49 protein-coding genes (2 of these 49 cut by a window edge) are annotated in these 57,451 nt (G+C 61.9%); 9 read left to right on the forward strand and 40 right to left on the reverse strand.

The window, feature by feature from the left end; genetic code table 11:
* Positions 1-271, reverse strand: partial view of a GGDEF domain-containing response regulator gene (locus PSN43_RS03605; protein ID WP_272699353.1) — the start only. It extends 710 nt beyond the left edge of the window; 271 of the gene's 981 nt are visible here — the first part of the coding sequence; it begins with the start codon at positions 269-271; its stop codon lies beyond the left edge, outside the window.
* 249 nt (positions 272-520) lie between these two features.
* On the opposite strand from PSN43_RS03605, the gene PSN43_RS03610 reads away from it, so the two are divergent.
* The 4 genes from PSN43_RS03610 to ychF all read left to right on the forward strand — a co-directional run bounded on the left by PSN43_RS03610 (position 521) and on the right by ychF (position 7,827).
* Positions 521-1,936, forward strand: a complete 1,416-nt coding sequence (locus PSN43_RS03610) for a DUF4139 domain-containing protein (protein WP_272699354.1) — start codon at positions 521-523, stop codon at positions 1,934-1,936.
* Between the two features lie 12 nt (positions 1,937-1,948).
* Positions 1,949-3,145, forward strand: coding sequence for a trehalose 6-phosphate synthase (locus PSN43_RS03615; protein WP_272699355.1), 1,197 nt, complete (start codon positions 1,949-1,951; stop codon positions 3,143-3,145).
* A 38-nt stretch (positions 3,146-3,183) separates the two neighbouring features.
* Positions 3,184-6,363, forward strand: a complete 3,180-nt coding sequence (locus PSN43_RS03620) for a beta-phosphoglucomutase family hydrolase (RefSeq protein ID WP_272699356.1) — start codon at positions 3,184-3,186, stop codon at positions 6,361-6,363.
* A gap of 366 nt (positions 6,364-6,729) precedes the next feature.
* Positions 6,730-7,827, forward strand: coding sequence for a redox-regulated ATPase YchF (gene ychF / locus PSN43_RS03625; protein WP_272699357.1), 1,098 nt, complete (start codon positions 6,730-6,732; stop codon positions 7,825-7,827).
* A 355-nt stretch (positions 7,828-8,182) separates the two neighbouring features.
* Here the strand turns inward: ychF and PSN43_RS03630 are convergent, their stop codons facing one another.
* From PSN43_RS03630 to PSN43_RS03665, 8 genes are all read right to left on the reverse strand, one after another.
* Entirely contained in the window at positions 8,183-9,448 is a 1,266-nt protein-coding gene (locus PSN43_RS03630; protein ID WP_272699358.1) for a class II fructose-bisphosphate aldolase, read from the reverse strand.
* A gap of 152 nt (positions 9,449-9,600) precedes the next feature.
* On the reverse strand, positions 9,601-9,909 hold the full coding sequence (locus PSN43_RS03635; RefSeq protein WP_272699359.1) for a phage regulatory CII family protein: 309 nt from the start codon (positions 9,907-9,909) through the stop codon (positions 9,601-9,603).
* A gap of 145 nt (positions 9,910-10,054) precedes the next feature.
* Positions 10,055-10,582, reverse strand: coding sequence for a YqiA/YcfP family alpha/beta fold hydrolase (locus PSN43_RS03640; RefSeq protein ID WP_272699360.1), 528 nt, complete (start codon positions 10,580-10,582; stop codon positions 10,055-10,057).
* The gene (locus tag PSN43_RS03645; RefSeq protein WP_272699361.1) at positions 10,575-12,593 is read right to left on the reverse strand and encodes an ATP-binding protein; all 2,019 of its coding nucleotides are present in this window, start codon (positions 12,591-12,593) and stop codon (positions 10,575-10,577) included. The genes PSN43_RS03640 and PSN43_RS03645 overlap by 8 nt, the downstream gene beginning before the upstream one ends.
* A 364-nt stretch (positions 12,594-12,957) precedes the next feature.
* Positions 12,958-13,206 (reverse strand): phage regulatory CII family protein, encoded by a 249-nt coding sequence (locus tag PSN43_RS03650; RefSeq protein WP_272699362.1) that lies wholly within the window; start codon positions 13,204-13,206, stop codon positions 12,958-12,960.
* 364 nt (positions 13,207-13,570) lie between these two features.
* On the reverse strand, positions 13,571-13,693 hold the full coding sequence (locus PSN43_RS03655; protein ID WP_272699363.1) for a hypothetical protein: 123 nt from the start codon (positions 13,691-13,693) through the stop codon (positions 13,571-13,573).
* Between the two features lie 5 nt (positions 13,694-13,698).
* Positions 13,699-14,346 (reverse strand): TetR/AcrR family transcriptional regulator, encoded by a 648-nt coding sequence (locus PSN43_RS03660; RefSeq protein ID WP_272699364.1) that lies wholly within the window; start codon positions 14,344-14,346, stop codon positions 13,699-13,701.
* 166 nt (positions 14,347-14,512) lie between these two features.
* Positions 14,513-16,285 carry a glutamine--tRNA ligase/YqeY domain fusion protein gene (locus PSN43_RS03665; RefSeq protein ID WP_272699365.1) on the reverse strand — a complete coding sequence of 591 codons (1,773 nt, stop codon included), beginning with the start codon at positions 16,283-16,285 and terminating at the stop codon, positions 14,513-14,515.
* 177 nt (positions 16,286-16,462) lie between these two features.
* Here PSN43_RS03665 and PSN43_RS03670 point away from each other — a divergent pair, with 177 nt between their 5' ends.
* Positions 16,463-17,281 (forward strand): nitroreductase family protein, encoded by an 819-nt coding sequence (locus PSN43_RS03670; protein WP_272699366.1) that lies wholly within the window; start codon positions 16,463-16,465, stop codon positions 17,279-17,281.
* Between the two features lie 160 nt (positions 17,282-17,441).
* On the forward strand, positions 17,442-19,856 hold the full coding sequence (locus PSN43_RS03675) for an acetate--CoA ligase family protein (protein WP_272699367.1): 2,415 nt from the start codon (positions 17,442-17,444) through the stop codon (positions 19,854-19,856).
* Between the two features lie 360 nt (positions 19,857-20,216).
* Here the strand turns inward: PSN43_RS03675 and PSN43_RS03680 are convergent, their stop codons facing one another.
* From PSN43_RS03680 to PSN43_RS03785, 22 genes are all read right to left on the reverse strand, one after another.
* A complete protein-coding gene (locus tag PSN43_RS03680; protein WP_272699368.1) occupies positions 20,217-21,530 on the reverse strand; it encodes a TRAP transporter large permease in 1,314 nt (437 codons plus the stop codon).
* A 2-nt stretch (positions 21,531-21,532) separates the two neighbouring features.
* Positions 21,533-22,018, reverse strand: coding sequence for a TRAP transporter small permease (locus PSN43_RS03685; RefSeq protein ID WP_272699369.1), 486 nt, complete (start codon positions 22,016-22,018; stop codon positions 21,533-21,535).
* Between the two features lie 56 nt (positions 22,019-22,074).
* Positions 22,075-23,073, reverse strand: a complete 999-nt coding sequence (locus PSN43_RS03690; RefSeq protein ID WP_272699370.1) for a TRAP transporter substrate-binding protein — start codon at positions 23,071-23,073, stop codon at positions 22,075-22,077.
* Between the two features lie 243 nt (positions 23,074-23,316).
* A complete protein-coding gene (locus PSN43_RS03695; protein WP_272699371.1) occupies positions 23,317-24,324 on the reverse strand; it encodes a TRAP transporter substrate-binding protein in 1,008 nt (335 codons plus the stop codon).
* A 39-nt stretch (positions 24,325-24,363) separates the two neighbouring features.
* Positions 24,364-24,957, reverse strand: coding sequence for a TetR/AcrR family transcriptional regulator (locus tag PSN43_RS03700; RefSeq protein WP_272699372.1), 594 nt, complete (start codon positions 24,955-24,957; stop codon positions 24,364-24,366).
* A gap of 296 nt (positions 24,958-25,253) precedes the next feature.
* Positions 25,254-26,936 (reverse strand): FAD-dependent oxidoreductase, encoded by a 1,683-nt coding sequence (locus PSN43_RS03705; RefSeq protein ID WP_272699373.1) that lies wholly within the window; start codon positions 26,934-26,936, stop codon positions 25,254-25,256.
* Positions 26,937-27,009: 73 nt separating this feature from the next.
* Positions 27,010-29,352: a diguanylate cyclase gene (locus PSN43_RS03710; protein ID WP_272699374.1), complete on the reverse strand. Its 2,343-nt coding sequence runs from the start codon at positions 29,350-29,352 to the stop codon at positions 27,010-27,012.
* A gap of 175 nt (positions 29,353-29,527) precedes the next feature.
* Complete coding sequence (locus tag PSN43_RS03715; RefSeq protein ID WP_272699375.1) at positions 29,528-30,910, reverse strand: multiheme c-type cytochrome; 1,383 nt, start codon at positions 30,908-30,910, stop codon at positions 29,528-29,530.
* Between the two features lie 11 nt (positions 30,911-30,921).
* Positions 30,922-31,494 (reverse strand): NapC/NirT family cytochrome c, encoded by a 573-nt coding sequence (locus PSN43_RS03720; RefSeq protein WP_272699376.1) that lies wholly within the window; start codon positions 31,492-31,494, stop codon positions 30,922-30,924.
* Positions 31,495-32,054: 560 nt separating this feature from the next.
* Positions 32,055-34,319, reverse strand: a complete 2,265-nt coding sequence (locus PSN43_RS03725) for a PAS domain S-box protein (protein ID WP_272699377.1) — start codon at positions 34,317-34,319, stop codon at positions 32,055-32,057.
* A 36-nt stretch (positions 34,320-34,355) separates the two neighbouring features.
* A complete protein-coding gene (locus tag PSN43_RS03730) occupies positions 34,356-34,802 on the reverse strand; it encodes an RrF2 family transcriptional regulator (protein WP_272699378.1) in 447 nt (148 codons plus the stop codon).
* A gap of 118 nt (positions 34,803-34,920) precedes the next feature.
* Positions 34,921-36,831 carry a response regulator gene (locus tag PSN43_RS03735; RefSeq protein ID WP_272699379.1) on the reverse strand — a complete coding sequence of 637 codons (1,911 nt, stop codon included), beginning with the start codon at positions 36,829-36,831 and terminating at the stop codon, positions 34,921-34,923.
* A gap of 87 nt (positions 36,832-36,918) precedes the next feature.
* The gene (gene divK, locus PSN43_RS03740; RefSeq protein WP_272699380.1) at positions 36,919-37,275 is read right to left on the reverse strand and encodes a DVU0259 family response regulator domain-containing protein; all 357 of its coding nucleotides are present in this window, start codon (positions 37,273-37,275) and stop codon (positions 36,919-36,921) included.
* A gap of 142 nt (positions 37,276-37,417) precedes the next feature.
* Positions 37,418-37,771 carry a DVU0259 family response regulator domain-containing protein gene (gene divK / locus PSN43_RS03745; RefSeq protein ID WP_272699381.1) on the reverse strand — a complete coding sequence of 118 codons (354 nt, stop codon included), beginning with the start codon at positions 37,769-37,771 and terminating at the stop codon, positions 37,418-37,420.
* 132 nt (positions 37,772-37,903) lie between these two features.
* Complete coding sequence (locus tag PSN43_RS03750; protein WP_272699382.1) at positions 37,904-38,797, reverse strand: universal stress protein; 894 nt, start codon at positions 38,795-38,797, stop codon at positions 37,904-37,906.
* Between the two features lie 35 nt (positions 38,798-38,832).
* Complete coding sequence (gene hmcF, locus PSN43_RS03755; protein WP_272699383.1) at positions 38,833-40,224, reverse strand: sulfate respiration complex iron-sulfur protein HmcF; 1,392 nt, start codon at positions 40,222-40,224, stop codon at positions 38,833-38,835.
* Positions 40,225-40,257: 33 nt separating this feature from the next.
* Positions 40,258-40,935, reverse strand: a complete 678-nt coding sequence (gene hmcE / locus PSN43_RS03760) for a sulfate respiration complex protein HmcE (RefSeq protein WP_272699384.1) — start codon at positions 40,933-40,935, stop codon at positions 40,258-40,260.
* Between the two features lie 53 nt (positions 40,936-40,988).
* Positions 40,989-41,120 (reverse strand): sulfate respiration complex protein HmcD, encoded by a 132-nt coding sequence (gene hmcD / locus PSN43_RS03765; RefSeq protein WP_272699385.1) that lies wholly within the window; start codon positions 41,118-41,120, stop codon positions 40,989-40,991.
* A gap of 9 nt (positions 41,121-41,129) precedes the next feature.
* The gene (gene hmcC, locus PSN43_RS03770; RefSeq protein ID WP_272699386.1) at positions 41,130-42,305 is read right to left on the reverse strand and encodes a sulfate respiration complex protein HmcC; all 1,176 of its coding nucleotides are present in this window, start codon (positions 42,303-42,305) and stop codon (positions 41,130-41,132) included.
* Complete coding sequence (hmcB, locus tag PSN43_RS03775; protein ID WP_272699387.1) at positions 42,306-43,361, reverse strand: sulfate respiration complex iron-sulfur protein HmcB; 1,056 nt, start codon at positions 43,359-43,361, stop codon at positions 42,306-42,308.
* A 15-nt stretch (positions 43,362-43,376) separates the two neighbouring features.
* On the reverse strand, positions 43,377-44,987 hold the full coding sequence (hmcA, locus tag PSN43_RS03780) for a sulfate respiration complex hexadecaheme cytochrome HmcA (RefSeq protein WP_272699388.1): 1,611 nt from the start codon (positions 44,985-44,987) through the stop codon (positions 43,377-43,379).
* 499 nt (positions 44,988-45,486) lie between these two features.
* Positions 45,487-45,675, reverse strand: a complete 189-nt coding sequence (locus PSN43_RS03785; RefSeq protein WP_272699389.1) for a hypothetical protein — start codon at positions 45,673-45,675, stop codon at positions 45,487-45,489.
* 471 nt (positions 45,676-46,146) lie between these two features.
* Here PSN43_RS03785 and PSN43_RS03790 point away from each other — a divergent pair, with 471 nt between their 5' ends.
* Entirely contained in the window at positions 46,147-46,512 is a 366-nt protein-coding gene (locus tag PSN43_RS03790; protein WP_272699390.1) for a CGGC domain-containing protein, read from the forward strand.
* A gap of 84 nt (positions 46,513-46,596) precedes the next feature.
* Here PSN43_RS03790 and PSN43_RS03795 read toward each other — a convergent pair whose 3' ends face one another.
* On the reverse strand, positions 46,597-47,709 hold the full coding sequence (locus PSN43_RS03795; RefSeq protein ID WP_272699391.1) for a choloylglycine hydrolase family protein: 1,113 nt from the start codon (positions 47,707-47,709) through the stop codon (positions 46,597-46,599).
* Positions 47,710-48,256: 547 nt separating this feature from the next.
* Here PSN43_RS03795 and PSN43_RS03800 point away from each other — a divergent pair.
* On the forward strand, positions 48,257-49,957 hold the full coding sequence (locus tag PSN43_RS03800) for an ABC transporter ATP-binding protein (protein WP_272699392.1): 1,701 nt from the start codon (positions 48,257-48,259) through the stop codon (positions 49,955-49,957).
* 240 nt (positions 49,958-50,197) lie between these two features.
* Complete coding sequence (locus tag PSN43_RS03805; RefSeq protein WP_272699393.1) at positions 50,198-50,665, forward strand: arsenate reductase ArsC; 468 nt, start codon at positions 50,198-50,200, stop codon at positions 50,663-50,665.
* Between the two features lie 234 nt (positions 50,666-50,899).
* Here PSN43_RS03805 and PSN43_RS03810 read toward each other — a convergent pair whose 3' ends face one another.
* The 8 genes from PSN43_RS03810 to PSN43_RS03845 form a co-directional block, all read right to left on the reverse strand.
* Positions 50,900-52,102 (reverse strand): UxaA family hydrolase, encoded by a 1,203-nt coding sequence (locus PSN43_RS03810; protein ID WP_272699394.1) that lies wholly within the window; start codon positions 52,100-52,102, stop codon positions 50,900-50,902.
* Between the two features lie 23 nt (positions 52,103-52,125).
* Positions 52,126-52,407 (reverse strand): UxaA family hydrolase, encoded by a 282-nt coding sequence (locus PSN43_RS03815; protein ID WP_272699395.1) that lies wholly within the window; start codon positions 52,405-52,407, stop codon positions 52,126-52,128.
* 17 nt (positions 52,408-52,424) lie between these two features.
* Positions 52,425-53,084: an RraA family protein gene (locus PSN43_RS03820; protein ID WP_272699396.1), complete on the reverse strand. Its 660-nt coding sequence runs from the start codon at positions 53,082-53,084 to the stop codon at positions 52,425-52,427.
* Positions 53,085-53,094: 10 nt separating this feature from the next.
* On the reverse strand, positions 53,095-54,378 hold the full coding sequence (locus PSN43_RS03825) for a TRAP transporter large permease (protein WP_272699397.1): 1,284 nt from the start codon (positions 54,376-54,378) through the stop codon (positions 53,095-53,097).
* A complete protein-coding gene (locus PSN43_RS03830) occupies positions 54,378-54,863 on the reverse strand; it encodes a TRAP transporter small permease (RefSeq protein ID WP_272699398.1) in 486 nt (161 codons plus the stop codon). Before PSN43_RS03830 ends, PSN43_RS03825 begins: the two co-directional genes overlap by 1 nt.
* Positions 54,864-54,947: 84 nt before the next feature.
* Positions 54,948-55,934 (reverse strand): C4-dicarboxylate TRAP transporter substrate-binding protein, encoded by a 987-nt coding sequence (locus tag PSN43_RS03835; RefSeq protein WP_272699399.1) that lies wholly within the window; start codon positions 55,932-55,934, stop codon positions 54,948-54,950.
* A complete protein-coding gene (locus PSN43_RS03840; RefSeq protein WP_272699400.1) occupies positions 55,931-56,761 on the reverse strand; it encodes an IclR family transcriptional regulator in 831 nt (276 codons plus the stop codon). The genes PSN43_RS03835 and PSN43_RS03840 overlap by 4 nt, the downstream gene beginning before the upstream one ends.
* A gap of 5 nt (positions 56,762-56,766) precedes the next feature.
* Positions 56,767-57,451, reverse strand: the 3' portion of a protein-coding gene (locus tag PSN43_RS03845; RefSeq protein ID WP_272699401.1) for a dihydrodipicolinate synthase family protein. It continues 245 nt past the right edge of the window; the window shows 685 of its 930 coding nt (coding positions 246-930); the start codon falls outside the window, past its right edge — the gene reads right to left on this strand; its stop codon occupies positions 56,767-56,769.

The following is a 57,451-nucleotide window of genomic DNA, read 5'->3' on the forward strand; positions in this document are numbered from 1 at the left end:
CGTCGTCCTCGGCGATGGCGATGATCGGTATGTCCTCGAACTCGCGGTGGGACTTGATGGTCAGGATGGCGGCGATGCCGTCCGTATCGTGGTTGTCCAGGTCGATGAGAACCAGGTCCACGGGCGTCTCTTCGGAGGCGAATCGCTGCATGGCGCGTAACGCGCGGTCGAGTGATTCGACGTCCGACACGTCCGTGTGACCCGCGCTCTGAAGCATATCGGCGAGCTGGAGCGCTACGGCTTTTGATTCTTCGATAATGATAATCTTCATTCGAAGGCCTTGATAGTAGATATTAAGGAAAATGGCGAGATCGCAATTGTGTGAAACGACAGGTCGCCTTGTCGATCGCCCGGACGGAATCCGGGATGTGGCGCGTCTTGCGGGCTGATCGATCGCCTTGCGGTTGGGCTGGTGTTATTCTTTGTTATATTTTTGCAAAAAGGGAACGGGGCGTGTATCTTGATAGCCAGTGCTTGATAATTTGCAACGATGCAATCCTGAATAAACCATGGAGGACCGATGAATCGGCCTAATTTCCCCTTTGCGCTTCTGCTCGCCGTCGCGTTCTTTTTCTCCGCATTCCTTTCAGGCGCGGCCCAGGCCGCCGGTTCGGTCGTTGCCATATACAATAACGGCCAGGCCCAGGTGACCGAGTCCCGGATGGTGACGCTGCCCGAAGGGGCCGCCGCCGTCGTCTTCTCCGACATCCCGGAAACCCTGGACCCGTCGACCATTCGGGCCACTGCCCCGGATATGGCGGTGGAGGACGTCCAGTACTCCTATCGGCCCATCACCGCCGACAACCTGCTTGATGCCTTTGTCGGCAAGGAGTTGTCCGTGATTTTGCCCGATCCGACGGACGCCAACGCGCGCATCCAGCGCAAGGCCAGGCTCCTGTCCAATGAGGGCCGCCCCATCTTTGCCTTGGGCAATGAGGTCTATGTCGGCTCATACGACGCGCTGCTCCTTCCCGAGATGCCCGCAGGATTCGACGCAGCTCCCAATCTGACCCTGACCACGCGCAGCACGGTGGCCGGACGCAAGAATGTGGCCCTGAGCTACCTCATGGACGGACTGACCTGGCGGGCCGACTACAATCTGACCGTCAGCCAGTCGGGCGGAACCGCCGACCTTGACGCCTGGGCCACGGTGTCCAACAGCTCGAATCACGCCTTCCCGGGTGCCGACCTGCGCCTCGTGGCCGGGGAAGTGGGGCGCGTCCCTTCCCGCAAGCTGTTCGCCCGCAACAAAAACGTCATGGCCGAGGCCGTCATGATGGACGCGGCTCCAGCTCCCGCTGCGGCCGCCGAGGAAAGCTTTTCCGGATATCACGTCTATGATCCGGGCCGGTACGTCTCCATCCCGGCATCCGGTTCCAAGCAGGTCGCGTTGTTCTCGGCTTCCAACATCCCGGTGAAGACCGAGCTGTCGAGCCGTTTTTACAGCAGTCCGAACCGGCTCGCCGGCAAGCAGGGACAGCCCGTTGAGTCGACGTTGATTTTTACCAACACCGAGCAGAACAGGATGGGCAGGCCCATGCCCGCGGGCGTGGTCCGCGTGTTCATGCCCGCTTCCGACGGCGCCAAGCTCCTGGCGGGCGAGGCGCGGCTTGGCCACTCGGCCGTGGGCGAGGAAATCCGGCTGGCCGTCGGCCAATCTTTCGACGTCAACGTGGAGCGTGTCCAGACAAGCTTCCAGCGTATCGGCAAGAACGCCGCCGAGGTCGGCTGGCGAATCACGGTGCGCAACGGTTCTGCCGAATCGAGGGACGTCAGGCTTCAGGACTCCTTTTCCGGGCAGTGGACCATCCTGAGTGCGGACACGCCGTACACGGCCAAGGATGCCGGGACCATCGAATTCGACCTGAAGAACGTCGCCCCCACGACGGGCGGAGAGGGAAAGACGGTCAACTACACCGTGCGTTTCGAATATTAGCAAGGAGGCATGATGGCCGGGATCGATCTCGTTGAACTGAAGACGCTGAAGGATTTCTACGCGCTCATGGCCGCCTCTCGCGAGGTCCGGCGGCGGGCTGTGGCCTGTCTTGTGGAAGGGCGGTCCGTCGACGGGGACATCACGGCCTCGCTGTCCAACCTCCTTGCCTCCCTGGAAGCTGTGGAGGAGGTGGACGGCAGGAAGCGGCTGTCGCTTGGCGGCGGCCGGACCATCGGTCTGGACATGGGATACGAGATCGACGAGGCCCGCAAGGATATCTTCTATCTTGAGGAGGGCGAGGAGACCTTCCTCGAAATGCTGGCCGACTTCCATCCCGATTTCGACGAGCATGTGAACCGGGGCCGGGAGCTGCTCCGGGGCGTTGACCTGAATTGCCTGGTCACCGACCGCGACGGCACGGTCAACGACTACTGCGCCCGCTACCTGACCTCCATCCAGTCCGTTTACAACGCGGTCTTTTTGACCCGCTTCGCCAGAATCCATGTGAGCCGACCGGTCATCCTGACCTCGGCTCCCCTGGATGGGCTGGTGCATATATCGGTTTCCCCGGACGGCGAGTTCTACTACGCCGCCTCCAAGGGGCGTGAATGCATGGATCGCGAGGGCGCGGTGAGGCGGTTGGCCATATCCGCGGAGAAACAGGCGGCCATGGACGGGCTCAACGCCCGGCTGACCGAGCTGGCCGGGCGGGCTGAATACGAAAAGTTCACCCTCATCGGATCGGGGCTCCAGTTCAAGTTCGGCCAGTCCACCGTGGCCCGCCAGGATATCAACGGCTCCATCGACAAGGCCGAGTCGGCACGGTTCCTGGCCGTACTGGAAGCGCTGACGGCCGAGCTGGACCCCGAGGCGCGGAATTTCCGCATCGAGGACACCGGTCTGGACGTGGAGATCATTCTTACCGTGGAGACCGAGGGCGAAGGACTCAAGGATTTCGACAAGGGCGACGGCGTGAAGTTCCTGAACGGGGAACTTGGCCTGGGGTTGGCCGACGGGGCCAGCCTGATCTGCGGCGACACGTCGTCGGACGTGCCCATGCTCGAAGCGGCCCTGGGCCTGTCGCCGGACGCCAGGGCTATTTTCGTAACCGGAAAGAAGGAGTTGGCGGAACGAGTGACCGGCCTGACCGACGCGGCGCTCATCGTGCCCGAGCCGGATATGCTCGTGACCATTCTGGGTACCTTGTGACCCGGACACCGGAGAATCATCAATTCAAGGAGTGATCCGTGGCAGCTATCACACTCAAGGGCGTCGTCTTTGACCTGGACGGCGTCGTCACCCGGACAGCGAAGGTACATGCCCAGGCGTGGGAGACCGCCTTCAACGATTTCCTCAAGCATCACGCGGAGGAGACCGGCACTCCGTTCGAGCCCTTCGACCGCACGAACGATTACCAGAACTACGTGGACGGCAAGCCGCGTTTCGAAGGCGTGCTGAGCTTTCTCAAGTCGCGAAATATCCGCCTCGATCCCGGCACGCCGGAGGACCCGCCCGGCTTCGACACGGTCTGCGCCATCGGCAACAGGAAGAACGCGCTTTTCCAGGAGATACTCAAGGAAGAAGGGCCGGAGGTCTTCGACACTTCCGTGGCCCTGATAAGGGACCTCAAGCGAAACGGCGTGCTCGTGGCACTGGCCACCTCCAGCCGCAACGGTATGCTTGTCCTGGACCTGGCCGGTCTGACGGAGCTCTTCGACGTCTTCGTGGACGGCGTGGTCTCGGCCGAGCTTGACCTCAAGGGCAAGCCCGATCCGGACATTTTCATCGCCGCCGCCGAAAGGATGGGGCTCAACCCCAATGAGTGCGTGGTCGTCGAGGACGCCATCTCCGGCGTCCAGGCGGGATGCGCGGGCAATTTCGGCCTGACCCTGGGCGTGGCCCGGAACATCGGCGGCGAGATGCTCAAACGGTTCGGGGCGGACATGGTCGTGTCCGACCTGGGCGAGATCACCGTGGACGATCTCATCGAGTGGTTCGAGTCCGGCATGGCCACGGACGAGTGGTATCTCTCCTACCATGGCTTCGAGCCGGGTGACGAGAAGCTGCGCGAGACGCTGACAACCGTGGGCAACGGTTATCTCGGCACGCGCGGGGCGTATGAGTGCGAGTGTTCATCCTACTATTTCTACCCCGGCACCTACATCTCCGGCATCTTCAACAAGACTCCCAGCGACGTGGAGGGGCGCGAAATCTGGAACAACGACATGGTCAACTGCCCCAACTGGCTGCCCGTGTCCTTCAAGATAGGCAACGGGGAGTTCGTCTCCCCGCTGGCCATGGAGATATTGAGCTATTCCCACCGCCTGAACATGCGCGAGGCCGTCATGGAACGCCATCTGGTGGTCCGCGATCAGGTGGGACGCATCTCCCGCATCTCCTCCCGGCGGGTGGCCTCCATGTCTGAGCCGCACCTGCTCGCCCTGCAATTCGACTTCACCCCGCTCAACTATTCGGCCAAGCTGACCTTCCGTTCATCCCTGGATGGCAACGTGGGCAACGAAGGGGTGGCCCGCTACGCCAGCCTGAACACGCACCATCTCAACCGGGTGGGCGGCGGAAAGGCCGGGGACGGCATTTATCTGCACGTGGAGACATCCCACTCGCGTTACCAGATCGTCATGGCCTCCAAGACCCGGATGCTTGAGGACGGCAAGCTCCTCGAAGCGCGCAAGGAGGTGGTCCAGGAACGGTCCATGGTCTCCGAGGAAATCTGCGTTCAGGTCAGGGAAAATCATTGCTACGGGCTGGAAAAGTTCGTCTTCGTGCGAACCTCCCTGGACCGCGAGCCCGGCGACCTGCGCGAGATGTGCCTGGACGGCCTCAAGTCGGTGAAGACCTTCAAGGGCGTCCACGGCTCCCACGCCAAATCCTGGAAGGGCTTGTGGCAGAAAGCCGATATCCGGATCAGGGGCGACCGTTTCGTGCAGCGGGTGCTTCGGCTGCACGTTTACCACCTGCTGGTCACAGCCAGTCCGCACAACGTGGGCCGCGACGCGGGAATGCCCGCCAGGGGGCTGTCCGGCGAGGCGTACCGGGGCCACATCTTCTGGGATGAGGTCTATATCCTGCCTTTCTTCGACGCCAATTTCCCCGATATCTCCAAGGCCCTGCTCATGTATCGCTACAACCGCCTGGACGCTGCCCGCGAATACGCCCGCGAGAACGGTTGCCAAGGGGCCATGTTCCCCTGGCAAACCGCCGACGACGGCAGCGAGGAGACCCAGGAGGTCCATTACAACCCCGAGTCGAAAAATTGGGGGCCGGACCTGTCCCGCCGCCAGCGGCACGTCTCCATCGCGGTGTTCGTCAACGCCTGGCGCTACGTGTCCTGGACCGGCGACCAGACGTTCCTGCGCGAATACGGAGCGGAGCTGATGCTCGACATAGCCCGGTTCTGGGGCGGGATCGCCACCTATGACGCGGCCTCCGACAAGTATCATATCGACGGTGTCATGGGGCCGGACGAGTTCCATGAGAAGCTCCCCGGCGCGGACGAACCGGGTGTGCGCGACAACGCCTACACCAACATCATGACCGTCTGGCTCCTGGAGAAGGCGCTGGATATCCTCGACGGCCTGCCGCCCAAGATTCGGGAGCAGGTGGCCGGGCGCATCGGCCTGACCGACGAGGATGTCGCCAAATGGCAGGACATGACCACCAAGCTCAACGTCATCGTGACCGAGGACGGCATCGTCAGCCAGTTCGACGGCTACATGGAACTGCCGGAGCTGGACTGGGATTCCTACCGTCAACGGTTCTATTCCATCCACCGCATGGACCGGATTCTCAAGGCCGAAGGCGATTCGCCCGACAACTACAAGGTCGCCAAGCAGGCCGACACCCTCATGACCTGGTATATTCTCGAACCCGAGGAGGTGGCCCGCATTCTGCGCAAGCTCGGCCACGAGGTGAATGACCCCGTCAAGCTCCTGAAGGACAATTACGACTTCTACGAGAAGCGGACCAGCCACGGCTCCACGCTTTCCAAGGTGGTCCACGCCGTCATCGCCAAGTACATCTACCCGAGCAACGTGTCCTGGGACTGGTTCATGGAGGCCATGGAATCCGACATCCGCGACACCCAGGGCGGCACCACCGTGGAAGGCATCCATACCGGCGTCATGGCCGGTACCCTGGAGGTCATCAAGCAGGACTACGCCGGGCTCAATCTCTCGTCCTCGCCCATGAAGGTCGACCCCGACCCGCCCGCGCACTGGGGCGAGATGCGGCTGTCCTTCATCTGGCGGTCCATCTGGTTCGATCTCGTTATCGAGCAGGACCGCGTGAACATGACCGCCTTCCACCAGGGCGACAAGGTCGTGCCCGTGGAAATCTTCGGCCAGCGATTCGAACTGAAGCCCGGCAAGACCGTCGAGGCCCGGCGGCCCAATGCGGAGAACCGCTAGGCGAAGTCCGAGATTCTTCAACCCGGGCCGACCGTCCGGTGCGGAAATATAGGCGGCGCGCTCCCTCCCGCCGGGGGAGCGCGCCGCCTCTTGCGTCCCGCCGTCAGGGTCCCAAGGCTTGCTCAAACCATCCTGCATCCCATCGTCACCAAGATTACACCGGGCGGAAAAGCCGTCTTCGCCTACACCCTCTCGCCTCGCGTTCGAAAAACTCCGGGGAAATATAAGAGATAAGGAATCGGTAAGGCTCGATTGCCCGGTCGGCGGAGTGCGCCGCCGCCGACTTGCCTCAAGCCGTGAAGACGGGTAAGGAGTGTGCCTCGCCGGAGGAATGATATCCGGCAATCTTTTTTTCCGGGAGTTTCCATGTCTCTGAGTATAGGTATCGTCGGGCTGCCCAATGTGGGCAAGTCCACTCTTTTCAATGCGCTGACCAAGGCCCAGAATGCCGAGAGCGCGAACTACGCGTTTTGCACCATCGAGCCGAACAAGGCGGTGGTGCCTGTGCCGGATGCCCGGTTGGATGTGTTGGCCGGGTTGGTCAATCCTCAGCGGGTGCAGAACTCCACGGTCGATTTCGTGGACATCGCCGGTCTGGTGGCGGGCGCGAGCAAGGGCGAGGGGTTGGGCAACAAGTTCCTGGCCAATATCCGCGAGACCCAGGCCATCCTGCATGTGGTCCGCTGCTTCGACGATGACGACGTCATCCACGTGTCCAACTCCGTGGACCCGCTGCGCGACATCGAGACCATCGAGACCGAGTTGATTCTCGCCGACGTGCAGGTGTTGGAAAACCGTCTTGAGCGCATGGAAAAGATGCTCAAGGGCGACAAGGGCCTGGCCCCGAAGATCGAGGCCGCCAAACAGCTCCTCGCCCACCTCGACCAGGGACTTCCCGCGTCCACTTTCGAGAGTGACCTGAAGGCGTTGCCGGAACTGCTCGCCGAACTGCGTCTCATCACCGCCAAGAACGTCATCTATTGCGCCAACGTGGACGAGAACGGCCTGACCGAGGACAACGACTACATTCGGTCCGTGCGCAGCCTGGCCGAAAAACGCGGAGCAGAGTTCGTCAAGATTTCCGCTCGGATGGAAGAAGAACTCGTGGGCCTCGAAGACGAGGATTATCGAGAGTTCCTCGAATCTTACGGCATCAGCGAGTCCGGCCTGGATCAGATCATCCGTACCGGCTTCCATACCCTGGGCCTCATCAGCTACTTCACCGCCGGTGTAAAGGAAGTCCGCGCCTGGACCATCCACGACGGCGACAAGGCCCCCCGCGCCGCGGGCGTTATCCATACCGATTTCGAACGCGGTTTCATCCGTGCCGAAGTCATCGGCTACGACAACTTCGTCAAGCACGGCTCCGAAGCCAAGTGCCGGGCCGAAGGCGTGCTCCGCGTGGAAGGCAAGGAATACGTCATGAAAGACGGCGACGTGGTCCACTTCCTGTTCAACGTCTAGCTCTGGCGAGCTGAAAGACGGACGGGAAAGGAGAGGGCGGAAGCCGCCTGCGGCGGCGATGCCGGATGATGTCGCCTCCGGCGGCCAAAGGGGCGGGCCCCCTTTGGAATCCCTGTACCGCCTTCGGCGAAGGGCCTATTTTGTTTCGAAGTCCTCTCTTGTCGCCTTCCCCGCGAAGCGGCCACAAAAAGTTTAGGAAGGGAGAGGAGATGGGGGTCCGGGGGAAGAGGAGAGGGAAAGCCCTTTTTCAAAGGGTTTCCCTCTCCTCTTCCCCCGGCCGCCGGAGGCAAAAAGAAACAAAAAAATCCCGCCCGGATCAATCCGGGCGGGATTTTTATTTGCAAATAGCTTCGGCTTAGTCGTCGAAGTTGCCGTGGGGGCCTTTGTCCGTGTCGATTTCGGTGGCGCGGGCCTTGATCTTTTCTTCGGTCCACTCGGTGGGGTCTTCGAACTGTTCGGCTTTGGGGCCGAGGTCGTAGGAGCCGGCTTCGAGGATGAGGTCGCAGGCGATGGGTGCTGTGTCCTTGGCGTTGAACACATTGACGAGGAGGTCGTAGGTGAAATCCTCGACGGCTCCGGCCATGCGGTCGCGCACGGATTCGCTTTGTCCGAGCCAGCGGCGTTCGAAGACGATGTTGAGTTTCTTGTAGTTGCCGCCGGTGATGCCGTTGGCGTCGGCGTAGGCGACCATCTCGTCCCAGAGGGCGTCTTCGATGCCCTGGCCGGGGATTTTGGCGAAGTGGTCGCCGTCCATGATGGCGTTGCCGAACTCGTTGACCTTGACGCCCCAGGCGATCATTTGGAGAGCTGTCGCGACGTTGGCCTTGGTGGTGGCGGTTTTTGCGGCGATTTCGCGCAGGCGCGCGGAGTCGTTGCCGGAGGTGCCGTGCTGTGCGCCGGAGGTGCCGTAGGCCTTGAGGGCCTTATGGATTTCGGCGGTCAGTTCGACCTGGATGCCTTCGCCGGAGGCCTCGATGCCGTGGGTGGTGCCGTTGTTCAGGGCGATCCAGTCGGGGCACAGGCCGTGGGCGTTGAGTCCCTGGATGAGATACTTGGCCTCAACCGGGCTGGACAGGCCGAATTCACCCTTGATCTCGCCGATTTCGGTCTCATAACCGGCCCATGTCGGGATGGACGGGGACACGGCGAGGTTGCCGAGCAGGTTGAGATCGTCGGTCATGTGCGAGGCGTCTATGGCGATGGAGGTTACGCCGGAGTCGAACACGGACGGGATTTCGGCCTTGGCCACGGCCACGTCTTCCCACTTTTTCATGAAGTAGTGGTCGGCGTGAACGGCGACGGGGATGGTGATGCCGAGCTTGTTGCACAGGTAGTCCACGCGCCGGGCCACGTTCCACAGAGTGGTCGGGCAGTAGGTGGATTCGCTGCGGGCGATCTCGATGATGATTGCGGCGTTGGCCTTTTGCGCGGCTCGGAGCGCGCCTTCAATGACGAAGATGTTCCGGCCGTTGGCGGCGATGGTCATGCATTGGCCCTTGGCCAGCATGGCACGGTCGACGACCTTGCCGCTGACGATGAGCGCCTGCGAGTTGGGGAAATTTTTGACGACGTTCGGCGGACGGCCGACGGCGAGTGCTTTCTTGAATGTGTCCTGGGCCATGCCCTTCCTCCTTGGAGCGTTTGATTGCTGGCGACAGTAAAAACCAATCGATGGGCAAAGTCAAAATGAAAGGGGCGATGGGGGCAGGGATCGGCCCCGCTGCCCGGGTGTGCGCTGACGCCCGGAACAGCGGCTTCGGCGGCGTCCGCCGCCTACATGGTCGTTTCCCGCTCTCGGGCGGTGCGGGCCTTGACGTTGCGTTCCGCCCGCCTGATGCCGTCGAGCGGCATGAGGGTGTATCCCATCTCGCGGGCCATGAATTCCAGGATCGAAATGTTGCGCGTGGCCTTGACGATCGCGAACATGGTTTCGGCTCCGAGCTTGGCGTGGGCGTCAAAGGGATTGAGTTCCCGAAGCAATGTGGAATACGGCTTCTTGATCGCCCTGGAGACATCTTTTGCCGGGATGCGTCCGTCCAGGACCAGGTCCTGCATTTTCTTGGTCAGATTCTTCTCGAACATGCTTACCCCCCACATGTTGGATTTTCTGCCTAGTAAATGAAGTTAGCCCCTTTTTTCCGTTTTCGTCAACGATATTTGAAATGGCCGCACCGAGACCCGGGGAAACGCGGCGTGCGGTCCGCTGATGCGCAGCCTGGAGCGCGGGTCAGGGTCGGTTCGACGCGTCGTTCGTGATGGCTGTGGCCAGGAAGCGGGCGAACAGGGTGCGGAGTTCGTCGACGGAGTTTTCCAGCCGGTGCCCGTCGGGGAGAACGTGCAGGGTCGCCTTGTGGGTTCGGGCGAAGCGGATGGCGTTGTCCACTGGGACCACATCGTCGTCCCAACCGTGGACCACGGTGACGAGGTCGGGCAGGTTGGAGAAGACGTGCATGGCATAGCCGGGCAGATAGAAGGCGGGAGCGAGGAGAAAAATGGCCGGTACGCGGGCGGCCATGGAAGCGGCCGCGGCCACATAGCCGCCCATGCTCGAACCGGCCAGGATGGCGGGCCGGTCGTCTTCGGCCAGAATGGAGACGAGACGGTCCACCCGGCTGTCCGGGTCGTCCTGGTCGCTGAAGTCCGGCCCTTCCATGGTCAGCCCCATGCCCCGGGCCGTTTCGGCGAGGGCCATGCTTTTGGCCCCCCAAGGGCTGCTCAGGGAGCCGTGGCACCACAACAGGCGCATGTCATGCATGGTCTTCCTCCTCGGTTCGGGCGGCACGCCCGTCCGCCAGTTTACGAATGATGTCGAAAAGGGCGCTCTTTTTGACCGGCTTGGGGAGATGGTAGTCGGCCCCTGCTTCGATGCATTTCCGGGCGTCCTCATCCATGGCGAATGCGGTCATGGCCACCACAGGCGTGTGGGCGAGGCCCTGCTCATGCTCCCATTCGCGTATGCGCCGGGTGGCCTCGAAACCGTCCATGATCGGCATTTGAATGTCCATGAGGACCAGGTCGAAGCCTCCCTTCTTGAAAAGATCAAAGCCGGACTTGCCGTCTTCCACCACGGTCAGGCCGCAGGGCGTGGTCGCGAGATAGGTCTGGGTCACGAAGGCGTTGTATCTGGAGTCCTCGAACATGAGGATGTTCAAGGGCGGCAGGGGGGCATCCTCGGCGCTCGGCTGCGGTTCGGGCGTCGCGGCTTCCGGCCTGGGGGCGGTGCCGAACCGCGCCGTGAAATGGAAGGTGCTTCCTCTGCCCGGCGTGCTTTCAGCCCAGATGCGGCCGTCCATCATGTGGACCAGCTCCTTGCTGATGGCCAGTCCCAGCCCCGTGCCGCCGAACTGGCGCGTGGTCGAGCTGTCCGCCTGGGTGAAGGCGTCGAAGATGGCTCCGAGCTTGTCGCCGGACACGCCGACGCCGGTGTCGGTTATGGAGAAATGAAGCAGGGCGGTCTTTCCGTCGTTGGACACCTGCTCCACGCTCAGGGCAACCGAGCCGGAATCCGTGAATTTGATCGCGTTGCCCAGCAGGTTGAAGAGGACCTGGCGCAGCCGGGTGGGGTCGCCTTCCAGCCGCTTGGGCACGTTGGTGGATGGGGTGCAGGTCAGGTTCAACCCTTTCTGGACGGCCTTGTTCCGGATGATTCCGCAGGAACGGTCCAGGATATCGTCCAGGGAGAACCAGACCTGTTCCAGCGTCAGGTGGCCAGCTTCTATTTTGGACAGGTCCAGGATGTCGTCCAGTATCTCAAGGAGGTTTTCGCCCGCCGTGCGGAAGATGTCCACATAACGCGCCTGGTCCGACGAAAGCTCCGTTTCCCAGAGGATGTCGGCCATGCCGAGGATGGCGTTCATGGGCGTCCTGATTTCGTGGCTCATGGATGCCAGGAAACTGCTTTTCGCCGCGTTGGCCATGTCGGCGGCCTTCTTGGCCCGACGCACCTGGTCGAGGGCGCTGTTCAGGGAGTCGTTCTTGTTCTTGAGCTCCTCGGTGCGTTCCTTGACCCGGCTCTCCAGAATGTTCTGGTGGTTCTGGAGCTTGGCGTTGGCTTCCTGGAGGTCGCGGATCAGATGGCGCACGGACTGGCGCATGTCGTCGATGGCCCGGGCGAGGCTGCCCAGTTCGTTGGAGGCCGAGGTGTCGATGGGGGCGTCGAGGTTGCCGTCGGCGATGATAGTGGCCGACTCTTCGAGGTCCATGAGCGGGGACAGGAAATGCTTGCGCGTGTAGCGGACCGCGGCCAGGGTCAGGGTCAGGATCAGGAGGAGGGCCAGGACGAAGGTCAGTCCCCCGTACATGACCATTTCCTGCACGTACCCTTCGGTGGAGACGGCCAAGTTGAAGGAGCCTATCCAGTCCCCGTATTTGCGGATTTCCACGGATTTGGTGATGAACCGCCGATCGCCGGCGAAATAGTCGAAGTCGTGGCCCGTGAAGCGCGGGCGGCTTTTCGCGGCCATGACCTCCCGTCCGGTGACGACCTGGGCGAAGGCCACGGTGTCGTTTTCGAGCACGGCGTTGATGAAGTCGCGGGCGGAGGCGTAGTCGACTTGCCAGACCGCGGTGGCCAGGCTGGTTCGGGCCATATGCGCTATGCCGTCCGCCCGCTCGGACAGGCGGACGTGCAGCCGGTAGGCGTTGAACAGGATCAGGGCGCAGGAAAACGCAAGAACAATAAAGGATATGAAGGCGATCTGGGCCAGTTTGGCCCGTCGGCTGAGGGAGTCGGCCCTGGAAAGCCGTGCTCTGGAGTGTTTGACCATGTGTTCCGCTTGTCCCTCTGGTTGGAGAATACCTCTGTATTTCTAAGCCGAACGCATTGATCTTGGCAAGGAGTCAAACGGTTTTTACTGACTGTCGCGGGCGTTGTCTCCTCTGCAGAACAAAGGGAACCACTCCTTTGCTTCCCTGAAGAGATAAAGCAGGTGTTGAAAGCCGCTTTGCGGCAACAGACGGGTGATTTCTCTTCCGGCGGGCAAGGGCCCGCCCCCTTGCATCCCCTGTAAGCGCCTTCGACGCGGGCTTATTTCGCTCCATGGCGTTCTGGCGGGAAAGCGGGAGATAAATGTATGGGGTCAAAAAAAAGCCGGGCGCGAAGCCCGGCTGAAAATTGGTCCTGGAAAATGTCTAGGCTGTGCCCGTTTCGAGGCTGAAGCCCATTTCCGCCGCCATGAACTGGAGCGGACGGATGTCCTGGGTCACTTTCATGATTTCGAGCAGGGTTTCGGCTCCGAGCTTGGCGCTGGCGTCGAATGGGTTGATCTCGCGCATAAGGGTGGAATACGGCTTGTTGATCTTCTGAGCGACGATCTTGGCCTGGATGCCGCTGTCGAGGATGCAGTCCTGAACAACCTTGGTAACGTTTTTCTCAAACATCATGCCCTCCCGCATAGTTTGATATGGTTGAAGAAGAAGTGCTGAATCAATATAAGCAACCAGCGTGCCAGTCTTTGTTTATTCGTATTATAATCTGTATTATCCAGTATTTATAGAAAGTCTATAAGCCTAATACTTTATTTTATAATGTCGCATAGGTGTCGCAAGTGTCGCGCAACGCGACATTACGCGACATTAATGTCGCATATGCGACGCAGTGAATGGGGCGCAAAAAAAGGGAGCCGCTGGTGCGGCTCCCTGATACCCGGCTATTGCCGGGGTGTCCGAAACGTATCTGTCAGGCTGTCAGGTGTGGGTTGCGGTCCATTTCTGTGCGCCTTAGGAGGTGTTGATTCGTTCGGGACTAAGGGTGCTGTTTGGTCGCCCAGTCTTCAGACCAGGACTTGAAGGAGTCGATGTACCGCAGCCATGCGCGGCTGCCCAATACAATCTCGAAAATTCTTGCGGCGGTAAGATTCTTGAACATGGCGTTTACCTCGCTCTCGATTCCGCTCTCGACGGGTTCCCCTGTTCCAGCGGCATACCGTTTTCAACGGCGGCCTCGCAGGCAGGGATGGTTATGCTGCGCTCCACATGGTTGATCGTCTCGGCAAAGAGATTGGTGGACTCGTACGGCGAAAGGAGGCTGGTGCGGACCGAGCCGACGATGTTACCGTAGATGATAAGCGCGGTCTGTTCCAAGGGAAGGGAACGGATCGTGCCGTCCTTGATGCCGAGGGCGACGCAGCGTTTGAGCTCGTCAATGAAGATGCTGAACTTCTCGGCCACCTTGGCGCCGTCGACACCGGGCTCCATGTGGCTGAAGGGGGAACAGCGCAGCAGGACGGGAAAGCCGGTCCGGTGCTCTTCGGTAAAATCGAAATATGCGGACATGTAGGCCCGAATGGCCTCGATGCCGGTCTCTGCCTTGGCGGTGGCCTCGTGCAGGCGGAAAATCAGTCGGTCGGCCATGTCGAATCCGGCGGCCAGGAAGAGCTCCTGCTTGCTGCCGAAGTAGTGGGAAACCAGACCGAAGGAAACATCGGCGCGACCGGCCACGTCCTTGACGGTGGCGGCGTGGAACCCCAGTTGCCCGAAGGCTTCCTGGGCTGCGCAGAGTATGGCTTCCTTCTTGGTCATGTCGTTTGTTTCCTTGTATCGATTGATTGTGCAATCAGTCGTTGAGACAGCTATAGATTGATTGAACAATCAATGTCAAGAATTATCGGGCTGTTTTTTTAACAAAAGGTGGAGAAAAGAAAAAAGGCCGCGTAGTGCGGCCTTTTCATTGTATATTTTTTGTCGTCTAATTTGTGTTTTTTTGGATTTTGGCCCAGGTGTCGCGCAGGGTTGTGGTGCGGTTGAAGATCATGGCCTGGCCGGGCTTGTGGTCGCGCCGGTCGGCGCAGTAGTAGCCGGTGCGCTCGAACTGGAAGTTCGCGCCCGCTTCCATGTCGGCCATGGCCGGTTCCACCTTGCAGCCGGACAGCACTTCCAGGGAATCGGGGTCGACGTAGTCGACGAAGGTCTTGCCTTCTTCGGTGACGTTGGGATTATCCGTGGTGAACAGCGGCCCGTAGTTGCGCACTTCCGCGTCCAAGGCGTGTTTGGCCGAGACCCAGTGCAGGGTGCCCTTGACTTTGCGGCCGCCTTCCAGCCAGCCCCCCTTGGATTCGGGGTCGTAGGTGGCCCGGATTTCGGTGACCTTGCCGTCAGCGTCCTTTTCGTATCCGATGCACTTGACGTAGTACGCTCCGCGCAGCCGCACCTCGCGGTCCGGTCCCAGGCGGAAGAATTTCTTGGGCGGCTCCTCCATGAAATCGTCGCGTTCGATCCAGACTTCACGGGAGAACGGCACCTTGCGGGTTCCGTAGGACTCGTCCTCGGGGTTCAGGGCGATCTCGAAGACGTCTTCCTGATCCTCGGGGTAGTTCTCGATGATCATCTTGACCGGGTCCATGATGCCCATGTAGCGCGGGGCGCGTTTGTTGAGGTCCTCGCGCAGGCAGGCTTCGAGCAGGGCGTATTCCACCATGGAGTCCGCCTTGGCGATGCCGATGCGGTCGCAGAAATCGCGGATGGACTCCGGGGTGAAGCCGCGCCGCCGGAAGCCGGAGATGGTCGGCATACGCGGGTCGTCCCAGCCGGTGACGTACCCTTCCTTGACGAGCTGGATGAGCTTGCGCTTGGAAAGCACGGTGCCGGTGATGTTCAGGCGGGCGAACTCGTACTGCCGGGGGCGGTCGGTGAAGCCGGGAAGTCCGGCCAGCTCCTCGTACAGGGCGGCGTTCCCGCCGAACAGCTCGGGCCGTTTCAGCCCCTCCATGAGGGTGTCCACGCACCAGTCGTACAGGGGGCGGTTGTTTTCGAATTCCAGGGTGCAGATGGAGTGGGTGATGCCCTCGATGGCGTCGGACAGGCCGTGGGTGAAGTCGTACATGGGGTAGATGCACCATGCGTCGCCGGTCCTGTGATGGTGGGCGTGCTTGATGCGGTAGAGGGCCGGGTCGCGCAGCATCACGTTGGGCGCGGCCATGTCGATCTTGCCGCGCAGGATGCATTCGCCGTCGCCGAACTCGCCCGCCCGCATGGAGCGGAACAGGGCCAGATTCTCCTCCACGGTCCGGTCGCGGTAGGGGGAGTTCTTGCCGGGCTCCTTGAGGGTTCCCCGGTTTTCACGGATTTCCTCGGCGGACTGATGGTCCACGTAGGCCTTGCCCATCTTGATGAACAGTTCGGCTATGAAATAGAGCTTTTCGAAGTAGTCCGAGGCGTAGAAATTGTTGTCCCAGTCGAAGCCGAGCCAGTGGACGTCCTCGCGGATGGAATCGACGTATTCCACGTCCTCCTTGACCGGGTTGGTGTCGTCGAAGCGCAGGTTGCACTTCCCGTCGTAGTCGCGGGCGAGCCCGAAATTGAGGCAGATGGACTTGGCGTGGCCGATGTGCAGGTAGCCGTTTGGTTCGGGGGGGAAGCGGGTGTGGACGCGGCCGTGATAGACGCCGTTTTCCATATCCTTGTCGATGATCTGGCGAATGAAGTCCTTGCCCTTTTCAGGGGCCTCGGGTTTGGTGCTCATGGGAAACCTCGTTGTATGAATTGACCGTTTGCCGGTCGAACTGTCGTGTGCGGGGCGTTATTCCTTATCCTGCCCGTGGCACGGAAATACGGGAAAACGGCTTGCCGGTCAACGCAATGCTTGCCTGCCGCGGTGCGGGCGGTCACACTGTGCGGACCATTCCAAGGAGGAGAATACATGTCGCTGTTCACCATCGACGAGACCCGCTGCAAGCGGGACGGCCTGTGCGCCGTCGACTGCCCGGCAGGGTGCATCGTCTTCGAAAAGGGCGGATTGCCTGTGCCCCACGAGAAAAAGCAGGCCTATTGCCTGGACTGCGGCCACTGCATGGCGGTTTGTCCGGCCGACGCCATCCGGCTGGACCGGTTCGAGGCCGGGGGCGCCCCATTGGACAAGTCGCTGCGCATCTCCCTTGAGCAGGCCGAGCAGTTCCTCAAGGGGCGGCGCTCCATGCGCGCCTTCCGCGACGAGCCGGTGGACGGCGCACTGCTGGATCGCCTCCTGGCCGTGACGGGGTACTGTCCTTCCGGGCACAACGCCCGGCCCACGCGTTGGGTCGTGGCCCACGGCGCGGACAAGGTGGCCGGAGTAGCCGAAGCCGTCGCCGCCTGGATGCGCGCCGAATCGGAGGCCGAAACTCCCCTGGCCGCCGCCCTGCACCTGCCGGGCATCGTCCGGGCCTGGGACAAGGGGATGGACCTCATCTGCCGCAACGCCCCGGTCCTGGCCGTGGCCGTAGGGCCGCGGCAGGGCATCACGCCCCGCGAAGACAGCGTCATAGCCACCGCCTATCTGGAACTGGCCGCCTCGGGAGCCGGGCTGGGCGCGTGCTGGTGCGGTTATCTGTTGGCCGCCGCCGCGCATGACGCCGGAATGCGGGAATTCCTCGGAGTGGCCGATGGAGAAGCGGCTTACGGGGCGCTCATGCTCGGCCATCCAGCACGGCGGTACACGGCCATCCCTCCGAGGCCGGAACCCACTGTGCGGCGGCTCTGATTCCCCGTCGGGTGGACTCTTTCGCGCGGCCGATGTAGGCTCCAGCCGCGACCGCGGCCGTCCCGTATCCAGGAGGTTTTACCGACGGCGGGCAGCCGGGCCGCGTGCGGAAAACCATAAGCCGGGCGGGCGAGTCCCGTCCCGGGCGCAGGAGAGCGGCATGGCGGATGCCCATTATGCCTTCGGTTCGGTCCATGTGGAGATAAATTTCGAGGCCATCGACGCCCTGTTGAGGCAGGCCCATGCCCAGGGGCGCGATTCCCTGTTCGAGTACGAGGTCTACGACCTGCTCAAGGCCTCGGGCGCGGAGACCCCGCCCCGGTGCGTGCTGCTTGAACGGGCCGGGCGGTTCACGGACGAACAGCTCTCGGCCCTGCCCGGGGACAAAGTGGTCCTCAAAATCGTGTCGCCCGCCATCGTGCACAAGACCGAGGCGGGCGGGGTGCGCGTGGTGGAGAACCGCCCGGACGCCATCCGTTCCGCCGTCCGGCGAATGCTCTACGAGGTCCCCGAAAATTTCGCCGCCGCCCTGGAGCGCGATCCCGGCTCCGCGCCCGAACCATACCGTGGGCTATGCGGCGAGCCGCTGGTTTCCGCCGTGGCCCGCGACCTGCGCGGGGTGCTCATGGTCCAGTTTATGGAGCCGGATTCCACGGCCTTCGGCAACGAGCTGCTGGTGGGCATCCGCAAAACCCGGGAGTTCGGCATGGTCGTCACCGCCGGGCTGGGCGGGACCGACACCGAGCTGTACGCCGAGCGGTTCCGCAAGGGCCAGGCCCTGACCATCGCCTCCACGGCCCTGACCGACGGGGTGCGCTTCTTCGAACTCTTCCGCCGGACCATTTCCTACCGCAAACTGGCCGGGCTGACGCGGGGGCAGCGGCGTATCGTCACCGACGAGCAGCTCATCGAGTGCTTCTCCTCGTTCATCGACATGGCCAACCACTATTCCCCGGACAACCCGGACGCCCCCTTCCATATCGAGGAACTGGAGATCAACCCGTTCGCCTATGCCGACTATCTCATGGTCCCTCTGGACGGCTTGTGCCGGTTCTCCGAAAAGGGGGCAGTGCGCGCCCCCCGGCCCGTAGGCAAGATAGCCAATCTGCTTAAGCCGTCGTCCATCGGCATTATCGGCGTCTCGGCGTCGCGCATGAATTTCGGAAGGATTATTCTCAAGAACGTGCTCGAAGCCGGGTTCCCGGCCGAGGACGTGCGCCTGGTCAAACCCGGCGAAACGGAGATCGACGGAGTGGCCTGCGTCCCGGACCTGAAGTCCCTGGATCGGCGGCTGGACCTCTTCGTCGTGGCCGTGGGCTCGGAGCAGGTCCCGGCCCTGGTGGATGAGCTGGTCGCCTTGGACTGCGCCGAATCGGTCATGCTCATTCCCGGCGGCCTGGGCGAGACCCGGGAGAGCCGCGAGCGCGCCGCCGAGGTCGTCGCCCGCATCGACGCCGCCCACGCCGGGGGCGGCGGTCCCGTTTTTCTGGGCGGCAACTGCATGGGCGTGGTTTCACGGCCGGGCCGTTACGACACCTGGTTCATCCCCGAGGAAAAACTTCCCGCCTTGGCTCCGGGCGAACACCATCGAGCTGCCTTCATCTCCCAATCCGGGGCGTTCATGCTGACCCGCATTTCCCAATGCCCTATGCTCAACCCCGCCTACATGGTCTCCATGGGCAACCAGACCGACCTGACCCTGGGCGACATGGTCTCCCACTTCAGCGAGGCCGACGATGTGGACGTCATCGCCGTGTATGCCGAAGGGTTTAACGACATGGATGGCCTCGGATTCTGCCGGGCCGTGCGGCGGGCTGTGCTCAAGGGTAAGGACGTGGTTTTCTACAAGGCGGGCCGGACCCCGGAGGGCAAGTCCGCCACGAGCGGCCATACCGCCTCCCTTGCGGGCGACTATGCGGTCTGCGAATCCTGCGTGCGCCAGGCCGGGGCCATTGTGGCCCATTCCTTCACCCAGTTCGAGAATCTCTTCCTGTTGGCCGAGCGGCTGAACGGCAAAACCATCGGCGGCAATCGGCTGGCCGCGGTTTCCGGCGCGGGTTTCGAGGCCGTGGGTATGGCCGATTCGATCCAGACCGACGACTATTCCATGACCCTGGCTCCGCTGACTGAGGCCACCCGCCGCGCCCTTGGCGAACTGGTCGCCGCCAACCGGCTGGACGGCCTTGTTACCGTGACCAACCCCCTGGACATCACCCCGGCCGCGGACGACCGGGTCCACGCCGAAGCCGTCCGGCTGCTGGCGCTCGATCCCAACGTGGACGCCGTGGTGGCCGGACTTGACCCCCTGTCGCCGGTCATGCGCACCCTCGCCGACCCGGACGCCCCCCTGACCATGGACAACGAACGGTCCATCGCCGCCCTCATGGCCGAGCTGCTGCCCACCCTGGACACGCCCGTCATCGGCGTGGTGGACGGCGGCCGCCAGTACGACCCCCTGGTGGACCGGCTCAAGGAGGCCGGGCTGTGCACCTTCCGCACCTCGGACCAGGCCGTGGCCGCCCTTGCCCAATACATGGACGGACGGCTCAACGCGGCGCGTATTCGTTTGCGATGAGTGGGGGCGTGTAGGGTGTTATGTTGGAAAGGCGGGAGGTGAAGCCGCCTGCGGCGGGATGGTCGGGTGATTTTGCCTCCGGCGGCCAAAGGGGCGAGCCCCCTTTGGAAACCCTTTGCCGCCTTCGGCGGAGTAGTTCGTTGGATGTAAAAAGGACCTGATAAGTAACGGCCCCGTTTTCGTCTCGGGAGCTTGCGGAGCGGGAACAGCCCGCGCCGAAGGCGCATACAGGGGATGCAAGGGTGCGAGCCCTTGCCCGCCGGAGGCGAAATCATCCGACTATTGCCGCGAAGCGGCTTTCAACCCAAAAAAAAAGGCCCGGACATTGCCCGGGCCTTTCCGTTTGTCGCGCGCCTCCGGTCAGTACATCAGGCCGGGTAGGAAGAGGATGATCTGCGGGAAGAGGAAGAGCAGGGCGATGCCGAGGATGATGGAGGCCATGAACGGCAGGATGCCCTTGAACACGTCTTCCAGGGTGACGTCCGGGGCGATCTTGCGGCACATGCCGTAGACCACGTAGACGTTGATGCCCACCGGAGGGGTGATGACGCCCATCTCGGTGACGAGCACGATGATGACGCCGAACCAGATGGGGTCGTAGCCCATGCCCGTGACCACCGGGAAGAATACCGGGATGGTCAGCATGATGAGCGCGAGCGAGTCCATGAAGCAGCCGCCGATGAAGTAGATCAGGATGATCGCGCCCATGATGGCGTAGGGCGGCATGTCGAAGGCGGACACCCAGTTGGCGATGTCGAAGGGGATGCGTGTCACGGCCAGGAACTTGCCGAAGACCACTGCGCCCGCGATGAGCACAAGGACCATGCAGGAGGTGCGCAGAGTTTCGTAGAGCGAATTGACGAAGGCCTGCCAGGTGAGCTGCCTCTTGACGAGCGCCAGGGCGAGCACGCCGATGACGCCGATGGATGCGGCTTCGGTGGGGGTGAACAGGCCCTTGAACAGGCCGCCGATAACCAGGGCGAAGATGAGCAGGGTGTCCACGAGGTTGGCCATGGACTTCAGCTTCTCGCCCCAGGTGAAGGTGTCGCCCTTGGGGCCGAGGGCCGGGTTGATCTTGCATTGGAGGTAGATGCCCGCGATGAACAGGCCGGTCAGCAGGATGGCCGGGAGGATGCCCGAGACAAACAGTGCGCCGATGGACTGCTCGGTGAGCACGCCGTAGATGATGAGAACCACCGACGGCGGCATAATCATGCCGAGCCCGCCGCCCGAGGCCACCGAGGCCGCGGCCAGGGAGTTGGCGTAGCCGTACCGCTTCATTTCCGGAATGCCCACCGTGGACATGGTCGCGGCCGTGGCCGGGCTGGACCCGCATACCGCGCCGAAGGCTGTGCAGGCCGATACCGTGGCCATGGCCAGGCCGCCCCGCGTGTTGCCCAGGAAACGGTAGGCGGTGTCGTAGAGCCGCCGCGAAATGCCGCAGTTGAAGGCGATCTGCCCCATGAGGATGAACAGGGGAATGGTGGACAGCTCATAGGAGGCGAACGCGTCGTAAATGTTGCGGCTCATGAGGTTGAGGCCGCCCTTCCAGGAGGTCAGCAGCGAGAAGCCCACGAAGCCCACGAGCATCATGACGAAGGCGACGGGCATTCTGGTCATGAACAGGATGACCATGATGCAGATGCCGATGATTCCGGCGGTGGTCGGATCCATGGTTAGGCCCCCTGTTTCCTGAAAAATTTGACGATGTCCGCCAGCAGGCAGAGGGCGTAGACGAAGAAGCCGAAGGAGAGAACGTAGACCACGTAGTATTCGGGCAGCTCCAGGTTCATGGAGACTTCGCCCGACTCGGCCAGGGTTCCGGCGTAGAGGAACATGCGCCAGGTGACGACGGCCACGAGGAAGAGGGTCGCCAGGTTGGTGAGGAGTTCGAGGAGGTCGCGAACCCGCTTGGGCAGGCGGCGGACCAGGATTTCCACGCCGATGTGGCTTTTCTGGTAATGGGCGTAGGGCAGGGCGAAGCCCACGGCGATCACGCCGAGGATGGCCACGATTTCCTCGCAGCCGAAGATGGGGGTATTGAAGGCTCCGCGCAGGAAAACGTCCATGCCGGTCATGGCCGCCATGCCCACCAGGCTGGCCGCCGCGATTATGCGCATGGTCTTTTCGGTCAGCGGGAGCAGCCGCTTGTTCTCTTCCATTGTCGTTCCTTGGACGCGGACGGGGCAGGCGTCGGCCCGCCCCGTCCGGCAACGGGTTATTTCAGGGTGGACCGGGTGAATGCCAGGATGGCCTCACCGTCGAGGCCCTTTTCGTTCGCTTCGGCCAGATAGCCGTCCAGCACGGGCTGCGCCGCCTTGGCCCAGGCCTCGGCCTCCTCGGGGGCCAGTTCGACGATCTCGCCGCCCTGGTCGAGGAAGAAACGCCGCCCTTCGGCGTCGGCTTCGTCCCATGCCGCGGCGTGTTTGGCCGCCCATTCCTTGTTGATTTTTCGAATGATCTTTTGCGAATCGGGGTCGATCGCGGCCCACTTGCCTTTGTTCATGACGATGAAGAAGACGGTGGTGTAGGCCACGGAGAAGGAGTCGGTTCCGTACTTGCAGACCTCGCCGAGCTTGAAGGATTTGTTGGACTCGATGGGGTGCATACTGCCGTCCACCACGCCCTTTTGCAGAAGCTGGTAGTTCTCGGGCATGGGTTTGGCGACCGGCGTGCCGCCGAGGGCTTCGACCAGCTTGGCCGAATTGCCGGTCGCGCGGATTTTCACGCCCCGCATGTCGGCCAGAGTCCCAACCGGCTTGTTCACGGTGAACAGCAACCCCGGCCCGTGTCCGTTGAAATACATGGGCTCCACGTCGGCCAGTTCCTCGGGCCTGAACTTCTCGTACACGGCGTTGGCCGTGGCCGTGGCCTGGGCCGCGCTGGTGTAGCCCAGCGGCAGGTCCACGGCGGCCATGACCGGAAATCGGCCGCGCGAGTAGGCCAGGCAGGACAGGCCCACGTCGGACAAACCTTCCACCACGCCGTCGTAGCACTGCTTGGCTTTGGTCAGGGTGCCGCCCGGGTAGTACTCGATCACGACCTTGCCGCCGGTGCGCTTCTCCACCTCCCGGCACCACGCTTCCGCCAGTTGCGATTGGTGGTTGGTGGGCGGGAAGAAGTTGGAGTAGGTCAGTTTGACCTCGGTCCGTCCTTCGGCGGGAAGGACGAGACAGAAAACGGCGGCGGCCAGGAACGTCGTCAGAAGTCTTTTCATGGGTTTCCTCCGGGGAATGGCTGATAGTCCGAGGAGGAGTCGTCGGCTCCCCCCTTGTATATGAATAGTCCCCGGCGTTGCGGGCGGGATACGGTCTGTCCCGCCCGGCCCCGATCCCGGCGGTCTTCGCCGCCGGGTGAAAACGGCCTCCGGCGCGGTTCTCTCCGCGCCGCCGATTCGCTGCCGCCTTTCGCCTCGTCCGGGCTTCGGCCCGGGCGCGCGGCGATCATCGGCCGACCGCGCCTACGGACGTTTCGCCATTTCTTCCTTGATGAAGTCCACCACCGCCCGGCCGTTCACCGCCTGGCCCTCGCCGTCGGCATAGCCGTTCAGCACGGGCTGCGCGGCCTTGACCCAGCGTTCGGCTTCGGCGGGTTCGAGCTCGATGAATTCACCGCCCTTGGATGCCAGGAATTCCTTGCCCTCGGCGTCGGATTCGTCCCATGCCCGGCCGTGCTTGACCGACCATTCCTTGTTGATCTGCTCGATGATCGCGCGGTTCTCGGGAGATATCTCATTCCATCTGGATTTGTTCATGACCACGAAAAAGGTGGTGGTGTAGCCGACGGGCACGGACATGGTGCAGTGGCGGACCACCTCGCCGAGTTTCCAGCCTTTGTTGGACTCCATGGGGTGGACCGAGCCGTCCACCACGCCTTTTTGCAGGGACTGGTAGGCGGCGGGCATGGGCTGGGCCACGGGGGTGCCGCCCAGAGCCTCGATGAGTTTGGCGGAGTTGCCGGTGGAGCGGATTTTGAGCCCCGCCAGGTCGGCCAGGGTGCGGACCGGCTTTTCGGTGGTGAAGAGCAGACCGGGACCGTGGGCGTGGAAGTACATGGGCTCCACGTCGTCGAACTCGGCGGGCGAGAATTTGCCGTACACGGCGTTGGCCACGGCCGTGGCCTGGACGCCGTTCTCGTAACCCATGGGCAGGTCCACGGCGGCCATGACCGGGAAGCGGCCGCGCGAGTACGCGAGCGCGGACATGCCGATGTCGGAGATGCCCTCGACCACGCCGTCGTAGCATTGCTTGGCCGGGCTCAGGGTGCCGCCGGGATAGAAGTCGACGATAACCGCCTTGTTGGTGCGGAGCTCAACTTCGCTGCACCACTGCTCGGCCAGTTTGGACTGGACGTGGGTGGGCGGGAAAAAGCTCGAATAGGTCAGGCGCACCGACTCGGCGCGGGCGGGGGAGGCCAGGCCGGCCGAGATCAGGGCCAGGGCCGTCAGGATCAGGAGGGTCTTACGCATGATGCATCTCGCTTATCGGGTAATATGGTCTTTGCGGGGTCAGTCCCGCCTGGTTCCGTTCTTGACGGCAAGGGCGATGGCCGCTTCTCTGACGTCCTTGAGGGAAAGCACTTCGGAGTTCAGCGCGCGCTGGATGAGGTAGCCTTCGAACAGGGCCGTGTTGAGCGCGCCTATTTTTTCCGCGGGAAAGTCGCTGGTCACGTGTTTGCGCATCAGTTCCGCGAAGACGTGGTTGGACAGGCGGTAGTCGGACTTGTTCATGAGTTTGCGCAGCGGTTCGCTCGTGGCGGAATAGACGGTGAACTCCAGGAAGATGGCCGACCAGTTGCGGTCGGACAGGATGGTCTCCAGGAAATCCCAGATGATGTTCATGGCCTCTTCGAGGTCGGCGGCGCTTTGCACCCGGTCGTGGCGGGTGGCGCGGTACTGCTTGAATTTCTGTTCGACGATCTGGAGGAAGAGTTCGTCCTTGGAGTTCCAGTGGCGGTAGAAGCTCCCCTTGGCGTACCCCGCATGGTCGGTGATCTCGGCCACGGAGGTGTTGGCGAACCCTTTGGTGCCGAATAATTCGATGGCCGAAGCCATGAGCTCCTGCATGGTTTGTTGGGATTTTTCCTGCTGCTTGGTCGCCATATCCGTACCTTGTCCCTGAAAATAATTCGTCTTTTATCGTGACCATCAGTCAATTTGTGACTTTCGGTCAAAAAGTGACCGACGGTCACATTGACGCAACCAGAACTAGCAGGGGGCAGGGAAAGAGTCAAGCACGGCCGAGTGATATTCCTTTGAATATAACACTCGGTCCGGGGCTGCGGCGTCGGCCGGTCGAGGAGCCGGGGAGGCGGCCGTATGCGGAAGGAGTGCGGCCTGGAACGGGAAGGGGCGTCGCCTGAGCTCGCCCCTTCCCGATTCCGGACGCGGGAGGCGTCCTACTTTTTCCAGTAGGGGTGCGAGATGTCTTCGAAGGCGGACATGGCGGCGATGGAGCCTTCGCCGATGGCGGTGACGATCTGTTGCAGGCCGCCGGTGAGGTCGCCCGCCGCATAGACGCGGGGGACGTTGGTGCGCATGTCCGGCCCGGTCCTGACAAAGCCGTTCTCGCCGAGGGCCACGCCCATGGCCTGCGCCAGTTCGGTGGCGGCCTTCTGGCCGATGGCCATGAACACGCCGTCCACGGGCAGTTCGGTTTCGGCGCGGGTTATGACGTTGCGCAGCTTGAGGGAAGAGGCCTTCCGGCCATCGCCCTTGATTTCCTCGACAACGGTGTTCCAGAGAACCGGGATGTTCTCGCGCTCCACGGATTCGATGAGGGGCTTCTGGGCGCGGAATTCGTCCCGGCGGTGGATGACGGTCACGTCCACACCGAGGTTCTTGAGGTGCAGCGCATCGGTCAGGGCGGTGTTGCCGCCGCCGATGATGGCCACGGACTTGCCCTTGTAGAGGTAGCCGTCGCAGGAGGCGCAGTAGTTGACTCCGCGCCCGAAGTAGGCGTGCTCGCCGGGCACCCCGAGTTTGCGGTAGCTCGCGCCCGTGGCCAGGATGACGGCCTTGGCCGGATATACGCCCCGGGCTGTGGTCACGGTGATGGGTTCGTCTTTGGCCGGGTCGCCCACCCGGATGGACTCGACGGCCTCGCCTTCGTGCACGGGGACATACTGCCGGGCGTGCTCGCCCATGATGTCCATGAGCTGCTTGCCGGGTACGGCGGTGAAGCCCGGATAGTTCTCGACCACCGGGGTCAGGGCCACCTGGCCGCCGACGATGCTCTTTTCGAGGACCACGGTCTTGAGCCCGGCGCGCACGGCGTAGATGCCCGCGGTGAGCCCGGCCGGGCCCGCGCCGATGATGACCAGGTCCACTTCGCCCGGATCTATAGTCCCGTAGCCCGAAGCCGTTTGCATTCCTTCCATGCCGGGAAGGCTGCCGTCCTTGAGCAGCTCTTCGGCGGACTTGAGGTGGACCAGCTCGACCACGAAACGTTCCTCGGGCATGAGGCCGAGGGCCTCGTGGCCGCCTTGGTTGAAGATGGTATGCGGCACTGATCCGACATTGTATTTTTCGGTCAGGACGGGATTCTCGCTCATTTCCACGCACTCGGCCTTGATTTGGCCGGGTCGGGCGATGGCGCATTTGATGGCGTGCATGACCTGGCCCGGGCAGTAGGGGCAGGAGGGCGAAACGAAGACTTGGGCCAGGCGCTCGCCGTCCAGCGGCTCAAGGAGGGCCAGGGACGCTTCGGACAGGCCGTTCGCGCGCAGGGAGACGAGCATGACGGCGGTGATGAAGGACTTGCCCTCTTCTCCCATCGGCGCGCCCAGGAAGCGGATGTGGTAGTCGTCGGGGTTGACGCAGAGGGTGGGCGAGGCGGTCACGCCCAGCGCCTTTGCGCGGTCGGAGGCGAGGTCGTGCCTTGCATAGGTTATCCGGCCGTCGAGCCGCGCCAAGTCGGCGCAGAATTTGCCGGTGTAGTCGGAAAATTCGTCGTTGACGCCGGGCTGGACGAAAAGTTCGAGGGAAACGGTTTCCCTGAGGGCCTTCAAGGTCTCGGTCAGTTGCTTTCTGACGTCTTCGGGCAGAAACCAGTCGTGATCGTCTTTCTTGATGAGGGCCATGGCGAAACCTCCCGTTGGTCGCGGTATTCGTAATTTAAAAAAAGTAGGAAGGCCCCGGCGGGCAGTCAAGGGGTCAAAGGATCACTATTCGGTTTCTGCCGGTTCGCTTGGCCTGGTAGAGGGCTTCGTCCGCCCGTTTGAGCAGCTCCTCGATGGACTCGTCCTCGGGGCGCAGGGCGGTTACGCCGATGCTGATGGTGAAGGTGATGATCTGGCCGTGGGTATCGACCTTGCATCGCTCCACGCGGCGGCGCAGGCGTTCGGCGGTGTTCTGGCCCGCGCCGATGCGGGTCTGGGTAAGGGCGGCCTGGAACTCCTCGCCACCCACGCGGCCGAAGAGGTCGGTGGTGCGCAGGGTGGACATGCACAGGCCGACCAGCTCCTTGAGCACGTCGTCCCCCGAGGGGTGGCCGTAGGTGTCGTTGATGCGCTTGAAATGGTCGATGTCCAGGGAGAGGAGGACCAGCGAAGTGTTGTACCGCTTGCACCGGTCGAATTCCTCGCCCAGCCTGGACATGAACTGGCGGCGGTTGCTCGCGCCGGTCAGGGGATCGGTGGAGGCCAGGGTGCGCAGCTCGTCTTCCATGTTGCGCTGTTCGGTGACGTCCATGCTGATGCCGATGAGCCGGATGGGCATTCCCTTTTCATCGACCTGGACCAGTCCTTCCAGGCGCATGTGCCGGGTCTCGCCGTCCGGGCGGATGATCCGGAATTCCAGGTAAAGGGGTTCCTTGGTCTCAATGGATCGCGCCATCTGTTGTTCCGTGGCGGCGAGGTCGTCGGGGTGGAGGCAGCTTCGCCAGAAATGGAACAGCTCGGAGGACGGCATGGGTGGCACCTGGTAGAGGTCGAACATCTTGTGGTCCCAGAGCAGGTCGTCGGTGCGCAGGTCCCATTCCCATATGCCCAGGTGGGCTGCGTCGGTGGCCAGGTCGAGGCGTTCGGCGATGGCCTTGAGATCTTCCTCGCTTCGCTTGAGGTCGGTCATGTCCCGCGCTTCGAAGGAGACGTATTCCGTGGAATCGCCTTCGACCCGGACCGGTTGGTAGGTGATGGACATGAACCGCTCGCCCTTGTCCGGGAGGCGGAGCCAGGTGGCCTCGATCAGGGTTTCGCCTTTCAGGGCCCTGTCGATGGCGGGCCGGAACTGTTGCTCGAAGGCCTCCGCGCCGAAGAGGATGCCGAGAGGCTGGCCCACTATGGCTTCCCGCGGGATTCCGAAAATTCGGGTGTATGCCTGGTTGACGATGATGTAGCGGTATTTGTTGTCGATGAGGGAAATAAGGTCAGGGGTGGTCTCGATGATCCTCTGGTAGCGCATCAGCTCCATGCGGGCGTGTTCGCGCTCCCGGTCCTTTTCCATCAGCTCCAGGTTCAGTCCGGCCAGTTCCCGGTTGACCTGCTGGAGCCTGTCCGTACGTCTGCGGACCGTTTCCTCCAGCTCGGCGCGGGCCTCCTTCAGCTCCGCCCGGGACCGCCGCCGCTGGATGATGCGCCAGGTGCCCTTCATTATCAAATCCAGATGGCGGACGTCGTCCTCGGTGTAGTCCCCGGATTTGTTGCTTACCCCGGCAAGGAAGACGATGTGGTCTTCGTCGAACACGGGAATCCCCAGGTGGTTCCTGATGGGGACGTGTCCTTCGGGAAGCCCCCGCCTGCACGGGGAGTTCGGGTAGTCGTTGACCAGGATCGCCTTGCGGAGCCGGATGGGTTCGACCCAAAGCCCCCCGTCCTCGACGTGGCAGGTCTTGGGGGCGGTCGCGACTTCGCATTGCTCCATGGCGTGTCCGGACCAGGCGTGGAGCGTCAGTTCGGTTTCGGTCTTGTCGAGCAGGTAGATGTAGCCGAAGGCGCTGCCCGTCACTTCGGTGATGGAGTTCAGGGCGAAGTCGAGGATGTCGCTTTCGGAGCGTTGGGTCATCTCGGAGAGAGCGTAGAGCTTTTCGAAGCGGATTTCGTCCAGTTCCAGCCGCCGCAGGGCCTCGCGGTGTTCGGTGATGTCGGTGAAGGAAACGAGGTTGGCCTGTTCCGCGCCGTAGTCGATGGTCCGCGCGGACATGTTGGCCCACATTACTGTGCCGTCGCGGCGGCGCATGGGCACAGGGAAATTGCGGATGTGCCGGTCCCTCGTCAGGAGAGCCAGGAGCCGTTTGCGGTCATTCACGTCGACATAGAATTTTTCGACGTTGTGCTCCGTGCTGTTCTTGGGCAGGCCGAGAAAATGTTTGGCCTCGGAGTTGGCCAGGAGGATGCGTCCATCTTCGGTGATGATGGCCATGCCGCCGGGGGCGTTTTCGAAAACCTGGCGGTAGCGGTCTTCGCAGGTAGCCTCGACGGTTTTCTCAAGGGCTTCTTCGAGTTCCTCGATGCGTTGCCGCGCTTCCTGAAGCTGCTTGCGTAGGGATGCTTCGTCCATTCGGCCCTCCGCTTCGGAGCGTTGCGCTCGGCGGCCGGGCCGTCAAGCTCGTTCGAGTTACTAATATCGCGTTTTTTTTGCGAAAGGTCAATGCGGTACGCGGCGGAAAGTGAAAGGACAAACCATAAAGGGGGGCGTGGACGCCCCCCTTCGGTCGATGGATCATGTCGTCCCGTTATTGGCCGAATATCTGCGCCGGGCGAGTGGGATCGCCGGTGGCGTTCGGGAAGTCGGGATACCTGTAAGCCTTGGTGTTGGTGTCGATGAGGTGGCGGGCCTCCTCCATGAACCGGTTGTAGCGGTGCTTGCACTCGTAGAATCCGTGCCACCATGCGTAGTCCGGGGCCATCATGGCCACGCCCATGCGGGCTCGGCGGCCTTCGTGGTGCCACAGCTCGTAGTATTCCACTTCAAGGTGCTCGTCGAAGAACTTGGTCTTGTCGAGCAACCCCTTCTCATAGAGTTCGTCCAAGGTCTTCTTGGCGGGTTTGAAGTAGACCTCGTTGTACTCCTCCACCGCGGTGTCGAGCTGGGTGTAGAAGTCGTCGATCCAGGACTGTCCATGGCACTGGCTGCAAATGTTCTTCATCTTGTCGCGTTCGACCTGCCAGTCGGTGGCTGCCGGAAGCGGCTTGAACTCGGACGGGCGGACCGTCAGCGGGGCCTGGGTTTCCCAGGAAATCCGTTCGGTCACGTCATGGGTCGTGGCCACGTCGCCGGAGCCGGACATGTGGCAGGCGGCGCAGGTGGGGGCGCGGTAATCCACGCCGGGAGTCCAGGCGCCGGGAGCGGAGTCGAAGTTGTATTCGTGCTTGAACGCCTGGTAGATGTCGCCGTGCTTGGATTCGTTGAAGATCTCGATCTGCGGGTGGTCGGGACCGAGGTGGCACTGGCCGCAGGTCTCGGGCTTGCGCGCTTCCATGACCGAGAAGCGGTGGCGGGTGTGGCAGCTCGTGCAGGAACCGAGGGAGCCGTCCATGTTCAGGCGGCCCACGCCCACATTGGGCCAGGTGTCGGGATCAAGCTTGCCGTCCTTCATCTTGAGCACCGTGCCGTGACAGTAGTAGCAGCCGGTCTTGCGCTCGTTGTCGGAGTTCATGCCGCCGTTGAGCCACGGGTCGAGCTTCCACATGATCTCGATGGTATTGGCGTGCTTGCTCAGGGAGTATTGCTTGGCCTCGTCCGGGTGGCAGCGGGAACAGTCCTTGGGCGTCACCGGGGCGGCAATGGGCACGAAGTACTGCTTCTCGCCCATGGGCAGATCGCCCCTGGAGTAGTATTTCTCATGGGCCACGCTGATGTCCTGCTCGCCGGGCTGGGCCTGGTGGCAGTCCAGGCAGGTGATGCCCGCCGCCGCGTGGCGGCTCATGGCCCAGTCGGCGAAGATGCCGGGGGTCTCCTGTTTATGGCATTCGATGCAGGCCGTGCCCTGGGGCGGGGTGGCCCGTTCCATGCGCAGTTCGCGGACTTTGGGGAAATTTTGCGCGCCGGCTGCGGTGGCGGTCAGGGCGATGACGGCCAGCATGGCGGCGAGGGTGAACGTCACTCTGCGATACATAAGCAAACCTCCTAGATACCCAGATTGGACAGTCCGCTGGCCCGGTAGGGAGCGCTGAACTGCTTGTACTCGAAGAACTGCCTGTCGTTGTGGACCAGGTCCCGGTGACAGTCCGTGCAGCGGTATTCCACGCCGTTTCCCGCATAGAGCACCTTGCGGTGGGCCAGCATGGCCCCGCGCTTGCCCGGCATGTGCAGGATGTTTCGGTGGCACTTCATGCACTGGTCGTTCTTCATGGTGGCCCATATCCGCTCGCGCATGACCGCCCTGTCATACGTCTCGGCGCCGCCGGTGAAGTGGGCGAGCACATCCTTGGCGCCGTGCATGGTCTTGGTGAAGAAGAAGTCAACGGTGTCGTGCGGAGCGGGCAGGTGGCAGTCCATGCAGTCGGCCACGAACCCCTGGGCGTTGTTGACGTGCGTCGAACTCTTCCAAGCCATGACGGCCGGGCGGATTTCATGGCAGCTTCCGCAGAACTCCGGGGTCGAAGTCCTGACCATGGTGTAATAGGTCATGCTGAAGAGCGGAAAGGCGATCAGGATGCCGAAAAGAACCAACAGGATCGATTTTGTTTTTCGTTCCATACCTCCTCCTGGCTGTTCCCCGTTGCCGGACCCTTCGCCCCCGGTCCGGAAAAATAAGGGTTAGAACCCAATTAGCAGAAATTGGCGGGAAAAGGCAGGGGGGAAGCGTTATTTTTTGGCATTTTTTGCGGCGATTGCGGCGGCTGCGCAGGAAATGGGACGAAAAAGGGGAACTGCCCCTTCAACTCTCTGAAGGAGAGAGCCAGGCGTTGAAAGCCGCTTCGCGGCAATGGTCGGGTGATTTCGCCTCCGGCGGGCAAGGGCTCGCACCCTTGCATCCCATGCAAGCGCCTGCGGCGCGGTTTTTCCGTTCAGAGGGGTTTTGCCGTGAAAGTGGGGAGTTGAAGGAAAGAATCAGGCATTGAAAGCCGCTTTGCGGCAATGGACGGGTGATTTCGCCTCCGGCGGGCAAGGGCTCGCACCCTTGCATCCCGTGCAAGCGCCTGCGGCGCGGTTTTTTCGCTACGAGGGGTTTTGCCGTGAAAGCGGGGAGTAATTATCCAGGGTTCAAAAAAAAGCCGGGAACGGATTCCCGGCCGAAAGGAAGCCGCGACGGGCCGCTACAGCTCGCATTCCGCCTTGGGAAAGTCGATTTCGAAGCAGGCGCCGCCCTCCTCCCAGGAGGTGGCACGGATGTTCCCGCCGTAGTCGTTGATGATGCCGTAGGAGATGGACAGGCCCAATCCGGTGCCCTTGCCCACGTTCTTGGTGGTGAAGAACGGTTCGAACAACCGTTCGCGGATGGCCGGAGGGATGCCCGCGCCGGTGTCGCAGATGCGGAAGATTATGCGTTCGGGCGTGCTGAACGACTGGAGCAGGATGCGCTTGTCGGCGTTGCCCTTCTCGTCCTTCCAGCGGTCCTCGATGGCGTCTCGGGCGTTGAGCAGGAGGTTGATGACCACCTGTTCCAGGCGGTTGGAGTCGGCCATGATGAGGGGCAGGTTTTCCTCCAGCTCCCAGATGACCCGGATGTTGTGCACCTGGAGCTGCTGGCTGAAGAACTCGAAGCCGCGTTCCAGGACTTCGTTGATCTGCACCGGCATGGTCCGCAGGTCGGACTTGCGCCCGAATTCGCGCATGTGCTCGATGATCTTGGCGGCCCGGTCCACGTGGGTGGAGATGCCTTCGGTTATCTCGCGCATGATTTCGGGGGAAACCTCGGAACCGCTCGCCGCCTTGCGCGAGAGCAGGTTGGAGATGGCCTGCAGGATGGTCAGGGGCTGGTTCAGCTCGTGGGCCACGCCGGTGGACATTTCGCCCAGGGTGGTCATCTTGCTGGCCTGGATGAGCTGTTGCTCGGCCTCGATCTTGCGGGTCACATCCGTGCAGGTGACTATGAGCGTTTCATGTCCCTCGAACCGGGCGGGCGAGATGCTCAGGAAGACGAAGAACGGCTTGCCGGACTTGTCCACGTGGGTGCACAGCTCGATCTCCGCCTGATTGCGCACGGCCTCTTCCCAGTCTCCGGCCTCGCCTTCGCGGAAGAAGCCCATAAAGCTCCGGCCGCGCATTTCGAGCTGGCTCCAGCCATACATCTCCTGCGAGGATTCGTTGCTGTTGAGGATGTTCAGCGTCTGCCTGTCGAGGACGAAGACCGCGTTGGGTATGGAGTCGAAAATGGCGTGGTAGCGGTGCTCGGACGCGGCCAGCTTGGATTCGAGCTCACGGCGGTGGGTGATGTCGATCATCATCTCCATGGCGGCCACGACCTCTCCCGATTCGTTGCGGACCGGCGAGGTGTAGACGATCCAATGGATGGGCTGCCCGTCCTTGGACATGCCCGACTCCTCGCTCATGTGGGGCATACCGTCGCGGAAGGTGCGGTCCACCGGGCAGGCTTCGCATTTTTCGAGCCGCCCCTTGTTCACCTGCCAGCATCGCTTGCCCATGGGCAGGCCGAAGTGCCGCTCGTAGGCCGAGTTGTGCTGGATGACCTTGTAGTCGGTGTCAACCACGGAGACCAGGCAGGGCACGTTGTCGAACAGGTTCCGGTATTCCTCGCGCTGTTCGAGCAGCTCGCGGTGCTTGTCCGAGACCCGCCTGCCCATCATGTTGAAGGCCTGGCCCAGGGTGCCGATCTCGTCCACCTGCTCGATGTCTATGTCGGTGTAGTCCTTGTCGCCGCTGATTCCCCTGGTGGCGGCGATGAGCCGCCTGATGGGCCGGAAGATGAACCTGTAGGTGAAGGCGAACAGGGCCAGGAACGTGGCCGCGAAGACCACCACGGAGATGCCGAGGTTGGCCCGCTCGAACATCACTATCATGGAGTTCTTGTCGTCCATGTTCACGGTCACGTCCAGCAGGCCGAGGACCTGCTCCTCCTTGGAGTGGACGTGGCAGGGCCCGGGGGAGCATCCCTCGGAGTTGGCGATGGGCGTCATGATGGACATGAGCTGCCGTTGGCCGGAATCCACCATCCTGCTGCGCTTGGACAGGGGCAGGGCCGGGGGCGGCGGGTCGTACTGGTGGCAGGCGTTGCAGGCTGGGGCTTCCTGTCCGATGACGGTGCCGATTTCCTCGGGGATGTTGGAAAAGACGATCTCCCCCTGCTTGTTGTACACGCGGATGGACTCGATCTCTTCCTGCCTGCTGATGTTGTTGATGTTCTCTTTGATGTCCTCTTCACTGTCGAGCATCATCGCGTAGTGCAGGGCGAGCATGATCGTGTCGGACACCATCTCGATGTCCGACATGGCGTTGGAGACCACGTTGCTCTTGAAATAATAGACGTTGAACCCGGTCCACAGGAAGATGCACAGGATGAGCGTCACGCCTCCCGACAGGATCATCTTCGCGATGAGGCTCTGACGGAATCTCTTGAGCATCTTCACACCGTTCTCCTTCGGGATGCGCCTGTCCGGCTACTCCCCGTCGCGTTTTGGCGGGTTCATCGGGCAGAGATAGGCGTCCTTCATCAGGTCCGCCAGCGAATAGGAGTCCAGCATCTTGTACATGGCCATGGAGGCGTCGTCCCAGATGGAACGCTTGAGGCAGACGGCCGCGCGCGGACAGGTGGACGGATCGCCCTCGCAGCCCAGGACCTGCTCCTCGCCGTCCAGGATGCGGGCCACCTCGCCGATGGAAATATCTTCGGGTTCGCGAACCAGGACGTTGCCGCCGTTGGGACCGCGCTTGCCCTTCACATAGCCCGCCTGCTTGAGCATTTTAATGAGCTTTTCAAGGTACTTCAAGGACAGCCCTTCGCGGTCGGCCGTATCCTTGCTCGGCACGGGGCTGCCGTTGTCGGAGTGCAGGGCGATGTCCAGGAGCAATCGGGTGCCGTATCGGCTGCGTGTAGTCAGTTTCATTGTCTTCGTCCCTGGCGGTGATATTGGAGGTCGCGCGGCGCGCGTCTTGTAAGCATAGGGAAAAACACCGCGACAATCAATCAAGCGGCCCCGCAAGCTCCGCGTCTCCCGTCCGTTGTTACCGTCCGGTGCGGTCGGGCAGGGTGATGACGAAAGTCGATCCCTTTTCCGGGGAGGACTCGACGCGAATGGACCCGCCGTGCTGTTCGATGGTCTGGTTGGAGATGAACAGCCCGATGCCGGTGCCGCGTTTGCCCTTGGACGAGAAGAACAGGGTGAAAATCTTGTCCCTGGTTTCGCGGTCCATGCCCATGCCGTTGTCCGACACGGTGACGACAAGGCCTTTGTCCTCGCGGCGGGCCGACAGTTTCAGGAGTCCGTTCTTCCGGCCCTCGCAGGCGTCCACGCCGTTTTCCAGGAAATTGACCAGGGCGGCGGACAAGGCCGCGGTGTCGGCCTGCAACAGTCCGAGGCCGTCCGGGATGTCGCGGGCGAACTCCACGTTGTGGGCGGCCGCCCGGGCCGCGGCGATGTCGGCGGTGTCCCGGAGGAACGCCGTGGCGTCCACGGCTTCGGTCTCAAGCTCCCTGGATTTGGCGTAGTAGAGGATGTCCAGGACCATCTTCTTGACGCGGCCGATCATGGCCTTGAGCGTCCTGGTGGCGGCTTCCACCCGTTCGGTGTCGCCCTTTTTAAGGCCGGATTCCAGCCGGTAGATGCCGCCGTCCAGCGAGGTCAGCATACCCTTTACGCCGTGCGACATGGAACCGAGCATGATGCCCAGCGAGGTCAGGTGGTCCTGGAGCCTGCGGATTTCGGTGATGTCCGTGGACATCTCCATGGCCTGGAACACCCGGCCCGAGGCGTCGTGGAGCGGGGCGGACTGGACGAGCATGTGCTTCTGCTCTCCCGTCAGGGTGGTGACCACGGTCTCCCGCTGCCGGGATTCGCCGTCCAGCAGGGTCTTGTCCACCAGGCAGCCTTCGCAAGGCTCGTTGCGGTGCTTGTATGCCTCGAAACAGAAATGGTCTTCCACCTCGCCGAAGTCCCGCTTGAAGAGGCGGTTGGCCTCGACGATCTTCAGGTCCGCATCCTGCACGGTGATGTAGCAGGGCGCTTCGTCGAACAGGCGGCGGTACTTGTACTGCGTGGTCAGCAGTTCATCCTGCAACCGCTTGAGTTCGGTCATGTCCACGGAGATATCCAGGACGAGCTCGATTTCTCCATCCTTGTTCGGCAGGGGGGCGGTATAGACCGTGACCGGAATCTCCTCGCCGTCCTTGCCCAGAAAATTTTCCTTGCTCCGCTGGCCCTTGCCGGTCTGGAAGGTGCGCTGCACCGGGCAGGCGTTGCCCGGCGAGGTGCGGTCGGAGTAAATGTCGAAGCTGTTGTTGCCTACCTGGTTGCCGAGGCGTTCCTCGAAGAGCCGGTTGTGGGCAACGATTTCGAGATAGCGGTTGTGGATGGACACCAGACAGGGCAGTTCGTTGAACACGCCGTAGCCGGTCTCCACCTCCTGGGCGGCGTCGGACAGGGCCGAGGACAGTCCCTGGACCACCTGGCAGGCGGCGTTCTGCCGCTCCAGTTCCACGATCCTGTTGGTCTTCTCCTCGACGAGCTTTTCCAGGTTTTCGGTGTACTCGCGGAGCTGGAGCTTCATGCTGTACCGCTCGCGGGCGCGTTCCAGGGAGATTTCCAGAACGTCGTTGTTGATGGGCTTGGTGATGAAGTCCGAGGCGTCGAACTTGAGGGATTCGATGGCCAGGTCCATGTCGCCATGGCCGGTTATCATGACGACTTCCGTGTCGGGGGAGCGTTCCTTGATGGCCTTGAGGAGATCGATGCCGTCCATGACGGGCATCTTGATGTCGGTGAAGACGATGTGCGGCCGGAAGGAATCGAATATATCGAGGGCATCCCGCCCGTTGGCGGCGGTTTCAACCTCGTAGCCCATATCTATCAGAGAGAGGCCGAGGAAACGGCGGACGCCTTCCTCGTCATCCACGAGCAACAGTCGTTTGAAATCCATCATACCCTCCGGGGGGAGCCTCCCGCGGGCCGTCGCAACGGCTGTTTCCCCGCGGGCCTCTCTCCAGTCCAGGATTGCCGGGCAGGGCTATTCGCCCAGGGCCTCTCGTACGATCTGGATTACATCCGCCGGGTCGAAGGGCTTCTTGATGGTCGCCACGGCCCGCCGAATGGCCAGATGGATTCCCGACAGTCCGCTGATGACGATCACCGGAATGTCGGAGAATTCCTTCTCACTGGTCAGCCGACGGTAGAAACGGGGCCCCCACTCGTGGGGCATTTCAATATCCAGCGTGATGAGGTCAGGCTTTTCGGCCATGGCGACTTCATAGGCTGATATTCCGTCGGATGCGCGGCAGGTATCGTATCCGTGGTCTTCGAATACGCTTACGAGGTAGTCGACGATATCCGGATCGTCATCCACCACCATGATTTTTTTTGGCATGAGCTCAACCTGGTTTCAAGTGGCGGGACCGCCCCGCAACGCCTGCAACGTATACTCAACCTGCGCACTAGTTCAAGTCGGAAAATGCGGCCCGCGAACCTATTGCGGCTCGCGGGCCGACGGGTCTCATCCTGTTTGCCGGCTAGCCGATGGCGTCCTTGACGATCTTCAGCAGCTGGGCAGGCTCAAAAGGTTTCGTGAGGCTTGCGATCGCCTTGGGAATAGCGTATTTGATCGCGTTGAGGCCGCTGATGACCACGACCGGGGTACGCTTGAGCGTCTCGTCCTGGCTGATCTTGCGGTAAAACCTCGGGCCCCATTCGTTGGGCATTTCCAGGTCCAGCGTAATCAGGTCGGGTTTCTCGGTCTTGGCGATCTCCACAGCCTCTGCGCCGTCGTTGGCGGTTACGGTCTCATAACCGTTGTCGCCGAGCAGTTCGGACAGATAAGAGCGGATTTCCTGGTCGTCGTCGACGATGAGAATCTTCTTGGACATAACTTTCCTCCTGGTACTCACGAATCAGTTCGCTTGATTCTTGATTTGCCGCAGCCGCTCCCGCCAAGGCCGGCTGCGGCATTAATATTTTCAAGGCGCGCCCGGCGCCGGCCGGGCGCGCGGATCAACTTCCTAAACCTTGTCGGGCTTGCTCACGCTGACCACAGGGCATCCCGCCCGCAGGATGACCTGCTCCATGGTGGAGCCGATGGAGGCCAGATCCGGGTCGAGCTCGCGGGAGTGGTGCGCCAGGACGATGAGGTCCGCGGACCGTTCGCGCGCGATCTTGACTATTTCCACATAGGGCACGCCTTCCCACACTTCGATGTCGAAGTTCTTGAAGTCGCCCAGAAGCGGGCCGTAGGTCTCACGGATGCGGTTCCGCGCCGTGATGATTTTGTCCTCGATGGCGTTCTGGTCCATGACCTTGCCGCTGATGTCCAGGGCGTGGAACATGGTCAGGTCGCAGTCGAGCTCCCTGGCGGCGTTCAGGGCGAATTTGAAGGCGTATTCCGCCTGTTTGGAGAAGTCGGTGGCGAAGACGATGTTCCCGAAGCCGCCCCAGTAGGAGGCGGTTTCGCGGTGCACGGTCATCACCGGGCAGCGGGCGGCCTTGGCCACGCGTTGCAGGGTGGAGCCGGGGTAGCCCTTGCGGTAGGCGCTCGAATCGCCGGAGCTTGCGCCCATGACGATGAGGTCGGCGTCCTCGGCCCGCGCGGCCCGCAGGATCTCGCGGCTGGGCACGCCCGTGGTGGTCACGATCTTGGCGTACTCGACCGACTCGATCTGCTTCTCGAAGGTGGATTTGAGTTCCTCCTCGACCCAGGCGCGGTATTCGTCGTCCACTTCGATCTCTTCGCCGGTGCGCACGTCGTTGACCACCTGGGAAAAGGCCTTGGTGGGCACGCCCATGACGTTGAACACCACCACCTCGGCCCCGTAGCGTTTGGCCATGTCGAAGGCCACCCGCGCGGCGCCGAAGGTGGACGGAGCACCGCTGGTCGCCAGTAGAATCTTCTTGAACATAGATCACCTCGTCCTTTGGTTACACGGTCTCCGGGTTATTCCTCGGTGGGGCGCAGGTGCTCGGGCACGTCGAGCATCTTGATGACCAGCGGCTTGAGGAAGGACCAGCGGATGCCGATCTTGTACTCTTCCTCCAGGTCGCGGATGGCGTCCCAGCAGTTGTGGCAAGGGGCGATGACCAGCTTGCAGCCGGTGTCGAGAATCTGCTCCATCTTCTTGCGCAGGGCCACGTTGCGCTGTTCGCGGTACAGGCCGATGCCGTTGAAGCCGCCGCCACCGCCGCAGCAGTAGTTGTGCTCCCGGTTGGGGGCCATTTCGACGAAGTAGCCGGGCTCGACGATGTAGCTGATGATCTCGCGGGTGACGTCCTTCAACCCCTGGTTGCGCACGTAGTTGCAGGAATCCTGCAGGGTGACCGGTTCCTTGATCCGCTTTGCGGGATCGATCTTGAGCTTGCCGGTGCGCAGGGCCTCGGCCAGCCATTCCACATAATGGATATACGGCACGGGCGGCTGGCCGTCGGGACGGCCCGCCCAGTACGGCCCTTCGATGACCGTGGCGCGGTGGGCGTGGCCGCATTCGGTGCCGATGGCCCGCTTGGGCTTGAGGCGCTCGAGGGCGGCGTAGACGTTGAGGACGTTGTCCTTGCAGCATTCCCAGTCGCCGGCGAACATGGACAGGGAGGTCTGCTCCCAGCCTTCGGAAGGCACGGTCCAGTTCTCGCCCGCCACATGGAAGAGGATGGCCGCTTCGGCGATGTCCTCGGGGTAGTGCTTGGGCTCGCGGGCGTTGCAGGTGTACATGATGTCCGCGCCGACCTTGTCCACGGGGATTTCAAGGCCCGGCCAGTCTTCCTCGTTCTCCTCGGCCATCCATTCGCAGGTCTCGACCCAATCCTCGGTGGTCACGTCCATCTGGGCGCGGTACACGCGGTGCATACCGGAGCCGATCTTCAGCTCCCACGGGACAAAACCCTGGGAGTAGAGCAGGCCGCGCAGGTAGCTGAACATGACGCCCATGTCGATGCCGTGGGGGCAGTACATGCCGCAGCGGTTGCAGCAGGTGCACTTGGACCAGGCGGTCTCCATGCACATCTGCATGAACTCGTTGTCCACCTTACCCTTTTTCTTGACCATCACCCCGAGGGTGGACTGGATCTTGTAGGACGGGACCTGTTCCGGCACCCGGCCGTTGACCTGGTACAGGAAACAGCTCTCGGCGCACAGGCCGCAGTGGGCGCAGATTTCGAGCCAGGTCTTGGTCCTGGATTTCATGGTCTTCTGGATGGTGGCCCAGAGCTTGTCCGAGTCCACGTCCAGGTGGTTCATTTCTTCGTAGTATTGCTTGCCGCCCTTGTCGCCGAGAGTGGCCTTGAGCTGCTCGTCGGTATTGATCGGCGTCTTATTGCAGAATTTTCCTTCAGGCATTTCGATTCTCCGTACTGTGCAGGTAAAGCTCTGTTACCAGGCCATGTCCGTGCCCTTCATGCCGCCGCGCTTGATGCCGTAGTCCATGCCCAACTGCATACGGGACATGAAGAACAGCACAACGTGGCTGAGCTTGGTGAAGGGCAGGGCCAGGAGCCAGATTTCGCCGCTCAGGATGTGGGCGGCCAGCCAGAAGTTGTAATCTCCCATTTCGTACCTGGCGATCAGGCCGGTGATGAACGGCATCACGGTGATGACCAGCAGCAGGTAGTCGTAGAAGGTCGTGATGATGCGCACCTCCGGGAAGGCGATCCGCCTGAGGGTCAGGAACAGGCCGCCCACCAGGCAGGTCCAGGCCAGCACGTCCGCCACGCCGGTGGGCAGGGTGGGCAGGCTGAACCCGAAGGCGTTCTTCAGCATCACGTTGTGCGCCTCCAGGAAGATCGGGGTGACGAGCAGCCCGATGTGGAAGGCGAAGAAGATGAGGGTGAAGCCGGGGCGCACGCGCCACAGCCGGGCCCTGAACGGGATGATGAAGGCCAGGATGGAGCGCAGGCCGCCCCGGATGCCGTATTTCATTTGAGGACGGTAGGCCACGCGGTCGAGCTGCCAACTGAGGCCTTTGACGTACATCACGCTGCGGACGAGCAGGCCGCCGAAGCTGACGATAAACGTCGCCCAGAGCATGGGCCCGGTCAGGAAATCGTACATTTCCGTTTCTCCTTGATTATCGTATCGTTAATCTTGAAACGATGGCCTTGCGGCTAGTCGTCCTTTTTGTTGCCGCCCATGAGGAAGCGCCAGTACAGGGTCGCCGCCACGAGGATCCCGCCCATGAGCAGGTACACAGTCCCCTTGGTGAACGTGTAGTAGTCTTGGAGAGTGAAGAATTCCATGGCAACCTCCTAGTGTTCGCCCTTGTAGTCCGGGTGCTCGTAGAAAATGGGCATCCGAGTGGAGATGAACCGGAAGGCCAGCACGCCGATGGTCACCACGAACAGCGAGATGGTGATCTCGCCCCAGCTCGGGAAGTACCGCTCGGCGGACGGGAGCTGATAGTTGAAGGCGACCAGGGAGATGTTGAACCGGTTTACGATGATGCCGAGCACGGTCAGGCCCGCTGCCCATCGGATGATGGTCAGGTTCTTGTCGCGTGCGCCGATGGCGTACAGGAAGGACGGCAGGGCCACGAAACCGAGCATTTCCACCAGGAACCACGCGCCGTAGCCGGTGGTCAGGTAGTGCCAGTTGTTGTCGTAGGCCAGGCCGATGACCTTGATGGAGAAGTACCCGAACAGCACGAGGGAAGCGGCCTTTCCGAAACCGAGGATCAGGCCGTCGTGGTTGTTCAGGTACTCCTCATCCATCAAGTGGTGCATGGGCTTGTGTGAGAGGGTTCCCTCGAAGATGACCATGGACAGGCCCGCGGCGATGCTCGACACGAAGAAGAACACCGGGAGGTATTGCGAGTACCAGAGCGGGTGGAGCTTCGACGGGGCGATGGTGAACAGCGCGCCCAGGGAAGACTGGTGCAGCGTGGAAAGAACCACGCCGAGGATGGTCAGGGCGAGGGTCATCTTGACCACGATGTTGCGGATCTTCTTCATGCCCAGCCATTCGAACGCGGCCGGGGTGAATTCGATGAACAGCACGGTCAGGTAGAGCATGACGCACAAACCCACTTCGAAGAGCAGCGAGGTCGTTCCCTGCTGGACGAAGATGGGGTAGGGCAGCCGCCAGGGACGGCCCACGTCGTAGCCCAGGGCGAAGACCACCAGGGCGTAGCCCAGGAAGGCGGTCAGGATGGCCGGGCGGACGCCTGCGTGATACTTCTTCAGGCCGAACAGGTAGCAGGCGGCGGAGGTGGTGTAGCCGCCCGCGGCCAGAGCGACGCCGCAGAGCAGATCGAAGCCGATCCAGATGCCCCAGGGGTTGTTCTGGTCCAGGTTGGTGACGGCCCCCAGGCCGCCGGTGAAACGCATCGCCGTGACCACCAGTCCGGCGACGAGAATGATTCCAGAGATAATATTGAACGGAGTGAAGATTGATTTCTTCGCTACCGCAGTGGTTTCGACAGACATCTAGGACTCCTCCTCTTTGGTTCCGGCGTCCTCTTCCTTCGGGGCGAGCGCCTCTTCGACGGCCTTCTTTACTTCGACCTCGATGCGGCGCTGGCTGGCCTGCTCGGCCTTGCCCAGCTCCTCGTGAAGCTTCTTCTCGGCCTCTTCGCCCGCCCGTTTCAGGGCGTCCTTGACCGCCTGGACGCGTTCGGCGTTGGCGATCTTGGCGTTGCGCTGCGTCACGGCGTAGATGCCGCCCAACAGCACGGGCCACAGGCCGACCACGATGGGCACGGCGGCCAGGGGACCGGCGGTCAGTTCGGGGGCGCTGACGGTGCCCAGGTCTTCGCGCATTCCGATCTCGGAGAAGGGAACGCCGGAGAGGTACATCCAGCTCGTGCCGCCCATCTCGCGCTCGCCGTAGATGTGGTTCACATAGCGGTCGGGATAGGTCTCGATGCGCTTGCGGGCGATCTTGATAAGCTCCTCGCGCGGGCCGAAGGTCAGGGCCTCCTTGGGGCATTTCTCCACGCAGCCGGGGAGCTTGCCCTCCTGGAGGCGCGGGTAGCACATGGTGCACTTGCGTACCCGGGGAGTCAGCGGCTCGCTGTATTCGTAGGCCGGGACCGAGAACGGGCAGGCCACCATGCAGTAGCGGCAGCCGACGCACACGGAGGCGTCGTAGGTCACTGCGCCGTTGGGCTGCTTCTTGAAGGCCCGCACGAAGCAGGCCGAGGCGCAGGCCGGTTCCAGGCAGTGGTTGCACTGCTGTTTGCGGAAGACCGGGCCCTTGGCTGTCTGGTACCGGTTGACCACGGTAAAGGTGTTCTCGTCGGTCCGCCGTACGGTATCGAGCACGGACAGATCGTCGAATTTCTTTTCCGGTTGCGGCAGCTCGTTGACTTCGTTGCACGCCTGCTCGCATTTGCGGCAGCCGATGCAGCGGGTGGCGTCAAAAAGCACGCCGTGGGTGTCGGGATGCGGGCCGAAGTGCTTGTTTGCGGCCTTGGCCGGAGTGGCCAGCGCTGCGCTCGCGCCTGCGGCACCCAACAATCCGAGGAAGGTTCTGCGTAACATCGTATGCTCCTTCGGCTAGTTGGTTTTCTTCTCGTGGCACGCGACGCAGTTGGTGGCGGCGGGCTTTTCGAGCTTCATTTCCTGGTGACAACTCATGCACTGGCCGTGGTATGCGGCTTTCAGTCCGGGCCTGCCTTCGGTCTCGAAGGGCTTGCCGTGGCAGCTCGCGCACTTGGGCGGGGTCAGAGTGGCCGGGGCGTTGTGGTGGCAACCGGCGCAGACGGCCTCGGGCGAGGCATGGAAGGTGGCGGCAAGCCGGTTGTCCTTCATGCCCTTCAGGAGGCTCAGGACGATCTTGCGGTGCGGCATCTTGCTCGGCTGGTATTGGTCGGCCAGAGCGTCGATGTTCACGAACTCGGGGATATCCTTCTCGGCGACCATGGCCTGGGTCTCGGGACGGGCCGCGATGACCCTGGCGGCCTCGGCTTCCTTCTCTTCCTTGGACATGGCGGCCGGGTTCACGGGCGCGCTGACCAGCAGCCGGAAGCCCGGCTCGTCGGCAACGCCGACATTGTGGCAGGAGGCGCAGGAGTTCTCGGACAGCGCCTTGGCGGCGGGACGAGCCTCATGGCAGCCCGCGCACTCGGGCTTCTTCTGTTCCTGGACGTGGCAGCCCACGCAGGTGGACGGGTCGGTGACGTTGTGCAGCGCTTCGAACGAGGCGTTCAGCTTGGCGTTGACGCCGTCCTTGTGGCAGGTCAGGCAGGAGTCGGTCTTGGCCTCGTGGAGCTTGTGGTCGAAGGCCACGGGGGCCATGCCCGAGGGCTTGTCCCCGGCCTTGGCTTCCTTGTCCTTGGAGCCGGGGGCCAGGAGCACGGCGTCGGGCTGCTTGCGCGGCAGGCGCGGCAGGACGCCGCCCATGGCCTTCAAGTCCTTGGCCAGCTCGACGTTGCGCTCGGCTATCTGCTCGGTGCCGTGGCAACCGGCGCACTGCACCGGGCCGGAGCGCTCGGCCTTCTTCTCAATGAGGCTCTGATGGCAGGTCACGCACTGGCTGTGGAAGACGTCCTTGACCGGTTCGGCCTTGGCTTCGTCGGAGAAACGCCAACTGTCTTCCTCGCCCGCCTTCTTGTGGCACGCGCCGCAGTTGGTCTCCTTGCCCTGGTCGGCCGGGATGATCTTGGAATCCCAGTGGACGAAGTGGAGCATGTTGTCCATGCCCGCCGGAACCCGGTCGGCGTTTTCGGGCCGCACCTGATGGCAACTGCGGCATTCGCCGGTCTTGGGACCGGTCTTGAAGCCCTTCTCCTCGCTCTTGACGTGGCAGGAGATACAGTTGTCGTGGTACATGTCCTTGAGCTCGGTCGCGGTCAGCTCGGGCTGTCCCTCGCCTTCCAGCCTGCCGAAGGTCAGGGCCATGTCGCCCTTGGCGTCCTTCTGGTGGCAGGATTCGCAGCTCATGCCCTGATCCTTCAGGGCCTTGGTGTGCGCGTCGTGCTTGAACACGGCCGCAGGTTGTTCGAGTGACTCCAGCCTGGCGATGGTGTCAATCATGATCACGTCCGGCCGCCCGGCGGTCTTGTCCGTCGAGCCGAGCATACCCATGGCTTCCAGTTGGAAGCCGAGCACCCCGGCCAGCGTGATCGCGATGGCAGTCAATCGCAGTATCCGTTTACCGTTTGCCATGTGTCGATCCCTTTCTAAAAAGCGTTGATGGCAATGAACCGGCCTCCTCGGCCCGTTCCCCTGGTTCCGTTTCCGGACCCTACCGGCCCCCCAGGCGCGGCACCTCCGCCGCGCGAAATTCGGTCTTAAAAGCTCCCGTTTTGGTAGGTTAAAATACCTACTCAGTAACGAGGTTTTAATACCTACTTGCCCGGTATGTTAAATATGAGCGGTAAGTCAAGTAAATCTTACTTGTAGGAACTACTACCAAAATATCGATAACAGTCTGATAAAGAAGAGGAACCCAATTAGTGGGTTTTTTGAAAATCGTTTTCAAGAGAGGGGCCTTGCGTAGGGCTGGCACGGTCTCCGCTCGAATGATTACAAGGCTTGCGGGATGGTGGAAAAAAGTGAATCCGGCCTTTGCGGGCCGGTCATGAGGCTAGAATCCCCTCGATTTTCGAGGGGAGTCGATTGCCTGAGGCGGGGTAGGGAAAAGGACGAGAGGAAGGGGGGCCGGTTAGGGCTTCTTGATTATCTCGTGGACCCAGCGGTTTTCCGAAACGCGTTCGGAGACCACATAGCCCTTTTCACGCAGATAGCGCATTTTGCGGCCGCCATCGCCAGTCGAGAACAGTCGTTGGCCGACCTGGTGCTGGGAGAGAAACTTCATGGCCGCTTTTTTATAGTTGGTGAAGAAACTGAACATTGAAAGACCTCCAATCTTGCCGGGGGATGCAACCTAGCACCGACATGCTGTCCAGTCCACCACAACTTGACGCCCCTTTCAACCCTTTCCAACACGTTTTCATCATTAAAAAATGAGCGGCCGAATCGAGCTTTTGGCCTGTCGTGACGCTGCGGAAGACATCTTGTGTTTTCGCATCGGGAACGAATTCGCGCTGTTTGGACTGCTTGCGCGGGCGTCGGGAAGGGACGGTCTGTCCCTTGGCGTCGTCACGCAGCCCGTTCCGGTTCCATCAAAACTTCCGGCGGCTCCCGGAGTCGGGGATCGGTTTTCCGCGTCCAACCGCCGGAAAGGCCGGGGTCTGGCAGCGGCCGTTTCGCCGCGCTTCCGGCGGGGCGGCGAGGCGATATATTCATTCCCGGCAAAGTATGAATATTGACTCAATCATTCAAATGTAGAATGACGAAAGACAACTATACACAGGAGGTTCGCATGGAAAAGATTCTCATCATCGGTTGCCGGAATACCATGGACGACGTCTGCATCGGCTGTTCCCGCTGCCTTGTGGCCTTCAATCGGCGCGAAGGCCAGTTCGAGCGTTACAAGGGACAGGAAGCCGAGGTCCTGGGCATTCTCAACTGCGGGGGATGTCCCGGCGCTTCCATCGTTCAGCGTCTGGCCCAGGTCAAGCTCTGGAACGTGCCCCTCAACGAGCAGCCCACCAAGATTCACATCGGCCCATGCGTGTCCGATCACTGTACCCACGCGGACGACGTGATTACCAAGATCGTCGCCAAGTCCGGCATCGAGGTGATCGAGGGCACGCATCCGTATATGCCCGAAAAGATCTGGTCTTGAACCCGGAAGCCATCGAACGGAGAGGCGGTCCCGGATGAACGTCCGGGACCGCCTTTGTCGTTTCGAATGGGGCGCGTCGACCGCTTAAGGGGTCACGTCCTCCATGTCCTGGCGCTTTTCCCTGTCCAGGGGGAATCGCCTGACCTGCTTGCCGGAGGAGAAGTCCACGCGCTTGAGGTCGATCACCCGCACGCGCCGGTTGTGCTGGGTGTGATAGTAGAGCTTGAGATTCCGCGTGTCCGCCGCGCAAGTCCAGAGGGTCGAGCTGCGCATTCCAGCGAGTTTCGCCGGGTCCGCCCCCGGACCTTCGGCCGAGCCTGCGGGCAGGGTGAAGTTGTCCAGGATGCGGAACACTTCGTACACGGTCTCGTCCCCGTCGGGCGTCTTACGGGCGGTTTGGGAGTATGCCACGGCGCGGATGAAGCGGGACGGGGGCGTGAAGTCGCCGGGCAGGCCGAGGAAACCGGAGCCGCCGCCGATGGGGGCGAGGGTCAGGTCATCCAGTTTTTTGGCGGGCCAGGCCACGGCGGACAGGTTGACGTAGTTGCGCAGGTTGGTCATGTGCCAGTCGAAGCTGGGCGAATTGGTCAGAACCCGCAGGGGATTGTCGAATACGCGCAGCTTGCCTTCAAGATATTCGATCACGATGGCCTTTCCGCTTGGGTCCATGACCGTCAGGTGGAGCGGGGCGGGCTTGCCCAGGGCCGGTTCGGTGACGGCGCATACGCGAATTTTCTCCAGCCCGGCGCGCACTTCGTCCACAGTGGCGAACTGCGTGAGCACATAGTTGGGGAACATGGAGGAACTCAGCGTAGAGCTCGCACGGGCCGGGTCGTAAGACTGGTATTGAGCGAATCCGGGATGGTAGAGCATTCCGACCACCAGCCCCTTCTCGTTCATGCCGTCGGAAAGGAGGTCCTTCTCAAGGGCGTCGAAGGCCGCCACGCCGTATTTCGCTTCCCAGCGCACTCCGGGTTTGCCGTCCGGAGTCTCGGACTGGAAAACGTGTCCCCGGGGTACGACGACCAGGCGCGATTTGAGGTCGAAGGTTCCCCATTCCATGGTTCTTCCGTAGACAAGCGCGCCGTCTTCGGCCATGAGGCCGATGCTTGTGCAGGCCTGCGATGCCGTGTGCAGAAGCAACAAGGCAAGTATCGCGGTCAGGCCGCCCATCGTCATCCGTTGCAGAGTGTTCATGGATATCTCCCGAATTCAGGTTGTCTGGCAAAGGGACTCTGCTCTTTACCATAAATTGTTATGTGCTTTCACTTATACTATGGCCGAGGTAAAATCCAGACGGATGCCATGGTTGGGACAAGTTCAATGGGTTTATCCCTGGGGCCGGGTCCCCTGGATTTCGCCCGGTGCGCGCCCCTCCGGGCGACGCCGTGTTCGAGCCTGGACCCGGCCTATTAATTAATATAGGGTGCGCACCGTGCCGCTGGGCCGCGGCGGTCCGTGCGCCGCAATTCCTCGGCGCGAGGGCAAAGGCGCGGCACCCGCCCGGGGCATCGACCAGGGTACCGGTTGATAATCCGCCATGAGTTGGGTTATTTTTTTATTCGTTGGCCGCTCTTCGGTTCAGGCCCTTGAACAACAAGGTTGCGACAGCAGCGAAAAAACTTCTCCGAGATTCTATTTGTCTAGCAATAATCTGAAAAATTTTGACGAGATGCAAAGTCGTCGACTGTTGCAGAGGTGCTTTTCCTACTTTCGGCCGCATCTTTGGAAAGTCGTCTTCGGCATGTTGTCGGCCATCATCGTCTCGTCCACCAACGCAGCCACCGCCTACCTGGTCAAGCCCGCCATGGACAACGTGTTCGTGCAGAAGGACGAGGTCGCGCTCGTGCTCGTGCCGCTGGCGTTCATGGGCGTGGTGGTAGTGAAGTCCATTTTCCGGTTCACCCAGGTGTATCTCATGAACATCACGGGCTTCATGGTGCTCGACAAGCTCCGCCAGGACCTGTTCAAGCGGATACTCCAACTGCCTCTCCGGTTCTTCGAGGAGAGCCAGGTGGGAATGCTCATGTCCCGCGTGCTCGGAGACGTGGAGGGCATCCGTGAAAGCATCCCCACGCTGGTCATGGCCATCCGGGAAATCATCACCGTCATCAGCCTCATCGGCGTGATCGTGTTTCAGGATTGGAAGCTGGCGATAATCGCGCTTCTGGTCCTGCCGCTCTGCGTCATGCCGGTCGTCTGGTTCGGCAGGAGGCTGCGCAAGCTGGGCCGCAGGCTGCAAGTCCAGGGCGCCGACATCTCTTCCGTGGTGCAGGAAATCTTCAGCGGCATCAGGCTTATCAAGGCGTTCTGCACCGAGAAGCAGGAGTCCCTCAATTTCAACAGGGAAAGCGGTAAGATCGTCAATATTTCGAAAAAGCAGACTTTGGTCGGCGAATTGTCGAGCCGGTTCATGGAGCTGGCTGGCGGCGTCGCCATCAGCGGCGTGCTTTGGTACGGGGGCAGCCAGGTGTTGAGCGGCCATTCCACCCCCGGTACGTTCTTTTCCTTCGTGACCGCCTTGATAATGCTCTACGAACCCATCAAGAAGCTCACCGAATCGAACAAGGTGCTGCAACGGTCCCTGGCCAGCGCCGAGCGCGTGTTCGGGCTGCTCGATTCCGAGTACGTCCGGCCCGAGCCTACCGGCGGACTGGAGCTGCAAAAGCCCATCAGGACCATTGAGCTGAAGGATGCCGTCTTCACCTATCCGACCCTGGACAAGCCGGTCCTGAAGAATCTCACGCTGACGATTCGGCAGAACGAGCGGATCGCCCTTGTCGGTCCGAGCGGAGCGGGCAAGACGACCCTGGCCAATCTGTTGCCCCGGTTCTACGACCTGGACAGCGGAAGCATAACGATCAACGGCACGGACATCGGCAGCCTGGATCTCAGGTCGCTGCGACTGTCCATCGGCATCGTTTCCCAGGAATCGATCCTTTTCAACCTGAGCATCCGGGAAAACATCGGGTACGGGACAAAGGACGTTACCGAGGAGCAGATCGTGAACGCCGCGAAGGCCGCGTATGCCCACGAATTCATCGAGTCGTTGCCGGAAGGGTACGACACCGTTTGCGGCGAGCGCGGAGTGAAGCTGTCGGGAGGCCAGAAACAGAGGATCACCATCGCCCGGGCACTGGTCAAGGACCCGGCCCTGCTCATCCTAGATGAAGCGACCAGCGCGCTGGACACCCAGGCCGAGCGCGTGGTGCAGAAGGCACTGGACAACCTGATGAAGGACCGGACGAGCGTCGTCATCGCCCACAGGCTGTCCACGGTCATCAATGCGGACCGCATCGTCGTCATGCAGCAGGGGGAAATCGTCGGAATCGGCAGGCATGAGGAGTTGCTCGAAACCTGCCCCCTGTACGCCAAGCTGTACTCCATACAGTTCTGCAAGGCCCTTTCCGACGAGGAAGCCAAGGAATTGAGCCTGGAGGCGTAGACCGGGTCAAACACGACCGGCGCCGCCTCACTGCGAGCCCATGAAAAAATGAAACGCCGAGCAGCAATGCCCGGCGTTTTTTCATTCGCATCGGCGGGCACGGGCGCGACCGTGCGTGACGTTTGTGCGACATCTTGCCGCGCGCTCCGTTGCCGCTTTCTTTAGCCTCCCGTTGTGGGTAATAGGGAATTAGAGGTGGCGGAAAGTCTTTCACGCCTTGGATGTGACGGTTTCCGCAACATGATGCGCACCAGACCCAACAAGGGGATGCTTATGATCAAGCACAAGGTGTTATTTGTCGGTTCCCGCAACGGCTCCCGCTCCATCATGGCTGAGGCGTTCGTGAACCATTTGGCGTCGGAGCGTTTCGAGGCTCAAAGCGCGGGCTTCGATGCCGGGGTTCTCGACGCTCTCGCCGTGGCCGTGATGCGCGAAGTCGGTATCGACATCTCTTCGAAGCAGACCAAGACCGTGTTCTCGCTGTACCAGAAAGGCCATGTGTTCCAAAGTATCGTGTCCGTATGCGACCGGGAGAACAAGGAACGCCATCCGATCTATCCCGGCCATCGGCATTACATCGACTGGAACATGTGCGACCCCGAATCATACACGGACCCGGAGGACCGGGAGACGGCCATGAGGGTGGTGCGTGACCGGATCAGGGAGAAGGTGGAGGCGTTCATCGCCGAGGAGCGGGGCAGGGAATAGTCCCCTGGCGAATCCCCTTGCGGGGCGTCGCACCGGAGGCTTGTTCACGGCTTCGGCGAAACCTGCCGCCCATCATGCACGGCGGCCGTATGCCTCGGTCGGTCGAAAACGCGCTTTGGCCGGGGGAGCATAAGATAGTCCCCCCCATCGTGCCCAGACAGGGCGCAGGGGGGGGGAGAGGAGGCTTTCCTGCGGACGCCCCGGTGCGGCCGAGGCGTGTCCGCAGGAAATTGTTTAGGAGGTACAACCGCAATCGAAGGGCGATTCTTCGATTGCGAAGGTTTTGTAGGGTAATTCGAATTCGCGGTGCCCCAGGGCTTCCGACTTGGACGGGGTTCCTCCGGCGACCTCGACTACGAGGTCGTAGATTTCCTGTCCCACATCCGGGAGCGTGCCGCGGCCTTCCAGCACCCGGCCCGCATCGATGTCCATGTCTTCGGTCATGCGTCTGTAGGTCTCGGGGTTGGCGCAGACCTTGATCGTCGGGATGACGGCGCTGCCTGCCACCGAGCCCCGGCCGGTGGTGTAGAGCATGAGGTGGCAACCGGAGGCGGCCATTTCGATGATCTCCGTGACGTCGTTGATGTTCGGGAATCCGAAACGAGGCTCGCCGTCGGGGATCACGTCCATGAGGTAGAGCCCCTTCCCCGAAGGGATCTGTCCGGGCCGGATGACGCCGCTGATGGAGCAGGAACCGCTCTTGGCGTAGGCTCCCATGGACTTTTCCTCCTGGGTGGTCAGGCCGCCCTCGGCGTTGCCGGGAGCGAAGCTGCCGTGGCCCATGATCGTGTAGTAGCGGGCGGCCTTGTGGATGGATTCCACGACCTCTTCGCCGATTTCCGGAGTGGCGCTGCGGTGGCGGATGATCTCCTCGCAGCCGATCAGCTCTCCGGTCTCTTCGAAAATGCCGGTGCCCCCGTCAGCCACGAACTTGTCGAAGAACAGGCCCACGGCAGGGTTGGCGGAAATACCGCTGGTCGCGTCGGACCCGCCGCAGACCGTGCCGACCACCAGCTCGTCGATGGACATGGGCGCGCGCGGCACGTCGGCCATGGCCTCGTTGATGCGGGACACCGCATCCCTGCCCTTTTTCACGCTGCTCGCCGTGCCGCCGTCCTCCTGGATGACGACCAGCTCCACGGAGCGGCCCGACTCCCGGACCGCTTCCACCAGTGCGTTTCTGGGGAAGCTTTCGCAGCCCAGCGCCACGACGACCACGCCGCCCACGTTGGGGTGGGTGCACAGGCGCGTCATGATCCTGTTCGCGTGGTCGTTGGGGTAGCATCCCGTGAAACCGACCAGTTGGACGTCGTCGCCGAACCCTTCGGCGATTTTCTTGGCGACGTGGGACGCGCATTGGACCATGTAGGCGACCACGACGACGTTTCTGATTCCCTTGCGTCCGTCCTTGCGGAGATATCCGTTGGCTATGATCATTCTGAGAACTCCTCGATGCGGGGCTATTCGCCCTTGCGCAGGTAGGTGGGCAGATAGGTGCTCCGCATATTGTGCAGATGCACGTGGGAACCGGCCTTTACGTCCTCGGTCGCCTCGCCGATGGAGACGCCGTAGCGCAGCACCGGCTCGCCCTTGGCGATGTCTCGTGCGGCGACCTTGTGGTAGGACGCCACGTCGTCCATTACGGTAATGTCCCTGCCGGCAGCATTGATGACATCACCCTTTTTCAGCGGGCTGGTGGCGATGACGATATTGTCGGCCGGATCGATTTGTATGCAGCTCATGGTGTGTGCTCCCTGAATCAGAACTTGCCGTACTTGATGTACGCCTGTTGCGGGTCTTCCCCTTCCAGAATGGCCTTGCGCACAAGGCTTTCGGTCCGAAGGAACTCCTCGGCCCTGGTGGTGATTTCCTCCACCAGGCCGCCCGGTATGATGACGATGCCGTCCTCGTCGGCGACCACGAAGTCGCCGGGATTGACGGTCACGCCGCCCATGATGATCGGGGCGTCGAATTTCCTGGGAAGCCAGGTCCCGACGACGTCCCGGGGAGTCTTGCCCTTGGCGAACACGCGGAACCCGGAACGGACGATGAAGTCCGTGTCCCGGCAGTTCCCGTCGATGATCGCCCCCCTGACTCCCTTGAGGGACAGGGTTTCGGCGGACAGTTCGCCCATGTAGGCCTGCTCCATGTCGTTGGGCTGGATCATGAGCACTGCGCCGCTCGGGACCTTGGACAACAGCCCGGTCCATTCCAGCAGGGTCTCGTGGTCGGAGGCGGTTACCCGCTCGCCCTCGACGGCGTAGACGGGTCCGGCCAGCCTGCGTCCCGAGGCCAGGGGCGCGAACTCCGGGGGCAATACGCAATCGCGGATGCCCTTTTCGCGCAGGGCGTCGTAAACCGCCCCGCTGTAACACTGTTCAAGGCGGTGGGCGCAGATTCTTTTTTCTTCCGGTGTCATTGAATACGTCCTATTTCATGAGGTTCGGCAGCAACAAGGTGATCGAGGGGAAGTAGGTGATCAGGAACAGGGACAGCACGAGCGCGCCGTAGAACGGCAGGGCCGCCTTGACGAAATCCTGAATCTTGGTCCCGCTCAATCCCGTGACCAGCAGCATGACCGTTCCCACGGGCGGGGAAAGCGTTCCGATGGACAGGTTCAGGATAATCACCAGCCCGAAGTGGACCAGGTCGATTCCCAAGGCCATGACCGTGGGCTTGAGCAGGGGCACCAGCACGATGAGGATGGCGTTGCCTTCGAGCACCATGCCCAGGAACAGGAAGAGCACGTTGATGATCAGCAGGAAGAGCTGCGGATTGGTGGTGATCGAGGTGATCGTGGTGGCCATGCTCTGGGCCACCTGTTCCCAGGAGAATATCCAGGCCAGCGCGGAACAGGCCATGATGATTATCATCACCGAGGCCGTGGATCTGGTGGTCTCGACCAGGGATTCGAAAATGTGGCGCACCTTCATTTCCCGGTAAACGAACATGCCGATGACGATGACGTAGATGACCGCCACCGCGCCCGCTTCCGTGGGGGTGAAGACGCCGAACCGGATGCCGCCGATGATGACCATGACCAGGGTTATCGCCGGGATGGCGTTCCGCAGGGCCACGAGGTACTCGCCGGAGGTCGCCCGTTCCGTGCGCGAGGGGGCGTAGCCCTTCTTCCGGGCCACGAGGTAGATGGTGCCCATGAGGAGCACGGCGCACAGGATGCCGGGAAGGATGCCCGCCATGAACATCTTGCCGATGGAGACGTCGGCCAGAAATCCGTAGATGATGAGGGCGATTCCCGGGGGAATGATCGGCGTGATGAGCGATCCGGAGGCGGTGACGGCCGCCGAGAAGGGTTTGCTGTAGCCGTGCCGCTTCATCTCCGGCATGAGCATCTTGGTGAGCATGGCGCAGTCGGCGAGGTTGGACGCCGAAAGCCCGCCCATCATGGTGCTCAGCAAGACGTTCGCCTGCGCCAGCCCGCCGTGGAAGCGGCCGACCATCAGTTCGGCGAGCTTGAGGAGCCTTTTGGTGATGCCCGTATGGTTCATGACCGTGCCGAGCATGATGAAGAACGGGATGGCCAGCAGCGACAGGTTCTGGGACGAGCCCACGAGCCGCTGGACCGCGATGGTCGCGGATACGCCGTCATTCATGAAGAAATACAACAAGGTGGCGGCAATAACGGAAAGAAAAATCGGGAGGTTGATGCAGAAGCCGAGCAGCATCACTCCGCAGATAACGGCGAGGGTCATCAGTTCAACTCCTTGGCGTCGCTGAGGGCGGGGCCCTTGCAGAGGACAACGATGTTGCGGATGGAAAACAGCGCTATGCCGATGCCGCCCGCAGGAACGGCGTAGTCTATGTAGCTGTAGGGAATGCCGAGCACGTTGGTGATCTTGAACTGCACCTGGCTGGCGAGAAGATACCCGTACCAGGACATCAGACCGGCAACGAGCAGGGTGAGCGCCTCAACGACGATGCTCATGATCCATTGCCCCTTGGGCGGCAGCAGCGAGGTGAGGATGTCGATGCTCAAATGGCTCCCGGCACCCTTGGCCGCGGCGCTTCCGAGCATGATCGCCCAGAGAAAGAGCAAACCGTTCACTTCCTCCAGCCAGGCGATGGGGGTGGACATCACGTACCGCTGGAAGACCGCAGCCACGGTCAGCAGCATGATAGTCCCCAGCGCAGCTGCGGGCAGGAAGTCGAATACCTTTACCGGGTCTGGAAATCGCATGGAATCTCTCCTAAATTGACCTGAGCGTTTTCCCGCGGGCCGAAGCTGTTTCGGCTCCGGCCCGCGGGCAGCGTTGTAAGCGGACTATTCCGCCAGCAGCATCTGAACCTTTTCGTACAGACCGGGAGTCCATTCGGGGAACTGGGAGTAGGTGGACTTGGACATCTCACGGAAGGCGGCCGTGTCGACGTCCACCAGGGTGGAGCCGTCGGCGATCATCTTCTTGATGATCTTTTCGTCTTCCTCAGCCATGACCTTGCGGCTGTAGAGGCCTGCCTCGTCGCCGGTCTCCTGCAACAGGGTCACGACGTTGGCGGGCAGGGTGTCGAAGTAGGCCTGGCCTCCCACCCACTGGGCGGTCATGGTCAGGTAGCCGATCAGCTCGATGTACTTGGCCGGCTCGTAGAGCTTCTGGCCGTAAAGCACGCTCAGCGGGTTCTCGGCGCCGTCGATGATGCCCTGCGTCAGCGCGGGGTAGACCTCGCCCAGAGGCATGGGGGTCGGGGTCGCGCCCATGGCCTTGAGGGCCGCGATCTGGATGCGGTTGTTGGGCACGCGGATCTTCAGGCCCTTCATGTCGGCGGGCGACTTCACGGGCTTGGTGGTGACCATGTGGCGGACGCCGTACAGCCAGTTGGAAGTGACGATGTGCAGCCCCTTGGTTTCAAGCTGTTTGGAGAGATCCTTGTACCAATCGGTCTTGAAGAGCTTGAAAATCTTTTCCGGGCTTTCGGCCAGGTAAGGACCGACCAGGATGCCGAAATCCGGGACGTAGTCGGCCAGGAAGCCCGCATCGCAGATGGTGATTACGTTGACGCCCATCTTGGCCATTTCAAGGACGTCCTTCTTGCCGCCGAGCTGCGAGCTCGGGAACAGCAGGAGTTCCACCTCGCCGTTGCTCCGTTCCTTCACCAGATCGGCCCATTTGTGAGCCACCTGATCCAAGGGTTCGCCGGGGTTGTTTTCATAGGCCAAGCGGATGGTGACTTTCGCCTGCGCCATCCCGGACATGGCCAAAACCAACACTGCCCCAGCCAGCAGGGCAATCAGAGCGGATTTGACGGATTTCATTTGCTTCCCTCCATAAGATTGTTGTTTTCCGTAGATTCCATTTTCCAGCACTGTAAAATTTCCTCGGGAGTCCCTATGCTCCTGGAAATGTTTCTGGCCGCCTCGATGACGGCCTTCACCAGCTCGGGAATCCTCTCCAGGTTGATGGCGAGCACCGTGCTGGATATGCTGAGCGCATACCTGACGGCCCCGTCCGGCGAAAAAACCGGAGCGCCCACACAACGGATTCCCAAAATATCCTCCTCGTCATCTATGGCCCACCCCTGTCGCTTGACGTCGGCGAGGTGATTCCGGAACTCGTCCATATCCACGATGGTCTTGGGGGTCTTCTTCACGAACGAGGCCGACTTGAGCAGGGCGATCTGTCGCTCGGGCGGCAGCCAGGCAAGGAGCACCTTGCCCATTGCCGAGCGGGTCAGGGCCACCCTCTTGCCTTCCCAGGAGTTGATGAGAATGCTGTCCTGGGGGTCCACCTTGAGCAGGTATACGGCTTCAGCGCCGTCCAACGCCCCGAGATGACTGGTGACCTTCTCCTGTTGCACGAGCTCCTGAATGTGCCGCATGGCGTAGTCGCGGATGGACACCTTGTTCACGGAAAGGTTGCCGAGCTCGAACAGGCGGAACCCGAGAGTGAACTTGTGACCGTCCGCCAGACGGCGCACGTATCCCAGCTCCTCCAGAGTGAGCACCAGGGAGTAGGCGCTGCTCTTGGGTAGTTCCAGAGAGGTCATGATCTCGTTCAAATCCGCGCTCCTCTTGCCGAGCAGCTCGAGTATCCGAGCCGCCCTCATTAGAGCCGGAACCTGGTATTTGTTTTTGTTCTGCATGGCTTCTACACGTTGGGTTCGAACAGTTTTTCCCCATAATTTTCAAGGAGAGGACGCATCAGCATCTGGAGCCGGGAGCGGACCACCGAAAGCTGGTAGGCGTCCCCGTGGGCCAGCGGCATGAGCGGCGGTCCCATATTGAAACCGCGCAGCTCCAAGCCGAGTTTGAACCCGACCGGGAACGGCACCGCGAACATGGTGCGGACCAGCACGAGCATGGACTTCTGCAAGGTTCTGGCCTCGTCCATGTCGCCGCGCTTCCAGGCGTCGTAGATGCCGACCATGATTTCCGGGAATATTCCCGCCATGGCGGTCATGCTGCCTTTCGCGCCCATGACCAGGCAGGGGAGGAGCGTCTCCTCGCGGCCGGTCAGCAGACTGATGTCCTCACCGGCGATGGCGATCTTGTCCATGAAGTGCAGGAAATCGACCATGCTGCCGCTGGAATCCTTCATGCCGACGACATATTCGTAGCGGCTCAACCGCTTGACCATGTCGTAATCCAGGGGCTGGGTGAACAGGGGAATGTTGTAGAGGATGAGCGGCACGTCGCCCTTTTCCACGATGGTTTCGAAAAACCGTTCGACCATGGCCACGCCGGGCTTGAAGTAATAGGGCGGCGTACCCACGACGGCGGGGCAGCCCAGGGAACCGGCATGGCGCGCGAGGCGGGCGCTCTCGTCAGGGGTG

It is taken from the genome of Desulfovibrio sp. Fe33, from assembly GCF_028532725.1.
GTDB lineage: Bacteria > Desulfobacterota > Desulfovibrionia > Desulfovibrionales > Desulfovibrionaceae > Pseudodesulfovibrio.

What these genes read in the sequence shown, in the direction of transcription:
- PSN43_RS03610 (WP_272699354.1), top strand. Translation starts at nt 521, where the DNA reads ATGAATCGGCCTAATTTCCCCTTTGCGCTTCTGCTCGCCGTCGCGTTC.
- PSN43_RS03615 (WP_272699355.1), top strand. Translation starts at nt 1,949, where the DNA reads ATGGCCGGGATCGATCTCGTTGAACTGAAGACGCTGAAGGATTTCTAC.
- ychF (WP_272699357.1), top strand. Translation starts at nt 6,730, where the DNA reads ATGTCTCTGAGTATAGGTATCGTCGGGCTGCCCAATGTGGGCAAGTCC.
- PSN43_RS03630 (WP_272699358.1), bottom strand. Translation starts at nt 9,448, where the DNA reads ATGGCCCAGGACACATTCAAGAAAGCACTCGCCGTCGGCCGTCCGCCG.
- PSN43_RS03635 (WP_272699359.1), bottom strand. Translation starts at nt 9,909, where the DNA reads ATGTTCGAGAAGAATCTGACCAAGAAAATGCAGGACCTGGTCCTGGAC.
- PSN43_RS03640 (WP_272699360.1), bottom strand. Translation starts at nt 10,582, where the DNA reads ATGCATGACATGCGCCTGTTGTGGTGCCACGGCTCCCTGAGCAGCCCT.
- PSN43_RS03645 (WP_272699361.1), bottom strand. Translation starts at nt 12,593, where the DNA reads ATGGTCAAACACTCCAGAGCACGGCTTTCCAGGGCCGACTCCCTCAGC.
- PSN43_RS03650 (WP_272699362.1), bottom strand. Translation starts at nt 13,206, where the DNA reads ATGTTTGAGAAAAACGTTACCAAGGTTGTTCAGGACTGCATCCTCGAC.
- PSN43_RS03655 (WP_272699363.1), bottom strand. Translation starts at nt 13,693, where the DNA reads ATGTTCAAGAATCTTACCGCCGCAAGAATTTTCGAGATTGTATTGGGC.
- PSN43_RS03660 (WP_272699364.1), bottom strand. Translation starts at nt 14,346, where the DNA reads ATGACCAAGAAGGAAGCCATACTCTGCGCAGCCCAGGAAGCCTTCGGG.
- PSN43_RS03665 (WP_272699365.1), bottom strand. Translation starts at nt 16,285, where the DNA reads ATGAGCACCAAACCCGAGGCCCCTGAAAAGGGCAAGGACTTCATTCGC.
- PSN43_RS03670 (WP_272699366.1), top strand. Translation starts at nt 16,463, where the DNA reads ATGTCGCTGTTCACCATCGACGAGACCCGCTGCAAGCGGGACGGCCTG.
- PSN43_RS03675 (WP_272699367.1), top strand. Translation starts at nt 17,442, where the DNA reads ATGGCGGATGCCCATTATGCCTTCGGTTCGGTCCATGTGGAGATAAAT.
- PSN43_RS03680 (WP_272699368.1), bottom strand. Translation starts at nt 21,530, where the DNA reads ATGGATCCGACCACCGCCGGAATCATCGGCATCTGCATCATGGTCATC.
- PSN43_RS03685 (WP_272699369.1), bottom strand. Translation starts at nt 22,018, where the DNA reads ATGGAAGAGAACAAGCGGCTGCTCCCGCTGACCGAAAAGACCATGCGC.
- PSN43_RS03690 (WP_272699370.1), bottom strand. Translation starts at nt 23,073, where the DNA reads ATGAAAAGACTTCTGACGACGTTCCTGGCCGCCGCCGTTTTCTGTCTC.
- PSN43_RS03695 (WP_272699371.1), bottom strand. Translation starts at nt 24,324, where the DNA reads ATGCGTAAGACCCTCCTGATCCTGACGGCCCTGGCCCTGATCTCGGCC.
- PSN43_RS03700 (WP_272699372.1), bottom strand. Translation starts at nt 24,957, where the DNA reads ATGGCGACCAAGCAGCAGGAAAAATCCCAACAAACCATGCAGGAGCTC.
- PSN43_RS03705 (WP_272699373.1), bottom strand. Translation starts at nt 26,936, where the DNA reads ATGGCCCTCATCAAGAAAGACGATCACGACTGGTTTCTGCCCGAAGAC.
- PSN43_RS03710 (WP_272699374.1), bottom strand. Translation starts at nt 29,352, where the DNA reads ATGGACGAAGCATCCCTACGCAAGCAGCTTCAGGAAGCGCGGCAACGC.
- PSN43_RS03715 (WP_272699375.1), bottom strand. Translation starts at nt 30,910, where the DNA reads ATGTATCGCAGAGTGACGTTCACCCTCGCCGCCATGCTGGCCGTCATC.
- PSN43_RS03720 (WP_272699376.1), bottom strand. Translation starts at nt 31,494, where the DNA reads ATGGAACGAAAAACAAAATCGATCCTGTTGGTTCTTTTCGGCATCCTG.
- PSN43_RS03725 (WP_272699377.1), bottom strand. Translation starts at nt 34,319, where the DNA reads ATGCTCAAGAGATTCCGTCAGAGCCTCATCGCGAAGATGATCCTGTCG.
- PSN43_RS03730 (WP_272699378.1), bottom strand. Translation starts at nt 34,802, where the DNA reads ATGAAACTGACTACACGCAGCCGATACGGCACCCGATTGCTCCTGGAC.
- PSN43_RS03735 (WP_272699379.1), bottom strand. Translation starts at nt 36,831, where the DNA reads ATGGATTTCAAACGACTGTTGCTCGTGGATGACGAGGAAGGCGTCCGC.
- divK (WP_272699380.1), bottom strand. Translation starts at nt 37,275, where the DNA reads ATGCCAAAAAAAATCATGGTGGTGGATGACGATCCGGATATCGTCGAC.
- divK (WP_272699381.1), bottom strand. Translation starts at nt 37,771, where the DNA reads ATGTCCAAGAAGATTCTCATCGTCGACGACGACCAGGAAATCCGCTCT.
- PSN43_RS03750 (WP_272699382.1), bottom strand. Translation starts at nt 38,797, where the DNA reads ATGTTCAAGAAGATTCTACTGGCGACCAGCGGTGCTCCGTCCACCTTC.
- hmcF (WP_272699383.1), bottom strand. Translation starts at nt 40,224, where the DNA reads ATGCCTGAAGGAAAATTCTGCAATAAGACGCCGATCAATACCGACGAG.
- hmcE (WP_272699384.1), bottom strand. Translation starts at nt 40,935, where the DNA reads ATGTACGATTTCCTGACCGGGCCCATGCTCTGGGCGACGTTTATCGTC.
- hmcD (WP_272699385.1), bottom strand. Translation starts at nt 41,120, where the DNA reads ATGGAATTCTTCACTCTCCAAGACTACTACACGTTCACCAAGGGGACT.
- hmcC (WP_272699386.1), bottom strand. Translation starts at nt 42,305, where the DNA reads ATGTCTGTCGAAACCACTGCGGTAGCGAAGAAATCAATCTTCACTCCG.
- hmcB (WP_272699387.1), bottom strand. Translation starts at nt 43,361, where the DNA reads ATGTTACGCAGAACCTTCCTCGGATTGTTGGGTGCCGCAGGCGCGAGC.
- hmcA (WP_272699388.1), bottom strand. Translation starts at nt 44,987, where the DNA reads ATGGCAAACGGTAAACGGATACTGCGATTGACTGCCATCGCGATCACG.
- PSN43_RS03785 (WP_272699389.1), bottom strand. Translation starts at nt 45,675, where the DNA reads ATGTTCAGTTTCTTCACCAACTATAAAAAAGCGGCCATGAAGTTTCTC.
- PSN43_RS03790 (WP_272699390.1), top strand. Translation starts at nt 46,147, where the DNA reads ATGGAAAAGATTCTCATCATCGGTTGCCGGAATACCATGGACGACGTC.
- PSN43_RS03795 (WP_272699391.1), bottom strand. Translation starts at nt 47,709, where the DNA reads ATGAACACTCTGCAACGGATGACGATGGGCGGCCTGACCGCGATACTT.
- PSN43_RS03800 (WP_272699392.1), top strand. Translation starts at nt 48,257, where the DNA reads ATGTTGTCGGCCATCATCGTCTCGTCCACCAACGCAGCCACCGCCTAC.
- PSN43_RS03805 (WP_272699393.1), top strand. Translation starts at nt 50,198, where the DNA reads ATGATGCGCACCAGACCCAACAAGGGGATGCTTATGATCAAGCACAAG.
- PSN43_RS03810 (WP_272699394.1), bottom strand. Translation starts at nt 52,102, where the DNA reads ATGATCATAGCCAACGGATATCTCCGCAAGGACGGACGCAAGGGAATC.
- PSN43_RS03815 (WP_272699395.1), bottom strand. Translation starts at nt 52,407, where the DNA reads ATGAGCTGCATACAAATCGATCCGGCCGACAATATCGTCATCGCCACC.
- PSN43_RS03820 (WP_272699396.1), bottom strand. Translation starts at nt 53,084, where the DNA reads ATGACACCGGAAGAAAAAAGAATCTGCGCCCACCGCCTTGAACAGTGT.
- PSN43_RS03825 (WP_272699397.1), bottom strand. Translation starts at nt 54,378, where the DNA reads ATGACCCTCGCCGTTATCTGCGGAGTGATGCTGCTCGGCTTCTGCATC.
- PSN43_RS03830 (WP_272699398.1), bottom strand. Translation starts at nt 54,863, where the DNA reads ATGCGATTTCCAGACCCGGTAAAGGTATTCGACTTCCTGCCCGCAGCT.
- PSN43_RS03835 (WP_272699399.1), bottom strand. Translation starts at nt 55,934, where the DNA reads ATGAAATCCGTCAAATCCGCTCTGATTGCCCTGCTGGCTGGGGCAGTG.
- PSN43_RS03840 (WP_272699400.1), bottom strand. Translation starts at nt 56,761, where the DNA reads ATGCAGAACAAAAACAAATACCAGGTTCCGGCTCTAATGAGGGCGGCT.